The sequence below is a fragment of the Actinoplanes cyaneus genome, assembly GCF_016862095.1.
In the GTDB taxonomy this organism is placed as follows: Bacteria; Actinomycetota; Actinomycetes; order Mycobacteriales; family Micromonosporaceae; genus Actinoplanes; species Actinoplanes cyaneus.
This window is the reverse complement of the sequence record NZ_BOMH01000062.1, coordinates 1-56,315: the sequence shown is the minus strand read 5'-3', so window position 1 is coordinate 56,315 and position 56,315 is coordinate 1. Positions and strand designations below refer to the sequence as shown.

The 56,315-nt window shown below is 71.1% G+C and carries 51 protein-coding genes and 2 pseudogenes (1 of these 53 running past the window's edge); 26 read left to right on the top strand and 27 right to left on the bottom strand.

What is annotated here, in order from left to right; genetic code table 11:
* From Acy02nite_RS36675 to Acy02nite_RS36665, 3 genes are all read right to left on the bottom strand, one after another.
* A protein-coding gene (locus tag Acy02nite_RS36675; protein WP_203752027.1) for a M16 family metallopeptidase crosses the window boundary here: on the bottom strand, positions 1–516 show its 5' portion. Its footprint begins 1,221 nt before the window's first position; only the first 516 of its 1,737 coding nucleotides appear in the window; the start codon lies at positions 514–516; its stop codon lies off the left edge, out of view.
* A 13-nt stretch (positions 517–529) separates the two neighbouring features.
* Positions 530–1,552 carry a hypothetical protein gene (locus Acy02nite_RS36670; RefSeq protein ID WP_203752026.1) on the bottom strand — a complete coding sequence of 341 codons (1,023 nt, stop codon included), beginning with the start codon at positions 1,550–1,552 and terminating at the stop codon, positions 530–532.
* Between the two features lie 139 nt (positions 1,553–1,691).
* The gene (locus Acy02nite_RS36665) at positions 1,692–2,270 is read right to left on the bottom strand and encodes a copper resistance CopC family protein (protein WP_203752023.1); all 579 of its coding nucleotides are present in this window, start codon (positions 2,268–2,270) and stop codon (positions 1,692–1,694) included.
* A 213-nt stretch (positions 2,271–2,483) separates the two neighbouring features.
* Here Acy02nite_RS36665 and Acy02nite_RS36660 point away from each other — a divergent pair, with 213 nt between their 5' ends.
* Positions 2,484–3,308 (top strand): hypothetical protein, encoded by an 825-nt coding sequence (locus Acy02nite_RS36660; protein WP_203752021.1) that lies wholly within the window; start codon positions 2,484–2,486, stop codon positions 3,306–3,308.
* 378 nt (positions 3,309–3,686) lie between these two features.
* A complete protein-coding gene (locus Acy02nite_RS47315) occupies positions 3,687–3,815 on the top strand; it encodes a hypothetical protein (protein WP_264653222.1) in 129 nt (42 codons plus the stop codon).
* Here Acy02nite_RS47315 and Acy02nite_RS36655 read toward each other — a convergent pair.
* The 3 genes from Acy02nite_RS36655 to Acy02nite_RS36645 form a co-directional block, all read right to left on the bottom strand.
* Complete coding sequence (locus tag Acy02nite_RS36655; protein WP_203752020.1) at positions 3,802–4,866, bottom strand: glycosyl hydrolase; 1,065 nt, start codon at positions 4,864–4,866, stop codon at positions 3,802–3,804. The genes Acy02nite_RS47315 and Acy02nite_RS36655 overlap by 14 nt on opposite strands.
* Before the next feature lie 128 nt (positions 4,867–4,994).
* Positions 4,995–5,540, bottom strand: coding sequence for a hypothetical protein (locus Acy02nite_RS36650; protein ID WP_203752018.1), 546 nt, complete (start codon positions 5,538–5,540; stop codon positions 4,995–4,997).
* Between the two features lies 1 nt (position 5,541).
* Positions 5,542–5,892: a PadR family transcriptional regulator gene (locus Acy02nite_RS36645; RefSeq protein WP_203752016.1), complete on the bottom strand. Its 351-nt coding sequence runs from the start codon at positions 5,890–5,892 to the stop codon at positions 5,542–5,544.
* Positions 5,893–6,013: 121 nt separating this feature from the next.
* On the opposite strand from Acy02nite_RS36645, the gene Acy02nite_RS36640 reads away from it, so the two are divergent.
* From Acy02nite_RS36640 to Acy02nite_RS36615, 6 genes are all read left to right on the top strand, one after another.
* Positions 6,014–6,358, top strand: coding sequence for a nuclear transport factor 2 family protein (locus Acy02nite_RS36640; RefSeq protein WP_203752014.1), 345 nt, complete (start codon positions 6,014–6,016; stop codon positions 6,356–6,358).
* Positions 6,359–6,615: 257 nt separating this feature from the next.
* The gene (locus Acy02nite_RS36635; RefSeq protein WP_203752012.1) at positions 6,616–8,310 is read left to right on the top strand and encodes an ABC transporter substrate-binding protein; all 1,695 of its coding nucleotides are present in this window, start codon (positions 6,616–6,618) and stop codon (positions 8,308–8,310) included.
* Positions 8,311–8,351: 41 nt separating this feature from the next.
* Entirely contained in the window at positions 8,352–9,191 is an 840-nt protein-coding gene (locus Acy02nite_RS36630) for an ABC transporter permease (RefSeq protein WP_239175512.1), read from the top strand.
* A 58-nt stretch (positions 9,192–9,249) separates the two neighbouring features.
* Complete coding sequence (locus Acy02nite_RS36625) at positions 9,250–10,239, top strand: ABC transporter permease (RefSeq protein ID WP_203752006.1); 990 nt, start codon at positions 9,250–9,252, stop codon at positions 10,237–10,239.
* A complete protein-coding gene (locus Acy02nite_RS36620; protein WP_203752003.1) occupies positions 10,236–11,816 on the top strand; it encodes a dipeptide ABC transporter ATP-binding protein in 1,581 nt (526 codons plus the stop codon). The genes Acy02nite_RS36625 and Acy02nite_RS36620 overlap by 4 nt, the downstream gene beginning before the upstream one ends.
* The gene (locus Acy02nite_RS36615; protein ID WP_203752000.1) at positions 11,813–12,364 is read left to right on the top strand and encodes a DinB family protein; all 552 of its coding nucleotides are present in this window, start codon (positions 11,813–11,815) and stop codon (positions 12,362–12,364) included. The genes Acy02nite_RS36620 and Acy02nite_RS36615 overlap by 4 nt, the downstream gene beginning before the upstream one ends.
* 47 nt (positions 12,365–12,411) lie before the next feature.
* Here Acy02nite_RS36615 and Acy02nite_RS36610 read toward each other — a convergent pair whose 3' ends face one another.
* A complete protein-coding gene (locus Acy02nite_RS36610) occupies positions 12,412–12,561 on the bottom strand; it encodes a hypothetical protein (RefSeq protein WP_203751998.1) in 150 nt (49 codons plus the stop codon).
* 117 nt (positions 12,562–12,678) lie between these two features.
* Here Acy02nite_RS36610 and Acy02nite_RS36605 point away from each other — a divergent pair.
* From Acy02nite_RS36605 to Acy02nite_RS46790, 3 genes and pseudogenes are all read left to right on the top strand, one after another.
* Positions 12,679–13,003: pseudogene (locus tag Acy02nite_RS36605) on the top strand (IS5/IS1182 family transposase); the annotation flags it as partial.
* Positions 13,004–13,325: 322 nt separating this feature from the next.
* Complete coding sequence (locus tag Acy02nite_RS36600) at positions 13,326–15,494, top strand: galactose oxidase-like domain-containing protein (protein WP_239175511.1); 2,169 nt, start codon at positions 13,326–13,328, stop codon at positions 15,492–15,494.
* Between the two features lie 128 nt (positions 15,495–15,622).
* Positions 15,623–15,757: pseudogene (locus tag Acy02nite_RS46790) on the top strand (IS5/IS1182 family transposase); the annotation flags it as partial.
* Between the two features lie 17 nt (positions 15,758–15,774).
* Here Acy02nite_RS46790 and Acy02nite_RS36595 read toward each other — a convergent pair.
* Entirely contained in the window at positions 15,775–16,749 is a 975-nt protein-coding gene (locus Acy02nite_RS36595; protein ID WP_203752039.1) for a DUF1152 domain-containing protein, read from the bottom strand.
* Positions 16,750–16,777: 28 nt separating this feature from the next.
* On the bottom strand, positions 16,778–17,338 hold the full coding sequence (locus Acy02nite_RS36590) for a 3'-5' exonuclease (RefSeq protein WP_203751995.1): 561 nt from the start codon (positions 17,336–17,338) through the stop codon (positions 16,778–16,780).
* Between the two features lie 94 nt (positions 17,339–17,432).
* On the opposite strand from Acy02nite_RS36590, the gene Acy02nite_RS36585 reads away from it, so the two are divergent.
* From Acy02nite_RS36585 to tuf, 3 genes are all read left to right on the top strand, one after another.
* The gene (locus Acy02nite_RS36585; RefSeq protein WP_203751992.1) at positions 17,433–18,206 is read left to right on the top strand and encodes an SCO4651 family lipoprotein; all 774 of its coding nucleotides are present in this window, start codon (positions 17,433–17,435) and stop codon (positions 18,204–18,206) included.
* A 675-nt stretch (positions 18,207–18,881) separates the two neighbouring features.
* Complete coding sequence (locus tag Acy02nite_RS36580) at positions 18,882–20,765, top strand: NB-ARC domain-containing protein (RefSeq protein ID WP_203751989.1); 1,884 nt, start codon at positions 18,882–18,884, stop codon at positions 20,763–20,765.
* A 280-nt stretch (positions 20,766–21,045) separates the two neighbouring features.
* Complete coding sequence (tuf, locus tag Acy02nite_RS36575) at positions 21,046–22,236, top strand: elongation factor Tu (RefSeq protein ID WP_203751985.1); 1,191 nt, start codon at positions 21,046–21,048, stop codon at positions 22,234–22,236.
* A gap of 72 nt (positions 22,237–22,308) precedes the next feature.
* Here tuf and Acy02nite_RS36570 read toward each other — a convergent pair whose 3' ends face one another.
* Complete coding sequence (locus Acy02nite_RS36570) at positions 22,309–24,543, bottom strand: heavy metal translocating P-type ATPase (RefSeq protein WP_203751983.1); 2,235 nt, start codon at positions 24,541–24,543, stop codon at positions 22,309–22,311.
* A gap of 10 nt (positions 24,544–24,553) precedes the next feature.
* The gene (locus tag Acy02nite_RS36565) at positions 24,554–25,444 is read right to left on the bottom strand and encodes a DUF8832 domain-containing protein (protein ID WP_203751980.1); all 891 of its coding nucleotides are present in this window, start codon (positions 25,442–25,444) and stop codon (positions 24,554–24,556) included.
* A gap of 347 nt (positions 25,445–25,791) precedes the next feature.
* Between Acy02nite_RS36565 and Acy02nite_RS36560 the strand changes: the two genes are divergently transcribed.
* Together Acy02nite_RS36560 and Acy02nite_RS36555 are read left to right on the top strand one after the other, a co-directional pair.
* The gene (locus Acy02nite_RS36560; RefSeq protein ID WP_203751978.1) at positions 25,792–26,418 is read left to right on the top strand and encodes a GntR family transcriptional regulator; all 627 of its coding nucleotides are present in this window, start codon (positions 25,792–25,794) and stop codon (positions 26,416–26,418) included.
* A gap of 184 nt (positions 26,419–26,602) precedes the next feature.
* Positions 26,603–28,030: a DUF4407 domain-containing protein gene (locus tag Acy02nite_RS36555; protein ID WP_203751976.1), complete on the top strand. Its 1,428-nt coding sequence runs from the start codon at positions 26,603–26,605 to the stop codon at positions 28,028–28,030.
* Between the two features lie 13 nt (positions 28,031–28,043).
* Here Acy02nite_RS36555 and Acy02nite_RS36550 read toward each other — a convergent pair whose 3' ends face one another.
* The 10 genes from Acy02nite_RS36550 to Acy02nite_RS36505 form a co-directional block, all read right to left on the bottom strand.
* Positions 28,044–29,774, bottom strand: coding sequence for a hypothetical protein (locus Acy02nite_RS36550; RefSeq protein WP_203751974.1), 1,731 nt, complete (start codon positions 29,772–29,774; stop codon positions 28,044–28,046).
* Entirely contained in the window at positions 29,771–31,549 is a 1,779-nt protein-coding gene (locus Acy02nite_RS36545; protein WP_203751973.1) for a hypothetical protein, read from the bottom strand. The genes Acy02nite_RS36550 and Acy02nite_RS36545 overlap by 4 nt, the downstream gene beginning before the upstream one ends.
* Positions 31,546–31,836, bottom strand: coding sequence for a hypothetical protein (locus Acy02nite_RS36540; RefSeq protein WP_203751971.1), 291 nt, complete (start codon positions 31,834–31,836; stop codon positions 31,546–31,548). The genes Acy02nite_RS36545 and Acy02nite_RS36540 overlap by 4 nt, the downstream gene beginning before the upstream one ends.
* Positions 31,837–31,838: 2 nt before the next feature.
* Positions 31,839–33,233: a serine/threonine-protein kinase gene (locus Acy02nite_RS36535; protein WP_203751969.1), complete on the bottom strand. Its 1,395-nt coding sequence runs from the start codon at positions 33,231–33,233 to the stop codon at positions 31,839–31,841.
* The gene (locus Acy02nite_RS36530; protein WP_203751967.1) at positions 33,226–33,894 is read right to left on the bottom strand and encodes a hypothetical protein; all 669 of its coding nucleotides are present in this window, start codon (positions 33,892–33,894) and stop codon (positions 33,226–33,228) included. Before Acy02nite_RS36530 ends, Acy02nite_RS36535 begins: the two co-directional genes overlap by 8 nt.
* Positions 33,894–36,755 (bottom strand): FtsW/RodA/SpoVE family cell cycle protein, encoded by a 2,862-nt coding sequence (locus Acy02nite_RS36525; protein WP_203751965.1) that lies wholly within the window; start codon positions 36,753–36,755, stop codon positions 33,894–33,896. Before Acy02nite_RS36525 ends, Acy02nite_RS36530 begins: the two co-directional genes overlap by 1 nt.
* 126 nt (positions 36,756–36,881) lie before the next feature.
* Positions 36,882–37,847: a VOC family protein gene (locus tag Acy02nite_RS36520; RefSeq protein ID WP_203751964.1), complete on the bottom strand. Its 966-nt coding sequence runs from the start codon at positions 37,845–37,847 to the stop codon at positions 36,882–36,884.
* On the bottom strand, positions 37,840–38,910 hold the full coding sequence (locus tag Acy02nite_RS36515) for a 4-oxalomesaconate tautomerase (RefSeq protein ID WP_239175509.1): 1,071 nt from the start codon (positions 38,908–38,910) through the stop codon (positions 37,840–37,842). The genes Acy02nite_RS36520 and Acy02nite_RS36515 overlap by 8 nt, the downstream gene beginning before the upstream one ends.
* Positions 38,907–39,584 carry a 4-carboxy-4-hydroxy-2-oxoadipate aldolase/oxaloacetate decarboxylase gene (locus Acy02nite_RS36510; protein ID WP_203751962.1) on the bottom strand — a complete coding sequence of 226 codons (678 nt, stop codon included), beginning with the start codon at positions 39,582–39,584 and terminating at the stop codon, positions 38,907–38,909. Before Acy02nite_RS36510 ends, Acy02nite_RS36515 begins: the two co-directional genes overlap by 4 nt.
* Complete coding sequence (locus Acy02nite_RS36505) at positions 39,581–40,306, bottom strand: PIG-L deacetylase family protein (protein WP_203751960.1); 726 nt, start codon at positions 40,304–40,306, stop codon at positions 39,581–39,583. Before Acy02nite_RS36505 ends, Acy02nite_RS36510 begins: the two co-directional genes overlap by 4 nt.
* A 172-nt stretch (positions 40,307–40,478) precedes the next feature.
* Here Acy02nite_RS36505 and Acy02nite_RS36500 point away from each other — a divergent pair, with 172 nt between their 5' ends.
* Positions 40,479–41,231 carry an NAD(P)-dependent oxidoreductase gene (locus Acy02nite_RS36500; RefSeq protein WP_239175508.1) on the top strand — a complete coding sequence of 251 codons (753 nt, stop codon included), beginning with the start codon at positions 40,479–40,481 and terminating at the stop codon, positions 41,229–41,231.
* A gap of 25 nt (positions 41,232–41,256) precedes the next feature.
* On the opposite strand, the gene Acy02nite_RS36495 is transcribed toward Acy02nite_RS36500, so the two are convergent.
* The 3 genes from Acy02nite_RS36495 to Acy02nite_RS36485 are packed head-to-tail and all read right to left on the bottom strand — an operon-like array spanning position 41,257 to position 43,612.
* Entirely contained in the window at positions 41,257–42,306 is a 1,050-nt protein-coding gene (locus Acy02nite_RS36495) for an amidoligase family protein (protein ID WP_203751955.1), read from the bottom strand.
* A complete protein-coding gene (locus Acy02nite_RS36490) occupies positions 42,303–43,100 on the bottom strand; it encodes a hypothetical protein (protein ID WP_203751953.1) in 798 nt (265 codons plus the stop codon). Before Acy02nite_RS36490 ends, Acy02nite_RS36495 begins: the two co-directional genes overlap by 4 nt.
* Positions 43,097–43,612, bottom strand: coding sequence for a SigE family RNA polymerase sigma factor (locus Acy02nite_RS36485; RefSeq protein ID WP_203751952.1), 516 nt, complete (start codon positions 43,610–43,612; stop codon positions 43,097–43,099). The genes Acy02nite_RS36490 and Acy02nite_RS36485 overlap by 4 nt, the downstream gene beginning before the upstream one ends.
* A gap of 106 nt (positions 43,613–43,718) precedes the next feature.
* Between Acy02nite_RS36485 and Acy02nite_RS36480 the strand changes: the two genes are divergently transcribed.
* From Acy02nite_RS36480 to Acy02nite_RS36470, 3 genes are read left to right on the top strand one after another with little or no spacing between them, the layout of a single operon-like run.
* Positions 43,719–44,051: a PadR family transcriptional regulator gene (locus Acy02nite_RS36480; protein ID WP_203751950.1), complete on the top strand. Its 333-nt coding sequence runs from the start codon at positions 43,719–43,721 to the stop codon at positions 44,049–44,051.
* Positions 44,048–44,857: an ATP-binding cassette domain-containing protein gene (locus Acy02nite_RS36475; RefSeq protein WP_203751948.1), complete on the top strand. Its 810-nt coding sequence runs from the start codon at positions 44,048–44,050 to the stop codon at positions 44,855–44,857. Before Acy02nite_RS36480 ends, Acy02nite_RS36475 begins: the two co-directional genes overlap by 4 nt.
* Positions 44,854–45,528 carry a hypothetical protein gene (locus Acy02nite_RS36470; RefSeq protein WP_203751946.1) on the top strand — a complete coding sequence of 225 codons (675 nt, stop codon included), beginning with the start codon at positions 44,854–44,856 and terminating at the stop codon, positions 45,526–45,528. The genes Acy02nite_RS36475 and Acy02nite_RS36470 overlap by 4 nt, the downstream gene beginning before the upstream one ends.
* A 435-nt stretch (positions 45,529–45,963) precedes the next feature.
* Here Acy02nite_RS36470 and Acy02nite_RS36465 read toward each other — a convergent pair whose 3' ends face one another.
* Both Acy02nite_RS36465 and Acy02nite_RS36460 read right to left on the bottom strand, forming a co-directional pair.
* Complete coding sequence (locus Acy02nite_RS36465; RefSeq protein ID WP_203751944.1) at positions 45,964–46,356, bottom strand: spore germination protein GerW family protein; 393 nt, start codon at positions 46,354–46,356, stop codon at positions 45,964–45,966.
* 210 nt (positions 46,357–46,566) lie between these two features.
* Positions 46,567–47,559, bottom strand: a complete 993-nt coding sequence (locus Acy02nite_RS36460; protein ID WP_203751942.1) for a LacI family DNA-binding transcriptional regulator — start codon at positions 47,557–47,559, stop codon at positions 46,567–46,569.
* A 195-nt stretch (positions 47,560–47,754) separates the two neighbouring features.
* Between Acy02nite_RS36460 and Acy02nite_RS36455 the strand changes: the two genes are divergently transcribed.
* The 4 genes from Acy02nite_RS36455 to Acy02nite_RS36440 are packed head-to-tail and all read left to right on the top strand — an operon-like array spanning position 47,755 to position 52,904.
* Positions 47,755–48,621, top strand: a complete 867-nt coding sequence (locus tag Acy02nite_RS36455; RefSeq protein ID WP_203751939.1) for a carbohydrate ABC transporter permease — start codon at positions 47,755–47,757, stop codon at positions 48,619–48,621.
* Positions 48,621–49,529, top strand: a complete 909-nt coding sequence (locus Acy02nite_RS36450; protein ID WP_203751937.1) for a carbohydrate ABC transporter permease — start codon at positions 48,621–48,623, stop codon at positions 49,527–49,529. Before Acy02nite_RS36455 ends, Acy02nite_RS36450 begins: the two co-directional genes overlap by 1 nt.
* A 58-nt stretch (positions 49,530–49,587) precedes the next feature.
* On the top strand, positions 49,588–50,931 hold the full coding sequence (locus Acy02nite_RS36445) for an ABC transporter substrate-binding protein (RefSeq protein WP_203751935.1): 1,344 nt from the start codon (positions 49,588–49,590) through the stop codon (positions 50,929–50,931).
* Positions 50,928–52,904, top strand: a complete 1,977-nt coding sequence (locus tag Acy02nite_RS36440; RefSeq protein WP_203751933.1) for a beta-galactosidase — start codon at positions 50,928–50,930, stop codon at positions 52,902–52,904. Before Acy02nite_RS36445 ends, Acy02nite_RS36440 begins: the two co-directional genes overlap by 4 nt.
* 55 nt (positions 52,905–52,959) lie before the next feature.
* Here Acy02nite_RS36440 and Acy02nite_RS36435 read toward each other — a convergent pair whose 3' ends face one another.
* Entirely contained in the window at positions 52,960–53,868 is a 909-nt protein-coding gene (locus Acy02nite_RS36435) for an AbfB domain-containing protein (protein WP_203751931.1), read from the bottom strand.
* Between the two features lie 195 nt (positions 53,869–54,063).
* Between Acy02nite_RS36435 and Acy02nite_RS36430 the strand changes: the two genes are divergently transcribed.
* Together Acy02nite_RS36430 and Acy02nite_RS36425 are read left to right on the top strand one after the other, a co-directional pair.
* Positions 54,064–55,188 (top strand): hypothetical protein, encoded by a 1,125-nt coding sequence (locus Acy02nite_RS36430; protein ID WP_203751929.1) that lies wholly within the window; start codon positions 54,064–54,066, stop codon positions 55,186–55,188.
* A 91-nt stretch (positions 55,189–55,279) separates the two neighbouring features.
* Entirely contained in the window at positions 55,280–56,260 is a 981-nt protein-coding gene (locus Acy02nite_RS36425) for an endonuclease/exonuclease/phosphatase family protein (RefSeq protein WP_203751928.1), read from the top strand.
* Positions 56,261–56,315: the final 55 nt, after the last annotated feature.

Below are 56,315 nucleotides of genomic sequence, written 5' to 3'. Positions count from 1 at the left end.
CGGCAGGTGCGGGCCGCTCACCCACAGTGCCGCGTTGCCCCGGACGAAGTAGCGGGCCGTCCAGGCGGTGAGGTCGGCCGCCGTCAGCCCGGCGAGGCCGAACTCGGGGTAAGCGGTGAGCCCGTAGCCCCGGGCGCCGTGCCGCCAGATCGGCATCGCGGCATTCGCGCCCCGCTCCCGCGACGCGGCCTCGGTGCGCAGCACCTCCTTCTCCACCGGCAGCCGGTCGATCGGCAGCTCACGCAGCGAGGCACAGACCCCGCTCAGGAACGTCCGGACGTCGTCGGCCGAGCCCTGGGTCACGAACGCGGTGAAGTCCGGCGCGGTGATCCCGTTGTAGTGGTGCTCGGTCAGACCCGTGCGGTGCAGGACCAGGTGCTCGATCAGGTGCGTGATGCCGCGACGGGCCAGCGGCTCGTCGATCTGACCGACCCGGAACACCAGGCCGGCCCGCAGTGCTCCGCCCGACTCGGCGAACAGGCCGGGCACACCGTTCGTCGTGAATTGCCTGCTCATACGATTCTCCGGGCTATCTCGTGACGAAGCGGCGGACGACCTGGATGCCGGGCGACGCCGCGACGAGCAGGGCGTCCACGACGCCGGGCAGCACGCCGGGCAGCCCGCCGGACAGGCCGTTGGCACGCAACCGCGACCGCCGGAACGCGGCCGGGGCGTAATCCGACTGGTACACCCACGGGAACTCGGACGCGTACGGGCCGAGCATGGCGAACATCTGCCTCGCGCCGGTGCGGTCACCGAACAGGCTGAACGCCGCCGCGAAGGAGTTGACCACCTGGACCCAGCCGATCGTGCGCCGGAACGCCGGGTGCCGCACGGACCGGTCGGCGGCCTCCGCGAGCTCGGCGCGGACGTCGGCGCGGCGCCACGGCACGGCGTTCCGTTGGTCGAGCATCTTCTCCAGGTAGTAGTCGGCGATGAGCACCACGCTGTGGGCGCCGTCCGGCGCGGCGCGGGCGGCGGACCGGGCGAACTCCTCGGCCGCGGACCAGGTGCCGCCCCACTTCGGGCAGAGCTGCTGCAGCAGATGCGACTGGCCGGGCAGGTGGTGGGGGTCGAAGGCGGCCAGGCACTCGTACCGGTAGCGGGCCTGGTCGAGACCCAGTTGCAGGCCGCGGGCGACGACCAGACCGACCGTCCACAATGCTGGATCGTGGGGCGAGCGGGTCAGCCCGGCGTGCAGCACGCGCTCCGCCTCGGCCAGGTAACGGTGGAACGCTTCGAACCGGCGCGCCGACACGTACCGGGCCAGAGTGTCACCGCGGATCCGCCAGCCCTGGTGGACCAGCTGAACCGCCCGGGTCGCCGCGGCCGTGGCATCTGCGGGGTCGGCGTCCAGGGCCCGCGTCGCGAGGTCGCCGAGCCGGTCGTGCTCGGCGACCAGCCGGATCAGCCGGGTGCGCGCCTGCGGCTCCGCCTCGTCGACGACCCGCCGCACGCCGGCCCAGTCGCCGGCCGCCGCGGTCTTCACCAGGGCCTGGGCCTGCGGATAGGGCGCCGTCGGGGAGAGTCGTACAGCGAATCGGTCGAGCACGATCGCAGAGCATAGGTGATCAAGGTCAGGCGCGTGGGTACGTCTCGGGGCCGAGACCTCGCCGCGATCGGGCGGGCGCGCCCACCCGATCGGCTGCCCCGCGGGCCGGCTACTTCGTCCCGGTACGCCGCCGGGCCGGCTACTTCGTCGCGGCGCGCCGCCGGACGAAGACGAAGATCGCGGCCGCGGCCAGCACCAGGATGCCGATCCCGGCGATCAGGCCCAGCCACGGCCCGCTGCCGCTGTCGTCGCTCGCCGGCTCGGCGTTCTGCGCGGCGACCGTGGCGATCGGGCTGAACGGCACGTCGCTGGGCGCCGTGGACACGGTCGTCGCCGCCACCGACGGGGAGGCGGCTGCCACCGGCGCGTCGACGGTGAACGTGTAGGAACTCTTGACCACGTCGCCGTCCCCGGAGGTGAGCTGGTACGCCACCGTGTACTTCCCGTTCGGCAACGGCTGGGCGAACGCCACCTGCGCGCTCTTCCCGCCGACGTCCGGCGACGCCCCGTCGATGGGCGAACCGTCCGGGCCGCTCACGGTCATCGTGAACCCGTTCAGCTTCTCCAGGAACGTCAGCTTCACCGCGGCCGGCGCCTTCTTCACCGTGGAGTTCTTCGCCGGAACCGCCTCGACCAGCGCATTGTGCGCGGCGGCCGGCACCGCCGGGAGCAGCACCGCGACCATGGCGGCGAGAACAAGCAGGAGACGTTTCGTCATGTCGTCAGTAAATCTCTCTCCTCGGGTAGCCGGTTAGTCGCCCCGGACCGCGCCCTGGTTCCCGGCGGCTTCGCCGCATTTCCACCCCGATTTCCCGGTACGGCCGCAGCAGCTCTTAGCCGTTTCTTACGCCCGTGACGCGGTTCGTCACAGGTACGCGAGCGACTCTCGTACCGGGCGCACCCGCCTCGAAGCCGAACACGGAGTCCCCCGATGAGTGAAGAGAACCCCTCGCGCAGTTCCACCCCTTCGTCCGAGCCGCCGACCGCCCCGATCCCGGTGACCCCGGCCGCGTCCGGCGACGCGCCCGCGCCCGCCGAGCCGGGGTACACCTCCGCGGTCGCCGGCCACCCCGCCACTCGCACCGCCGAGCAGCCGGTCACCGCCGCTCACCCCACCGATCCGCCCGCCGAGCAGCCGGTCGCCGCCCCCGCCGGGACCACTGCGACCACTGCCGTTCCCGCCGCGGCCGCCGCTGTGCCGCCGCCCCCGCCGGGCTGGGCCTATGTCCCGGCGGGCGCCGGCAGTGAGCTTCCGCCTCCGCCGCCCGGCTACGCCTACGTCCCCGCCGGTGACGGTGGCAGCCAGCTTCCGCCTCCGCCACCCGGGTTCGCCTACGTCCCGACCGGTCCCCGGGGACCTCGCGGACCGCGGGGCGGCTGGGCCGGCCGGCGCGTCCCGATCCTGGCCACGGTCGCCGCGCTGCTGCTGGGCTGCCTCCTGGGAGCCGGGATCACCGCGGTCGGCGGCGCCGTCTTCGGCCACCACCGGGGTGACCATCGCGGACACTCCGGGCCGGGTGGCGACCGCTTCGACCGGAACGGCGCAGGCCCCGGCAACAACGCCCCGGGCCGCGGCGACTTCGGCCCCGGCCGGCGCGGCGACGGCCGCTTCAACGGCGGCAACCGCAACGGCACCGCCCCCGGCGCCGCCCCGGGCAACGGCACTCCTGGCAACGGCACTCCCGGCAACGGAACGGCCCCGGGCAACGGCACCCCGCCGAGTGCCGCGAACCCCGCGCCGTCCACTACGAGCTGAGTCCCGCCCGACGCCCGCTTCGGTCCAGCTCCCAGCGGGCGTCACGGTCCCGGCTGGTGCTCATGGTCGTTATCCGTCCCGGATAACGACCATGAGCACCAGCCGGAACCCCGGCCCGCGCAGCCGGGGTGAGTGGCTGCGGTCTCGCGACCCGCACACGACGATCGCGCTCGCCGACTCGGCCCGAGCCGGGAGTCCTGTGCTCGCACGGACGTCGCGCTGGAAAGGCGAGTGGCCCGTGGGCGGGGTTTGTGCTCTGAGCGGGACCACCCACGGAGATCGCCCTGGAGGGCTTCGCGTTCTGGGCCGGCCACGGCCCTGCGAAGCCCGCAAGGGTCCCCGCGGGAGCGACGATCCGGACCACAGCAAAGCTGGGACATGAAGATCTTGAACGTGATCGTGGGGAATGGCAACGGGCCGCCCGGCATGCCGCCGAGCGGCCCGCACACGACGGACGGGCCGCCCGGCATGAAGCCGGGCGGCCCGAACACGGTCAGCGAACGGTGACGTTGAACAGCGGGTTCGCGGCCAGCTTGCGGAAGGCCGTGAGCGACGACGCGCTGCTGTCGATGCTGATGTCGCGGTCGCCGAACAGGTCCTTCTTCGTGTCGAAGTAGACGATCGCCTTGATCGCCGGCCGCTTGGCCAGCTCCGGCAGGACGCTGTTGAACTGCGCGGCCTTGTCGACGACCTTGCCGACGCGGTGGTACGCGCCCCACTCGGCGACCATGATCGGCTTGCCCGGGTGGGTCTTGGTGGCCCAGTCGTACCAGCCCTGCGAGCCGGCGGTCTTGGCCTTACGGTCGAGCAGGTCGGCGAACTTGCCGGCGTGGTAGTAGTTCTTCTCGGCGCTGACGTAGGAGTCCAGGCCGATCCAGTCGACGACGTCGTTGCCCGGGTAGAGGTCCTTCCACCAGGACTGCGCCATCCACTTCTCGTTGCCCATGTAGGCGACGACGCTCACCGCGTTCGACACGCCCTGCGCGCGCAGGCGCTGGATCACGTGGCGGAACGACTTGGCGAAGTCCTTGGCGGTCATGCCCGACTTCGCGTCGGTGCGGACGTCGTCCTCCGGCTCGTGGTTGAGCACGAGGTAGAACTTCTCGTTGAACTTGCTCTTGAGGCGGGCGGCGAACGCGTCGATCCGCTTGTCGGCCTTGCCCGCGGCGACGCCGGCCCAGGTGGTGCCGTACTCGACACGCCAGTTCAGGAGCAGCACCCGCGGGTGCGCCTTGTCCCGGGCCATCGCGATCTCGGCGTCGGTCGGGAACTTCTCGTCACCCTTGTGGTACGTGTGGAAGATCGTCGCCGTGCGGCCGGAGAGCTTCTCCCAGTTCTTGTGCTCCTCGTCGCGCGGCTTGCCGGTGAAACCGCCGGCGGCGGCGCCCCACAGCACGCCGCAGCTCGGGACCAGCTTGGCGTCGGTGACGCAGGACTTCGAAGAGGCGGCAGCGGCGTTCGGCGAGGCCTGAGCCGGCGTGGTCGTCATCGCGGCGCCGGCACCGGCGACGAGGGCGGCCAGCGTCAGTACGGTCTTGCGGAGCGTCGTGCGCTTCAAGCGGAATCTCCCCCATGTTGTCCGGCGGTGTTGCCCGCCGGGCATGGAGAGAAGATTCCGGGATCGGAGTTGTCACGACGGTGCCCGCACAGGTGCCCGCCGGTTGCGGTCTCCGGGGCCGTCCGGGCTTAATCGTCGGTCGCGCCGGCCCGCACTTGAGAACTCCGCCGCCGCAAGCGCCAGAGACGCCCCGCGAAGATCACGATCAAGAGCCAGATGGCGTACGTCCACGGAGTCCACGACCCGCCGCTGAGCGCGACCTCCGAGCCGCTGACGGTGACCGTGAGCGCGTGCTGCAGGTACGCCACCCCGTCGAAGGCGAACGTCCCGCTCCCGTGCGCGGCCCGCACCCCGTCCGTGAACCCGTTCGTCACCTCGCTGAGCAGGTAGTTCAGCAGCAGCGGGGTGAGCCCGGCCGCGTAGATCGCACCGATCCACGACGGGCGCGGCCGGTCGCCGAACTCGGCCACCAGGTACTGCTCGGCCAGGCCGCGGCTCCCACCGATCCGGCGCAGCGCCTCGGTCGTGCCGACGTCCGCGGACGCCTCCAGCAGGTTCGCCCGGACCTCACGGCGCGTGGCGATCCGCCGGGCCCGCGGCAGGTCGTAGATCTGCTGGTCGAGCATCCAGACCAGGCGCTCGATGCGCAGCCGGTCGAACCATCCGATCGCCATCTCAGGCTCCTTGCATCGACGGGAGGGGGCGGGACAGGACAGCCCGGACGCCGGCGACGTGCCGGTCCCAGGCGGCGGTGGACTCGGCGAGGGCGCGCTGCCCGTCGCCGGTGAGCCGGTAGTACTTCCGGGCGGGGCCGCCCGGGGACGGCACCAGCCGGGTCTGGACGCGACCTTCCCGGAGCAGGCGGTTCAGCGCCGGGTAGACGCTGCCCTCCAGCACGTCGGCGAACCCGGCCGCCTGCAGGCGCTGGACCACCTCGTACCCGTACGACTCGCGCTCCGCCAGCAGGTGCAGGAGCAGGAGCGACAGGACGCCCTTGAGAAGTTGCGGGTCATGGCTCTCCGTCACCCCTCCTATGCTTCGTCCAGTACTGGATAATGTCAAGTAGTGGCGTGAGCGGTTTGGGAGGCTTGGCGGTTACCGGTGAGGTAATCGACGCGACGGCCGTCCCGATGACATCGTGCGGAGCATGACCATCAAGGACATATTCCTGGACGCGTTCGGCCGATTCGCCGCCGGTGACGTGGAGGTGCTGCGTGAGGTCATCCGCGACGACTTCGTCAACCACGACCCGGCCACCCCGCGCGACAAGGACGGCTTCATCGACGCCACCATCAACGGCCCGATCGCCTCGTCGACCCTCGACCTGCGGCGGGTGATCGCCGACGACCAGTTCGTGGTCGCCCACTTCCTCCTGACCCCGCAGGAGGGGGGCCAGGGCGAGGCGGTGGTCGACATCTGGCGCTTCGAGGGCGACCTGATCGTCGAGCACTGGGACGTCTCCCAGCCCGCGACCGCCCCCGACCAGGTCTGACCCGGCCGGGGCGAGCTCACCGCCTGCGACGAAGTCCCGATCCCGGCTGGCCCTGAGGGGTCGTTCCGGGGCTTGATGCACCCGTGAGCGCCAGCCGGAGCCGTGCGGCGCGCCGCGGACCGTGCGGGCCGGCGAGGTCGCGTACGGGGGCGGATCGAAAGTTAAACGATTTGCATCGAATGTTGCGGCGATAGTGCACATTGCCTATCGATCCGATAGGTTCACCGCTGTTGTGGTCCCCTTCTAAGGAAACCCTCATGCGCAGATTTGTGCCCATCGTTCTCACGGCGACCGTGCTACTCGCCGGCTGCCAGGGAGGCGGCGGTGGCGACACCACCACGTCGAACGCGGCCTTCGACCCGGCGACCTGCCAGGGCGGCACGCTGACGGTCCTGAACCAGGGCGGCATCACCCACCTCGACCCGGCGCGGCTCTACACCTCCGGTGGCGGCAACCTGCCGTCGTTGCTGTTCCGCACGCTGACCACGCGCAACCGGCAGCCCGGCGACGCCGGCACGAAGCCCGCGCCGGACCTGGCGACCGACCTGGGCACGCCGTCCGACGGCGCGAAGACGTGGACCTACCATCTGCGCGACGGGATCCAGTTCGAGGACGGCACGCCGATCACGGCGGCCGACGTGAAGTACGGCATCGAGCGCTCGTTCGCCCCCGAGCTCCCCGGCGGCGCGCCCTACCTGCGGGACTGGCTCGCCGGTGCGGCCGACTACCAGGGCCCGTACAAGCAGCCCGACGGCATCACCTCGATCGAGACGCCGGACGACAAGACGATCGTCTTCAAGCTGAGCAAGCCCGAGGGCGACTTCCCGTTCCTGGCCACCGCCACCCAGTTCGCGCCGGTCCCGAAGGCCAAGGACAACGGCGTCGACTACGAGAAGCACCCGATCTCCTCGGGGCCGTACCAGGTCGAGTCGTACGAGCCGAAGAAGTCTCTGGTCCTGGTCCGCAACACGCACTGGTCCACCAAGATCGACGAGCTGCGGTACGCCTGCCCGGACCGCATCGAGGTCACCTCCGGCCTCGACTCCGCGGTGATCAACCAGCGGATCGTGACCGGCGCCGGCCAGGACGCGAACGCGGTCACCACCGACGCGGTCGTCGGCCCGGAACAGCTCGCGCAGCTCGGCACCGGCTCCGAGCTGGACAAGCGGGTCACGCGCGGCGAGTTCCCGTCGACCACGTACCTCGCCTTCAACACGAAGAAGGCGCCGTTCGACAACCCGAAGGTGCGCGAGGCTCTCTCGTACGCCATCAATCGCACCTCGGTCGTCAACGCGCTCGGCGGCTCGGCCGTGGTCGGCCCGTCCACGACGTTCCTGCCCCCGCAGAAAGCGCTCGGCTACCAGCAGTACGACTGGTTCCCGGCCGGTGACACGGGTGCTCCGGACAAGGCCAAGCAGGTGCTCGCCGAGGCCGGCCTGAGCAACCTGAGCATCGAGCTCGCCCACGAGAACGACGACTCCGAGGGCATCGGCCCGAAGGTCGCCTCGGCGATCCAGGAGGCGTTCAAGCAGGCCGGCGTCACGGTCAAGCTGAACGCGATCGACACCGGCACCTACCGCGACATCACCGGCAAGCCGGCCACCCAGCCCGGCCTGTCCCTGGCCACCTGGGGCGCCGACTGGCCGTCCGGCGGGCCGTTCCTGATCCCGATCTTCGACGGCCGGCAGATCATCACGGCGGGTGGCAACTTCAACCTCGCGCAGTACAACGACCCCGAGGTGAACGCCGAGATCGACGCGATCAACGCGCTCACCGACCCGGCCGCCGCGGCCGCCCGCTGGGGTGCGCTCGACGCCAAGCTCGGCAAGCTCGCGCTGGTCCTGCCGCTGACCCACGAGAAGGACGTCTACCTGTACGGCAAGAACGTCAAGAACGCGTACGCCGACGGCTGGCGCGGACAGCTCGACGTCGGCCGGGTCTCGGTCAAGTGATCCGTGCGCTCCTCAGGGATCGCGGCTTCGTAGTGGGGGCGGTGATCGCGACCGGCATGGTGCTGGTCGCGGTCACCGCGCCGCTGCTCGCCGCGCTCGCCGGTCAGGACTACACCACGTACCACGACACGCTGCTCGACTCGGCGCGCGGCGGCGTGCCGATCGGCGCGTTCGGCGGGGTCAGCGGCGAGCACTGGCTCGGCGTCGAGCCCGGCACCGGCCGTGACCTGTTCGCCCGCGTGGTCTACGGCGCCCGGGTGTCGCTCGGCGTGGCGGTCGGCGCCACGATCCTCGAGGTGCTGCTCGGGGTCGGCGTCGGGATCGCGGCCGGGCTCGGCGGGCGCTGGGCGGACGCCGGGCTGAGCCGGGTCATCGACCTGGTCCTGTCGATCCCGTCGCTGGTCCTGGCGATCTCGCTGCTCGCCATCGTGCCGCAGGACTGGCCGCGCCCGCTGATCCTGGCCGTCGTCATCGCGCTGCTCGGCTGGGGCGGCACCGCCCGGATCAGCCGCGGCGAGACGCTGAGCCTGCGCACCCGTGACTACGTGGCCGCCGCCCAGGTGGCCGGCGCGCCGTGGTGGCGGGTCGCGCGGCGGGAGATCCTGCCCGGGCTGACCGCCCCGATCCTCACCTACGCGGCGCTGCTGCTGCCCACGAACATGGTGGCGGAGGCCGGGCTGTCGTTCCTGGGCGTCGGCGTGCGCCCGCCCACCCCGTCCTGGGGCCAGATGCTGTCCACCGCGACGACCTGGTTCCGGGCCGACCCGGCGTACGTCATCATCCCGGGGTTGCTCCTGTTCCTGACCCTGCTCTCCTTCGTGCTGGTCGCGAACGGTTTGCGTCGTGTCCTCGACCCGCGGCAGAGGGAGATCCTGCGATGAACCACCGCACCGGGCGGCACCCGGCACCAGCGGAGCTCGAGCGCGCGGAGGAGCACCGGTGATCGGCCACCTGACCCGGCGGATCGTCGGCGGCGCGATCGTGCTGCTGGTGCTCTCCGCCCTCATCTACACGCTGTTCTACCTCGCGCCGTCCGACCCGGCGATCCTGGCCTGCGGCAAGGGCTGCACCCCGGAACGGCTCGCCGACGTGCGCGCCGCGATGGGCCTGGCCGACCCGGTCTGGACCCAGTACTGGCACTTCCTGCAGGGCATCTTCACCGGCCGTGACTACTCGCTGGGTCCCACGGTGCGGCACTGCCCGGCGCCGTGCCTCGGCTACTCGTTCGAGACCTCGCAACCGGTCACCACGCTGCTGATGGACCGGCTCCCGGTGTCGTTCTCGCTGGCGTTCGGCGCCGAGATCCTGTCGCTGCTGCTCGGCATCGGGGCCGGGCTGCTCTCCGGCACCCGCCGGTTCCGCTGGTTCGACCGCCTGGTCAACGGGCTGGTCCTGGCCGGTTACGCGACGCCGGTGTTCCTGGTCGGCCTGCTGCTGCTCCTGCTCTTCTGCGTGCACCTGCAGTGGCTGCCGTTCCCGCAGTACGTCCCGTTCACCACCGACCCGCTGCTCTGGGCGCAGAATCTGCTCCTGCCGTGGATCGCGCTCGCGGTGATCCAGACCGCGGCCTACGCGCGGCTGACCCGTGCCGGGCTGCAGGAGAGCCTGGCCGAGGACCACATCCGCACCGCGCGGGCGTACGGGATCCCGGAACGCCGCATCCTCTGGCGCAAAGCGCTGCGCGGGGCGCTGCTGCCGCTGGTCACGCTGACCGCCGTCGACCTCGCCGGCATCATCACCAGCGCGGTGCTGACCGAGACCATGTTCGGGCTGCCCGGCGTCGGCCAGCTGCTGGTCGGCGCGGTCAACCAGATCGATCTGCCGGTTGTCGTCGGGGTCACCCTGCTCACCGGCCTGATCATGGTGCTCGCCAACACCGCCGCCGACCTTCTCTACGCCGCCGTCGATCCCCGGGTGCAACTGCGATGACTCTTCTCGAAGTGGACGATCTGCGAATCTCCTTCGGCGACAAGCAGGCCGTCGACGGATTGTCCTTCACCCTGGAGGCGGGCGGCTCGCTCGGCATCGTCGGCGAATCGGGATCGGGCAAGAGCACCGCCGCCCTGGCCCTGCTCGGCCTCAGCGGCGGGTCCGTCTCGGGCAAGATCCGATTCGACGGTACGGACCTGGTGACCGGCGCCCCGTGGAAGGACATCCGCGGCGCGCGGATCGCGATGGTGTTCCAGGAACCGCTCACGGCGCTGAACCCGTTCCAGACCGTCGGCGACCAGATCGCCGAGGTGTACCGGCTGCACACCGGCGCGACCCGCCGAGCCGCACGGGAGCGGGCCGTCGAGGTGCTCGGCCAGGTGCACATCGCGGACCCGGAGCGGCGGGCCCGGGCGTACCCGCATCAGTTCTCCGGTGGCATGCGCCAGCGCGCGCTGATCGCCATGGCGATCGCCAACCGGCCGAAACTGATCGTCGCCGACGAGCCCACCACGGCCCTCGACGTGACGGTGCAGGCGCAGATCCTCGACCTGCTCGACGAGGTGCGCGCCACGACCGGCGCGGCGCTGCTCCTGATCAGCCACGACCTGGGCGTGGTCGCCGGGTCGACCGAGTCGGTGATCGTGATGCGCGACGGCCGGGCCGTGGAGTCGGGCAGCACCGAGTCCGTGCTGCTGTCACCCCGGCACGAGTACACGAGAGCGCTGCTGGACGCGGTGCCCAAACCCGGGAACCGGGACTTCGAGCCGGGGCCGCCGCTGCTGCGGGTCCGCGACGTGCACAAGCACTTCCCGCAACGGCGCCGCGGCTCGTTCCGCAAACCACCGCCGGTCCGGGCCGTCGACGGCGTCACGCTCGACGTGCACGCGGGCGAGACCCTCGGCATCGTCGGCGAGTCCGGCACCGGCAAGACCACCCTCGCCCGGATGATGGTCGGCCTGATCCCGCCCAGCTCGGGGTCGATCACCTTCGACGGGGTGGACATCGCGCGCCGGCGCGGACGCTCCGTGCAGATGGTCTTCCAGGACCCGTTGTCGTCGCTCAACCCGCGTCGCACTATCGGGGAGAGCATCGCCGACCCGTTGAGGCTTTCCGGCGTACGCGATCCGCGCACCCGCGTCGAGGACCTGCTGGAGCGGGTCGGGCTGTCCCGGTCCGAATACGATCGCTACCCGCACCAGCTCTCGGGCGGCATGCGGCAGCGGGTCGGGATCGCCCGCGCCGTCGCGCCGTCCCCCCGCCTGATCGTCTGCGACGAGCCGGTCTCGTCGCTCGACGTGACCACCCAGGCGCAGGTCCTCGCCCTGCTGGAGGAGTTGCGCGCCGAGCTCGGCCTGTCCCTGGTCTTCGTCTCCCACGACCTGGCCGTGCTCCGCCGGATCGCGGACCGGGTGGCAGTCCTCAAGGACGGCGTGATCGTCGAGGTGGGACCCACGTCCGAGGTCTACGACCAGCCGCAGCACCCGTACACCAAGGAGCTGCTCGCCGCCGTCCCGGTGACCGACCCCGCTGAGGCGCGGCGCCTGCGCGCGCTGCGCTCTACGGTGGGCCGATGACCGACTACTGGTGGGAACCGCCGTTCGCCGGGACCGAGACCGAACATCTGCTCGGCGCCCTCGACCGGCAGCGGGCGACGTTCCGGTGGAAAGCCGACGGCCTCACCGCCGCCGGCCTGAACGCGACGGCCGGTGCGTCCTCGCTGACACTGGGCGGCCTGCTCAAGCACCTTGCCCTGGTCGAGGACTACCACTCGGCGTGGAAGTTGCGCGGGGAGTCGCCGGGGGAGCGGTGGAAGCCGGCCCTGAGCGGGGACGGCTGGGAGTTCCGGTCCGCCGCTGACGACTCGCCGGAACAGCTCTACGCCCTGTGGGACTCGGCGGTCGCGGCGGCCCGCGAACGCTATATGGCGGCGCTCGCCGACGGCGGCCTCGACCGGCCGGTGCACCTGACCGGCCCGGGCGGGCAACCGGTCAGCCTGCGCCGGTTGCTCTTCGACCTGCTGGAGGAGTACGGGCGGCACACCGGCCACGCGGACCTGCTGCGCGAGGCCGTCGACGGCCTCGTCGGCGAGGACCCACCGGCCGGCTGGCAGCCGCGCCCCTGATCAGGGACGCGGCTGCTCCGTCGACGCCCCGCGGGGCGGCCGGGTCGTCAGCGGCGCCGGTTCTGCAGCCGCTGGAACAGGCCACGCAGCCGGCGCTGGTTCTCCGGCTTGGCCAGCTGACGGCGTCCCTGATCGACCAGCTGCTGACCCCGTGGGCTCTGCAGGAAGGTGCGGACGCGTTGGGCGAGAGTCGCCATCGTGGTGCCTCCTCGGGTCGTGACCCGATACATACCCGCCCACCGCTGTCCGCAACCGGCGAGCGCGGCGGCGCGGCTCCCGGCTGTCCTGCCCTGCCACGGTCTCGTTGTCCAGCGACCCATGATCTGACCGGACGCCGGCATCATCGATGCGCCGGCCGGCGCGGACGTGATGACCTTCGCCGGCAAGGAGTGCCAAGGCGCCCGCGGCAGCGTGCGCACCCCGTTCAAGCGGCGCCGGTTCCGGCCGGAGCCGTCACGCCGGCAGAAGGCGGTCAACCGGGCGGACGCGAAGGTCCGCGCCCGCGGCGACCCGGCAATCGCCACGCTCGAGACCGGGAAGATCCTGATCGAGCTGCGGTTCTTCCCGCGCCGTGCGACCGCGATCGTGCCGGCGGTCCTCGTGCTGCGCCATGTCGAAGCCAACCGCTACGCAGGATGAAAAAGGCTCACTGTGATTTTTGTGTCGTAAGGGTCCCTAAACATACCGTTGACTGTCGAGGGTGGTATGGCGGACATACCGCGGTTGCCGGTGGTCGGCGCAATGACGGTTTAGCTGATGGCCGGTATCCGTATGGCGTTGAAAGCTGACCAGAGAGCGCCGATGCTTACATTGATGAGTGACTTAATGAAGGACTAAGGTTGGTGCCACTGGCCACATAAGACCGACGGCGCCGATAAGCACGTTCAATGACCCCAGTCGAGTGCTGGTCGGGATTCGCCTTTCGATCCGGCTCGGAACGGGTTCTGATATGCCGTGCCCGGTGGTGCCGCTCGACCTCGGCGAAGGGGACCGTCGCATGCGCACGCGCCATGTAGTCGCTGCTGGACTCGGGTTCACACTCTTCTTGTTCAGTGCTTCCGTTGCTGAACCTCCCCCCGCTGCCGGCGCCCCGGTGCCGGCGGCCGCCGATGCTGCAGGGCAGGTGGCTTCCGGAATGCACGCCCACGTGGCAGGCGACGACCATGACGACGCCGTCGAGCACATGGCGGAGGATCTGGCCGGAACGCCGATGCACGTCATCGAGGAGAAGACCGCAGCGAACGCGGCCCGGATCCAGAAGCAGACCGGAGTGCGCCCCGGGAAGGCGCGGGTCACTGCCAAGGCCACCGCCGCGGCCGCCGACCCGGGCACGTCGGGGTATTGGAGCGCCGTCGTGGACACGCCTGTCGTTCCCATTTTCCAAGCGGTGCTCCCGAACGGCAAAGTACTCATCTGGGACTCGGTCGGCGACAATGCGGCGGAGTCGTACCCGGATCACAGTTTCACGCGCGTAATGGTATGGGATCCCGCACAGGATACGTACAGTCGAGTCGATGTGCGCGGCTCCAACATTTTCTGTGCCGGTTTCGCTCATCTCGCGAACGGCAACATCTTGGTCGCCGGCGGCAATGCCGACCAGGCGCTCCATGGCACCGTCCAGACCCATGTCTTCGACTGGCAGACCGAAACCTGGTCCCGCGGCAAGGACATGGCCGCGGCGCGCTGGTACCCGTCGGTAGCGGAAACCGCGAACGGCGAAGAGGTCATCATCGGCGGAGGCCCCGCAGTCGCCGAGGTCTACCAGACAGACGGCGCCATCCGTCGACTCCCCGGTTCTACGAACTACAGCGCACGTCTCTATCCCTTCCTCGGCTCACGCCCGGACACCCAGCTCGCCTTCCTCGGCCCATACAGCACCGCGTACACCATCGACACCTCCGGGGACGGTGTCGTCACGGCGTCCGCCACCCGCGACGCGATCAGCCGGGACTACGGGAGCTTCGCCACCTACGACGTCGGCAAGTCCATCGTGGTCGGCGGCGGCGCCGTCACCGAGGGCGGCGTCGCCAACGTGCCCACCAAGACCTCCGTCGTCCTGGACACCAATGGGCCGGCCCCGGTGACCACCGCGTCCGGCTCACTGTCGACCGGGCGGCGGCAGCTCAACTCCACCCTGCTCGCGGACGGTTCCGTGCTGGCCACCGGCGGCATGAGCAGCGCGGCCACCAACGGACTCGTCGATCTGAACCATGCCGTCACGGCGGCGGAACGCTGGGACCCGGCGACCGGCCAATGGACGCTGCTGGCGAGCGCGAGCCGCGTCCGGCAATATCACTCGACCGCCTCACTGTTGCCGGACGGAAGGGTGCTGACCGGTGGTGGCGGCGTCTGTGGCGTCTGCATGAACGTGGGATATCTCGAGAAGAACATCGAGTACTTCACCCCGCCGTACCTTTACAAGAAGGACGGCTCCGGTCAACTCGCGACCCGTCCGGTCATTTCCACGGCGCCGGCCACCGTCAGCGTCGACTCGAGCTTCACCATCACGTCGGCCCAGGCGGCGAGCATCACCAAGGTGGCGCTGGTCGGGCTCGGCGACGTGACGCACGGTGTGGACCAGGGCCAGCGCTACGTCCCGTTGAAGTTCTCCGCCTCCGGAACAACGCTGACGGTCACCGGACCGCCGACCGGCGGCACGGCGCCGCCCGGGCACTACATGCTCTTCGCCATCGACGCCGACGGCGTTCCGTCCATCGCGAAGATGGTCCAGGTCGCGAAAAGCCCGAACCCGCTGATGAGCCCCGTCAAGAACAGCACCGGCCGGTGCCTCGACGTGCCTTCGGCCACAACGGCGATCAAGGCCTACCTGCAGGGGTACGACTGCAACAACACCAAGGCGCAGGCGTTGACCCGGCTGCCCAACGACAAGACGATCAGAGTCCTCGGCAACTGCCTGGACGTGCCGTCGCGGAATTTCGCCGCCGGACAGAGGATCTGGACCTATACATGTAACAACACGATCGCGCAGACCTGGCAGTTCGGGTCGGATGGAACGATCCGCCCGACCGGCACGACCACGTTGTGTCTGGCTGCGGAGTCGACGGCCCAGGCGTCGCCGGTCCTTCTCGCACAGTGTGACGGCTCCACACTCCAGAACTGGACGTGGTAGCGAAGCCTCGCTTGACCCAGGCTGACGGGTATGGCCCCGGATCACCCGGGGCCATTTCCGTACGCGCGCGATCAGCGCCGGGGGAACCGGCGGGCGCGGGGACGTCTCGTAACCGGTGAGCGCCCGGTTCGAACACCCGCCCGGCCATCGTTCTGGGCGACCCGCAGCCCGGCAACCGCAACGACACGATCGTCTGCCGCGCCGGCATCGACCAGCGGTTGGCCGGCCGTGACGTGATGGCCGACGGCGGATACCGCGGCAACGTCCCCCGCCCGCGTCGCTAGTGCGGGTACGCCTTGGGGATGCGGGTGGTGACCTCGTCGCGGAAGGCCTCGATGCGGGTGATCACCTGGCGGCGGCCGACGGTGTTCTCGATGCGGTCCAGGTAGAGGCAGCGGGCGGCCAGTTTGTCGAGGTCGACCGTGAAGTACATGGCCATCAGCGGGTTCACGAACAACTGGCTTCCGCTGGTACGCCGGGTGAACCGGACGTCCCCGAACTCGCCGGCCAGGGCAGCGGCGATCTGGCCGTTGACGATGCTCGGCCGGTCCGGGGTGTTCTTCGCGGCGTGCGCGACCGCGTCCCGGTACAGGACCGCTTGCCGGCTGCCGCCCGGGATCGACAGCGCGCCCAGGTAACCGCCGTCCCGGTCCAGCGCGGCGAGGTTCTCCAGCACCTGCACGTGGTTCACGCCGTGGTACGCGTCGATGCCGAAGCCGAGGCAGGTCACCAGTTTCACCGGCACGTCCAGGGCGGTCACCGCGGCGAGGCTGGTGATGTCCTCGACCGGGGTGCCGACGCCGTTCTCGTCGCCACGGCAGAGGATGTCGGTCCCGCCGTCGACCAGCACGATCGCGTCCAGGCTGAGGCGGTCGACCAGGAATCGGTAGGCGTCGCGCAGCGTCTGCACGCCCAGCGGCGGGAACGCGTACACCGTCGACGGCATGTCGTTGGCCGCCAGCCAGCGGGACAGGGTCCCCTCCGGGAAGTACCAGTCCGGGCTCGTCGACGCCGGGGTCACCTCGACGACGTGGTCGCTGATCCAGGATTCCCGGTCGACGAGTTCCAGCTCGGAGAAGGACAGGCTGGCGAGGTGGACCTCGGTTCCGGCGGCCCGCAACGCCAGTGCCAGGGGCAGGCCGGCGTAGATGTCGAAGCCGCCGCCGGCTCCGGCGATCAGGACCCGGCGGGCGGTGGACAGGGCGGCGAACAGGGGCGGCACGGCCAGCGAGAACGGGTCTGTCACGGCGACCATCATGCCCGTACGGGAAAAGGGTCTTGATCTAGCGACTGCGGCGCTCGGCGAGCATCGCGCAGAACAGCGCGCCCTGCTCGATCGCGTCGTCCAGCGCGACGTGGCTGTGCGGGAAGTCGCCGAACCATCGCCGCGGCATGCTGCGTTTCACCGTGCTGCGGAAGTCCGTCCCGAGGACCGCCATCGCATACGACTTGATGTCCAGCGCCGAGTGCGAGAACGGGCTGACCCCGGTGAACCGGATCAGGTACCAGTACACGAACGTGAAATCGAACCCTGCCGGATAGGCGACAAAAACCGGCCGTCCCGGAAGCGTCTCGAGCCATCCGCGGTACCTCTCCAGCGCCTCCGCGGGGTCCTCCGGGTCCTTCCGGCAGGCCTCCCACGCGGCCGGCTGGGTGGCCCACCACTTCATCGTCGCGGGGTGCCCGGACGCCCCGGGCAGCGTGTCGAGGTTGGCACTGAACGTGTCGATCAGTGTGCCGTCCTCGAGGTATGCGGCCGACCCGAGACTCAGCATCGAGTGCGGGCCGGGGATCGGGCCGTCCGTCTCGACGTCCGTGCTGACGTAGACCTCCGCGCGTGCCATGCCCGCACCCTACGGGCCGCTCCTCCCGTGGGCCACGCGGATTGTCGGGACGGTCTATGGTGAGCGGCCGATGCCCAGGAACGGAGTCGCAACGATGAAGATGGGACGTCTGGCCGTCACGGGTGCGGCCCTGATGGCGCTCGCCGGCCTCAGCGCCTGCACCGGCAACGAGACGCCGGCCGCGAGCTCGGCCGGCTCGTCGCCCGCCGCCGAGTCGGGTGCCGCCGCGGCATCGAGCGCCGCCGCCAAGGAGTTGGCCGCCGCCGCGCTCAAGGTCACCGAATCGTCCGGCAAGATCCACATGGCGATGGCCGGCGGGATGACCGGCGAGGGCGCGTTCGACACCCCGAACAAGGCCCTCGACGTGAAGATGTCCATGGCGGGCCTCGGCGACGTCAGCATCCGCGAGGTCGGCACCGACCTGTACATGAAGTTCGGTGGCACGGCCGCGAAGTCGTTCGGCGCCAAGTGGATGCACGTCGACGCCAGCAAGATGCCGGCGACCAGCTCGCTGAGCCTGGAGAAGAACGACCCGCGCAACACCGCGAAGCTCCTCGAGCAGACCACCGACGTGAAGAAGTCCGGCAACAAGTTCTCCGGGACGCTCGACGTCTCCAAGTCGCCGAGCCTGACCGCCGAGATGGTCAAGGCGATGCAGGGCAGGAGTACGCAGGTGCCGTTCACCGCGGAGGTCGACGCCAAGGGGTACCTGACCAAGATGACGATGGACATGAACTCGGTCGCGCAGGGCGCCGGCAGCGTCGAGGCGTCGTACACCGACATCGGCTCCACCGTCGCCATCCCGCGGCCCGCTAAGGCGCAGACCGTCGAGATGTCCGACTCGGTCCTCAAGACCCTCGGCGGCTGATGCGGTGGTGAGCCGGAGGGTTTTCGCCCTTGGTTCACCACCATGTTCGCGTACGGTCGTCAGCTCCCCGCCGTCGCGGCTGGCGTTCCCGCGCGCACGTTTCGTCGGGCATGTTCCGGTCGGGTTCAGTCGTCTGGATACGCGAGTCGGCCCTTCCCCCGCAGCGGCAGAGGAAGGGCCGGCTCCTCGTGCCCCCGGTTCGCATCGACACGCGTTACCGGATCACGAACCTTCTGGGCCGCCCGGCGGCCTCCGGCGGTCCCGGATCGCGTTCATCAACGTGATGACTGCTGTGGTGAGCGCGGCGAGATCAGCTGCCGGCCTGATGAAGTCCATCCATTGACCCATGGCACTCCCGGTGTAGGCGGAAACGGGGATCGGCCGATCCGTGATGACCTCACCAGCATGGTTGCGCCTTGGCATCGAAGGGACGGCGCGGTTGTCCGCTTCTGCCCCGCCGACGCCGCACGGTGGTGTGACGAGGGGCGATGGCAGTTCGACCGGTGACGACCGGGCCACAATGAGGCGACGATCAGACGGGCGTGGAGGCGGGCGAGGATGGGAGTCAAGGACCGCGGGGTGCCGACCGACCGGTCGCAGTGGCCGGGCAACGGTCCGATGCTCCGGTGGCTTCTGCATTGCGATCGTCTGCGGGGGAGGGCTGGATGCCCGAGCTTGAGTCGCATCGCCTTCGGCATGTCGCTCAAGTCCCCCACGCGGGTACACGACATGTTGCGTGGCCGGTCACTCCCGGCGGACAAGGGACAAGCGGTCCTGCTGCTTGAAGCTCTCGGCGGTGATGGTGACGAAATCGGACGAGGCGTGGTCCTGTACCACCGCGCGCTGGCGGCAGCCGAGCCGCGCACGTCCTCGGGCCCACCGGCTCCGCTCGTTTCCGTCGACCGTCTGATCAATCTCCCGTGCCTGCCCGCGACGGCGTTCCTCGGCCGCGACGAGCTCTTCGCCGACCTCGGGAGTCATCTGGAACAGCCCGTGACCGTGGCCGTGTTCGGGCTCGGTGGTGTCGGTAAGACCGAAATCGCACTTCAGTACGCGCATCGCGCACTCGGCCGTCACCGGATTGTCTGGTGGCTCCCGGCTCACGACACAGCTTTGCTGGAGAATGGCCTGAGCCGGCTCGCCTATGCGCTGGACCCCGTTCTCGCCGTGCAGTCACTTCCTCCGGCGATCACCGCTGATCGGGCCGTCCGGTGGCTCGAGAGCAACACGGGATGGTTGCTCGTCCTCGACAATGTCGAAAATCAGGAGACCATCGATCCGCTCCTCGCGAGGGTCAGCGGCAGGGGACGAATCATCGTCACGACCCGGCGTGAACTGTCGGGCCGCCACGGCATGCGATTGCTTCCGGTGGGCGTGTTGAGCGCCCGGGCCTCGGCCGCGTTGCTGGAAACCCTTCTGGACAACACCGGCCCGGACGGGCTGGAGGAACTGGCGTCGACGCTGGGGCATCTGCCTCTGGGATTGGTCCAAGCCGCCGCCTACATCCGGCAGACCCGCACGTCGGTGCGGCATTATCTTCGCCTGTTCGACCAGGCGCCGCTCTCGTTGCTGCGTTACGAGGGTCTCGACGTCCCGATCGCGGTCTCGAAGGTCTGGGCCTTGACGTTCGAACGTGTCGAACTGCTCTCTCCCACAGCGGTTGCGGCGTTACGCATGATCGCCTGCTACGAACCGGAGGACATACCCCGATACATCGTCGTCCCCACCGCCGATGAGGCAGCCGTCGACGAGGCGCTCGCGCTTCTCGCCTCGTACAGCATGATCACACTCACCGAGCAGACGGTGAGCATTCATCGCCTGGTCCAACTCCTCGTCGCCGCGCAGCACGAACTCGACTTCGGCGACGCGGCGAAGCGGCTGATCACCGCGCTCTCCTGCGACACCGTCGATCCGACGCCCGGCGAGTGGATGAGATGGAGCGCCCTGATTCCGCACGTCCGGCGCGTGGCCCTGCACCAGCCCCTGGTCAGGTTCTCCACTCCGCTTGCCATGCTGCTGTGGCGTTGCCAGAAATTCATCGATCGCAGTGCGCCGCCTGGTGGAGAAGCGGCGACAGAAGTCCTCGCTCAGACGCTTCCTGCGCTGGTGGACGCGGTGGTCCGCAACCGGCCGGGGCCGGCTCGGGGAAGTTCTCCGGCCGCCTCGGACCTGCTGGAGGCGGCCACGTACCTGCGCACGTTGCTACGCCATGCGACAGAGATCGCTCACGAGTGGGAGAAAGACCGTCCGGTCCACGGGAGGACCTACAGCGTCCTGTCAGCCATTCATGTCGAGGACGCCGACATCGCCGTCGACATCGCACGGGTGACCGGCAGCGTCGGCCAGAACGATCCTTGGCCGGTCAACGTCACCAGGGAAACCCTCCTCGGATTCGGGGCGGACGCCCTTCTCTACGCGTTCCACCGAAGCTACTTCGTTCATGAGCGGATCAGAGGCAAGGGCCATCCCGATCTCCAACTGCACATGAACATTGCTTACGAGCTGTCCCCCAAGCTGGGCTGGTCCTTCACTGCGGACACCGGGCAGACGATTTTCTGACGCGGCGAAGCCCTCGCCCTGGGATCGAGAAAATGGGTCGCGCCGCTCCTGGAACGGGAATTACCGTGCTGTCCATGGTCACGCCCGGTCTGCAGCTGCCTCCCACGGTGGCTCCCGCGTGCGTGTCTTCCGGCGCTGATACGCGAGTCTGACCCTTCCCCGCCGGCAGCAGAACCCGGGGGAAGGGTGGGTGCTCCCTGCTCGGGTTCTGGCGCGTCCCGCCTGGCGACGGGGCCGTGCAACACCATCCTGCCTCGCATCCAGTGAGGAATGAAGATCAATGGCCAAGAGCCAGTTCGTCCGTACGAAGCCCCACCTCAACATCGGCACGATGGGTCACGTCGACCACGGCAAGACGACGCTGACCGCCGCGATCACGAAGGTTCTCGCCGAGCGCGACCCGGCCGCCAACCGGTACGTCGCGTTCGAGGGGATCGACCGTGCTCCGGAGGAGGCCGCCCGCGGGATCACGATCACGATCGCCCACGTCGAGTACGAGACGCCGGCCGGGCACTACGCCCACGTCGACATGCCGGGTCACGCCGACTACGTCAAGAACATGATCACCGGTGCGGCGCAGGTGGACGGCGCGATCCTGGTCGTCTCCGCGCAGGACGGGTCGATGCCGCAGACCCGGGAGCACGTGCTGCTGGCGCAGCGGGTCGGCGTGCCGTACCTGGTGGTCGCCCTCAACAAGAGCGACCTGGCCGACGACCCGGAGCTGCTCGACCTGGTCGAGCTGGAGGTCCGCGAGTTGCTGTCGCAGTACGGGTTCCCCGGTGACGAGGTGCCCGTGGTCCGGGTCAGCGCGCTCAAGGCCCTCGAAGGCGACCCGCGCTGGGTGGCGTCCGTCGTCGAGCTGCTGGACGCGGTCGACACCTACGTGCCGATCCCGCCGCGCGAGCTGGGGGAGCCGTTCCTGATGCCGATCGAGAACGTCCTGTCGATCAGCGGCCGCGGCACTGTCGTCACCGGCAAGGTCGAGCGCGGCGAGTTGCGCGCCGGCGAGCCGGTCGAGGTCGTCGGCCTCGGCCCCACGCTGGCCAGCGTCGCGACCGGGCTGGAGACGTTCGGCAAGGTGCTGGAGTCGGCGCAGGCCGGCGACAACGCGGCAGTGCTCCTGCGCGGTGTCAAGCGCGACCAGGTCGAGCGGGGTCAGGTGCTCGCGGCGCCGGGATCGGTCCGTCCGCACACCAGGTTCCAGGCTCGGATGTACGCGTTGACGGCCGCCGAGGGTGGCCGGCACACGCCGTTCGAGGCGCACTACCGTCCGCAGTTCTACTTCCACACGACCGACGTGTCCGGCGGGCTGGACCTGGGCGACCGTGACCTGGTCATGCCCGGCGACACCCTCGACACCGTCACGGTGCACCTCGGCAAGCCGGTGGCACTGGAGGTGGGTCTGGGCTTCGCGGTCCGCGAGGGCAACCGCACGGTCGCCGCCGGCACGGTCACCGCCGTCCTGGACTGACCAAGCGCCCGCAGGGGTGGGTCGGCACTTCGACTCACCCCTGCGGGCCGGCTCACGCTGTCCGGCTGGTCCTCACGGGTGTGTCGAGAGGGCTGAAGGACCCCGGAGGACCAGCCGGTCGGCGGTGGAGGTGAAGGTGCGCAGGCGCAGGCTGTTCGCCACCACGAAGACCGACGAGAACGCCATCGCGGCGCCCGCGATCATCGGGTTGAGCAGGCCCGCGGCGGCCAGCGGCAGCGCCGCCAGGTTGTAGGCGAACGCCCAGAACAGGTTGCTCTTGATGATCCGCAGGGTGCGGCGCGACAGGCGGATCGCGTCCACCGCGACCGTCAGATCACCCCGGACCAGGGTCAGGTCGGACGCCTCGATCGCCACGTCGGTTCCGGTGCCCATGGCCAGGCCCAGGTCGGCCTGCGCGAGGGCGGCCGCGTCGTTCACCCCGTCACCGGCCATCGCCACGACCTTGCCGGCTTTCTGCAGACGTTCGACGACGGCCACCTTGTCGGCGGGAAGGACCTCGGCGATCACCTCGTCGATGCCGACCTCGGCGGCCACCGCCCGGGCGACGCGGTCGTTGTCGCCGGTCAGCAGGATCGGGGTCAGGCCGAGCCCGCGCAGACCGGCGACCGCGGCACGGCTGGTCGGCTTGACCGTGTCGGCCACCGAGAGCACACCCCGGGCCGCCCCCTCCCAGCCGGCGACGACCGCTGTCCGGCCGGCCGACTCCTCCTCCGCGGCGGCGGACGCCACCTCGGGCGGGACGGTCCAGCCCTCGCGCTCCAGCAGCGCGATCCGGCCGACGAGGACGACCCGGCCGGCGACCTCACCCCGTACGCCGAATCCGGCGAAGCTGGTGAAGTCGCGGACCGTGCGGGAACCGGCGGCCGAGGAGGCGATCGCCTTGGCGATCGGGTGTTCCGAGGCGGACTCGACGGCCGCGGCCAGCTCCACCAGCTCGTCGCGGTCCTGACCGGGCGCCGGGTGCACGGCCGCGAGGGACATCCGCCCGGTGGTGACCGTGCCGGTCTTGTCCAGGACGACGGTGTCCACGCGGCGGGTCTGCTCCAGCGCCTCCGGACCCTTGATCAGGATGCCGAGCTGCGCGCCGCGGCCCGTGCCGACCAGCAGCGCCGTCGGCGTCGCGAGCCCCAGCGCGCACGGGCACGCGATGATCAGCACCGCGACGGCGGCCGTGAACGCCGGGGTCCAGCCGGCGCCGGTGCCGAACCACCAGCCCAGCGTGGCCGCGGCCAGCGCGATCACGACCGGGACGAAGACGCCGGAGATGCGGTCCGCCAGGCGCTGGACGTTCGCCTTGCCGGCCTGGGCCTGCTCGACCAGCCGGGCCATCTGCGCGAGCTGCGTGTCCGTGCCGACGCGGGTGGCCCGGACGATCAGGCGGCCACCGGCGTTGACAGTGCCACCCACCACCGCGGCGCCCGGCCCGACCTCGACCGGGACGCTCTCGCCGGTCAGCATCGACTCGTCGATCGCGGATGTGCCGTCCTCCACCACGCCGTCGGTGGCGATCTTCTCGCCGGGGCGGACCACGAACCGGTCGCCGGGGGCGAGGTTCGCGATCGGGATGCGCACCTCGTGCGCCTCGCGCAGCACCGCGACGTCCTTGGCGCCCATCTCCAGCAGCGCGCGCAGGGCCGACCCGGCGCGCCGCTTCGCCCGGGCCTCGAAGTAGCGCCCGGCCAGCAGGAACGTGGTGACCCCGGCGGCCGTCTCCAGGTAGATGTTGCCGGTGCCGTCGGTGCGGCCGATGTCGAAGCGGAACGGGTGGGTCATGCCGGGCTCGCCGGCCGTGCCGAGGAAGAGTGCCCACAGCGACCAGCCGAACGCGGCGAGCGTGCCGAGTGAGATCAGCGTGTCCATGGTGGCCGCGCCGTGCCGGAGGTTGACCCACGCCGCGCGGTGGAACGGCCAGCCACCGTAGACCACCACCGGGGCGGCCAGGGTCAGCGACAGCCACTGCCAGTAATCGAACTGCCAGGCCGGGACCATGGCCAGCACGATCACCGGGATGCTGAGCAGGGCGGAGACGATCAGCCGGTCGCGCAGCGGGTCCGAGCTGCTCGAAGCGTCCGGTGTCTCCGCTCGTTTCTCCGCGGCGGTGTAGCCGGTCTTCTCGACGGTGGCGATCAGGTCGGCCGTGCTCACGTCGTCGGCCGCGGTGATGGTGGCCTTCTCCGTGGCGTAGTTGACCGAGGCGCTGACCCCGTCCATCCGGTTCAGCTTCTTCTCGATCCGCGAGGCGCACGACGCGCAGGTCATGCCACCGATCTCAAGTTCGACAATCATCGCGGATCCCTCAGTTGTGGGTGTGGCCGGCGCCGGTGGTGGCGGTGAACTCGGCGAGATGCACCGTGCCGTCGTGCTTGAACTCCAGGAACAACCGGTACGTCCCGGTGGCCGCAACGGAGGCGTCGACAGTGACGTCCGGCCCGGCGGTCGCGCCCTCCTGCGGATGCAGGTGCAGGTAGGCGAGGTCGCCCTGGTGCAGCGCGACGAGATGACCGAACGAGCCGAGGTAGGGCTCCAGGGTGACCGGCTGACCGTTCCTGCTCACCGAGACGGTCATCCAGGAGTCGGCCCCGGCCTGCGGCTCGCCGGCCCGGGTCACCGTGTACCCGTCGGCGGTCGTCTCCCAGTCCGGTTTCGGCAGGAGCCGCGGCTGGTAGTCACCGGGGGCGTCGAGGTCGGCGCCGAGCACCAGGCCCTCCGTCCGGGCGCGGGGCGTGAAGTCGGCGAGCGCCCGATAGGCGCCCGGCTCACTGACCGTCAGCGGGACCGACCAGGTGCCGTCGGCGGCGCGGACCGGATGCAGATGCTGATAGCCCGCCATGTCCCGCCGGACCACGATCAGGTGCAGCTCGGTCCCGTGCTCCTCGGTCCCGTGCTCCCTGGTGAACTGCGTGACGGCCCGCCCGTCCGGCCCGACGATCCGGAACGCGAACGTCTGCGCCTGCCCGGCGACGAGTCGCGTCGTCAGCGGACTCAGCGTGTAGCCGGCCTGGGTGACCTGCAGCCCCTCGGCGGCAACCGTGGTCGCCTCGTGCCCGGGGTGCTCGTCCATGGCGGTGTGCGCCGGGGCCGGAGCGGGCTTTCCCTCCGGCCCGAACGCTCGCCCGGCACCCGCGGCGCTGGCAAACACCACGACCAAGCCCAGCGCGTACGTCATGAGCCGCACCGAAGTCCTCATGCCTCCACCATACACATACCCCTGGGGGGTACCAAGAAGCCCGGCAAGAACTTCCAGCCCCGCCCACCTCGGAACCAGCCACGACGGCCGGCTCCCGGCAGCCGGGCTGGCGCTGGCGGTTGTCATCAGGCCCGGCAGCAACCGTGAGCGCCAGCTCCCGGCGGTCGGCTGGCACTGACGGTTGCCATGAGGCCCGGTGCCGACCGTGAGCGCCAGCTCGCGGTGGTCGGCTGGTGCTGACGGTTGTTATGAGGGCCGGTAGCGACCGTCAGCGCCAGCTCGCGGCGATCGCGGGTTGCCGGGGCGCGGTACCGTTCCGGGCCGGCACGCCTGCAGACGGGGGACTGATGACCAGCGCGCGCGACGCCCTGCGCGAGGCGATCCTGGCCGGCGACTACCTGCCCGGCGAGCGACTGGTCGAGGCCCAGCTGATCGAGCGGTTCGACGTCAGCCGGTTCACGGTCCGGCTCGCCCTGCAGGATCTGGCCGCCGAGGGCCTGGTGGAGATCCAGCGCAACCGCGGCGCGGTGGTCCGCAAGATCAGCCTCGCCGAGACGATCGAGATCACCCAGGTCCGGATGGTGCTGGAGGGCCTGGTCGCCGCGCGTGCCGCCGAGCGGGTCACCGACGCCGGCGCCGCCGAGCTGGACGAGATCGGCCTGCTCATGCGGCGCGCGGTGGAGGCCGGCGAGCACCGCCGTTACAGCGAGCTGAACCAGCGCCTGCACACGCTGATCCGCACCATCGCCGGGCACGGCACCGCGGACCGGCTGATCGGCACGCTCAAGGCCCAGCAGGCCCGCCACCAGATCATGCTCGCGCTGGTGCCGGGCCGTCCGCAGCGGTCGCTGCCGCAGCACGAGGCGATCATCGCGGCGATCCGGGCGCGCGACCCGAAAGCCGCCGAGGAGGCGATGCGGGATCACCTCGCGAGCGTCATCGAGGTCCTGGAGGGTCTCGGCGAGGCCTTCTGAGAGGCGAGGCCTTCTGAGAGGCGAGGCCTTCTGAGAGGCGAGGTCGTTCTGCGAGGCGAGGCGTTCCGAGAGGCGAGGCGTTCTCAGAGAAGCCGATCCGGCCGTACGGGGAAATCGTCGTGCAGTGCCTCTGCCATCACATCGGGGGATTTCCGCTGGTCCGCGCATCACCGATGCTCGTGAGGTGGCGCGTCTTCTGATCTGGCTCTCCGGCGCCGACGTCGACACCCTGGAGCGCAGCCCGCGGGAGCGGCGCAAGTTCTCCGGACTCGGCGGCGTCGTGCTGACCACCGCGTGCATGGCCGCGATCTCGTCGGCGTTCGCGCTGCACAACGGGGCCCGGGCGCCACTGTGGGCGGCGGTCCCGGTGGCGCTGCTCTGGGGACTGGCGATCGCGAACCTGGACCGCTGGCTGGTCGCCGCCGCGTCCCGGCGGGAGCGCTGGTGGCAGAACCTCTTCACGCTGCTCCCGCGCCTGCTGCTGGCCCTGGTGATCGGTGCGGTGGTCTCCACGCCGCTGGTGCTGTGGATCTTCCAGCGGGAGATCCAGGCCCAGCTCACCGTGGATCAGCAGGCCGACCGCAACCGGTTCGAGGCGGCGCTGCGCGCGGACGCCCGGTTCGCGCCGATCCCGGAGCTGGAGGCGGAGGTCGTCCGGCTGCAGCGGGTCGCGGCCGGCGCCGAGATCGACGACGTGGTCGGCAAGGACCCCGCGGTCGTGCAGGCAAAGGCCGATTTCGATCAGATCGACAAGAAGTGGGCACGGGCCGAGGCGGACGCCCTCTGCGAGTTCGACGGCAGTTGCGGCTCGAAGCGCAAGGGCGGCGGCTCGGCCTATCAGAAGAAGCTGCAGTACGCCCACGACCTGCGCGTTCAGCGGGACGCCGCGGCCGTGAAGCTGGACGCGGCCAAGAACACGGCGCTGAACCGGCAGAAGACCGCGAGCACCGGGCAGCAGGCGGACGCGCGCGGTGATCTGCCCGCCAAGCAGGCCGAGCTGGCCCGGCTCAAACAGGTCCGGGCCGACGAGCAGGACCGTTACCTGATCGACAGCCGCAACGACCGCGGGTTACTGGCGCAGATCGAGGCGCTCAGCGAGATCACCGGGCGCAACGGCACGCTGAAGACCGCGTATCTGACGCTGCTGGTGTTCATCACGGCGGTCGAGATCCTGCCGGTGCTGACGAAGTTCCTGCTCAACATCGGGCCGGCGACCGTCTACGACCAGATCCTGGCCTCCGCCGAGAAGGCCGACGTGGAGCTGGCCAGGAGCACGCTGAAGGTCGAGCACGAGCATCGGGAGAAGGAGTTCGTCGCGCGCTCGGAGCGGGAGGCGACCATCGGGGCCGAGCTGCGCGACCGGGAGCTGCGCCGGTGGCGGGCCGGTGAGCTGCGGCGGCTGCGCGGGCAGGGGCAGGGCCAGGGGCCGTCGGGCGCGCCCGGCCGGCGGCGTCCGTGGGCCGCGCCACGGCCCGAGCCGGCGCCCGCTGACGGCTACAACGACTGGCCGGATGACGAGACCGGCGGGCGCGCGACGGTGGCGGGGCCGGCCATCGGCGGCGGCGACCCGGACGAGACGGACAGCATGGGATGGCGCTTCCGCCAGGACTGACGTCCGCTTCCGATCAGGACTGACCGGGGACGGGCAAACCCGGGGCGCTCGGCGCCGCCGTGGACGTGACCGGCTGCGGCGCCGCCGTGGAGGTGACCGGTTGCGGCGCCCGGTCGCCGTCGTCCTTGCGGTCCTGGCCGAAGATCAGGATGACGGTCATCGCGGCCAGGGTCGCCACGATTACCGCGACGATCATGAGTGTGTTGTTCCGGCTCCAGCCCGCGACCGGGATCTCCCCGGCGTCCCGCGGCGGAGCCTTCGGGGCCTCGCGCGGCGACTCCGGCCCCCGGTTGACCAGGACACGCAGCTCGGCGGCGGCCCGCCGGTCGGTGCCGGTCAGCGTCCGGATGAGGTCCTCGGTCGTCTCCACCGGCAGCGGCGGCGCCTCCGCCATGATGATCCGCATCAGCTCGACCGGCTGCCGCACGTGGAGCAGCTCCTCCCGGGCCGCGGGCGTGACCCGGTGATGGCGCCGCAGCTCACCGATGATCACCTCGGTCCGGATCGGGAACAGCTCCGGCGCGTCCGGCACGAGCAGGCCCGCCGACAGCAGCCAGTCCCGCGCGGCCACCAGGTCGAGGTTCGTCTTCCACGGCCGGTGCGACCGCCACCAGCGCAGCGCGTGCCCGGCCCGCTCGTCCGGCCGGTACGCCTCCCGGAACAGCTCGGCGAGCCGTAGCAGCCACGCGGCCGAACCCGGGTCCCGGCCGGTCGGCAGCCCGAGCGGGTTCTCCTCGGTCCGGTCCTGCGCCTGGATCAGCCCGGCGAGCAGCTCCTGTTCCAGCACCGGCTCGATCCGCATGCCGGACAGGATTCGGCGGGCCTGCTCGGGATGGTCGAGGCCGATCCGGCGGACCTTGTCCAGGTGCTCCCGGGCCAGCTCGTCACGGCCGTGCCGGGTGCCGAGCATCTCCAGCGCCTCCTCCTGCCGCACCGGCAGGGCCGAGCCGCGGCCCTGCCGGATCATCTCGAGCAGGCTCAGGTCACCACGCAGCCGTCCCGGGTGGGTCCGGCCCTGCGCGGCGCGGACGACGAGCTGCTCGAAGCTCCGCTCGGCGGCCGGGTCGGCGAGGAAGGCGGCGACCTGTTCGCCGGTGACCGGGCCGCCGGCGAACGTCTGCCGGACCGCTCGCCCGAGGTCCGGCTCCTCGTCGTGGAAGCCGGGCGGCCAGCGTCCGGCGACCACCCGCGGGCTGCCCCCGCCCGGCGGCTGGAGCAGGCACGTCGACCAGGACCATCGGCGCGCCTCCTGTTCCGGCACGACGCCCAGCGCGCGGCGGATCACCCAGGCGGCCTCGGCGGGCGGCCGGGCGATCGGGATGACCCGCTGCCCGAGCAGGATCCCGCCGAGCACCACGCTCAGGAGCCCGGGCGGCGGTTCCTCCTCCGGCGGGTCGCTGGGCTCGGCGACCTGCTCGGCGCCGCATCTCCAGCTCTCGTAGGCGCCCATCCCGGGCGGAGCGAACCCGAACCGGCACGTGCCCGCCACCCCGAACGGCCCGCGCCGCCCCTGAACCACGAAACACCAGGTCCTCGCGTTGCCGACGACCACCCGGCGCAGCGTCCAGACCGGATGCTCCCCGGTGCGGCGCAGCCCTTCCGGCGGCTGGCTCAGATCGTCGTGCAGCATCGCCTCGGCGGCCGTCCAGTACTCCGGGGCGACGTCCTCGTCGTCGCGGCGCTGCGGGCTGAAGCCGGTGCCGCTGACATCCGCCCACTCCACCCGGATCATGTGATCGCTCATCGGCGTGCCCTCTCGAGAATGGCCAGCAGCAACTGGGTCAGCCCGGCGGCCCGTTCGTTGATCGGCGGGAAGCAGTCGTCCGGGTCGCGCGGCCTGAGCTGCTCGTCGTTCTTGGCGACCGGCACCGTGGTCAGCGGCGAGCAGAGGAAGTACCGCATGGTCAGCCACGCCTCCTGGTGCATGCTGTTGAGCGCGTCGCGCTGGCCGAGCGCGAACGCGATGCCGCAGCCGATCGTGGACATCACCAGGTCCCGCAGCAGCAGGTGGCCGTCGCTGCCGGGCCGGCGGGCCGAGTCGAGGTGCTCGTCGAGCGACGGGATCCGCAGCGACTGGGGATGCTCGGCGATGCTGCCGGCCGGGATGCTCACCTTGGTCTCCGCGCCGTCGTGCACCAGGTTCCAGAACTCGGTGTCGTCGGAGTAGTGCCGGATCAGCCCGGCCGCGATCTGCTCGACCCGGCGCCGCCGCCCGGCCTCCGGCGCGTGCCGGGCGCCGAGCAGGTAGTGGAGCAGTTGCCCGGCCCCGGCGTCCGGCGTCGTCCGCCCGGCCGACCAGCGGTTCAGCGTGAAACCCAGGTAGGTCGCCGCCCCGGCCATCACGTCACCGGCCGCGCCCAGGCCGGTCAGCCCGCAGCCCTTGCGCAGCGCGGCCCGGATCAGGTCGCACTTGCTGATCGTGACCAGCATCTGCAGCGGCCGCCCCTCGGCGTCGGCGAGCGGGCCGTCGATCACGGTGATCTTCTCGCCGATCCGGTTCTGGATCGCCTCCCGGTTCACCCGGACCGTGTCGGCGCTGGACTTGTCCACGGTGCCGGGCCGCAGGTTGCCGCCGAGCTGCAGCGACTCGTCGAGGTCCGGGTCGGCGACCAGCCGCATCCAGCGCCGTGAGCTGTGCGCGACGGGTGGGTCGAGCACCCACACCAGCGCGTCGAAGGAGCGCAGCATCCGCAGCTCGCGCCGGTTCACGCCGTCCTCGGTGAACAGCTCGCCGGGCAGGTCGGCGATCCCGGTCCAGGTGCGGAAGCCGCCGCTGTCGGTGCGCAGCACCAGTGGCTGGCGGAACCCCTTGCCCCAGTTGTCGGCGCGCCGGCCGCCGTCGAGCACCACCTTGCGGACCATCGCCTGGATGGCGTTGAGCGCCCGGGGGAACCGCCGCTGCATGATGCCGAACGGGTAGGCGGCGCTCTCCGTGCCGCTCGGGTGGATCGCGGTGCCGTCCTTGCGGGTCATGTCGTACCGGTCGGTCCAGGTCCGGGTCGGCAGTTTCTCCAGCGGGCTCAGCTCGCGCGCGCGGATCCGGGCCGGGTCGCGCTCGGCATGCCACGACCCGCGCATGTCGAGGTTCTGGTGCAGGGTCCGGATCAGCAGGTACGTCTTCCCGCTCGCCGGCGATCCCACTGTCGCCACCACGTTGAAGTCGTCGACCCGCTGGCGTACGTCCCGGTGCCGTTGCGTCCCGCCGAGGAACGCCGGGGTCGCGTCGGGGAAGATGTGCCCGTCCCCGCAGAGCAGGTAGACGTAGTCCACCGAGTGCGGGTTGAACGGCGGATCGGTCGACTCGGCCGGTGGATAGTTCCCGGCCAGCATCGTGACCCGCCAGCCGGCCGGCCCCTGACCACCGGAGTCGTCGACCTCCAGCCGGAACGACGGCGACTGGGTGAACCGGCCGGTGTCGGCGTCCACCCGCGGCTCGGTGTCGCCCAGCGCCGAGCCGCAGACCGGGCAGTGCGTGCCGAACCGCCCGGCCACGTCGTCGCGCGGCACGCCGGCGGTCACGACAGCGCCCGGATCGTGACGAACGTGATCACGGCGCCCAGGCCGCCGAGCGTGACCCCGGTCGCGGTGCCCCAGCGGCGGCCCTCCCGGGCGGCGGCAGTGAGGTAGCCGGTCACCGCGACGCGTACCTCGGCCAGCTCGTCGTCCTCCGGGGACTGCGGGCCGGCGTCCAGCCACCGGCCGAACTTGTGCTGGTACGCCGCGAACGTGTCCTCCGGGTGGCCGCACCGCTGGGCGACGCGGTCGCGCAGCGCGGCCCGGAGCCGGGCGAGCAGGTCGGCGAGCATGGCTACCGGCCGATCACGAACGCGCCGAGCGCGACGATCGCCGCGCCACCGGTGAGGGCCGCGCCCCACCCCCACGCGGCGAGCCGGAACTGGCGGGTCGCGGCGGCCTGCGCGCCCTGCGCGATCGCCGAGTAGGCCAGCCGTACGCGCTGGTTGCGGCCGGCCGGGTGGGCCCGCGCCGCGACCCGCACACGTTCCACATCCGCGTCACTGACCAGCCAGGACACCGGTGCGGCGGGCCGTGGGACGGTGGACCGCACCGGGTCTTCGCAGCGCGCCTCGGCGGCCCGCAGCCGGGCCAGCCAGCCGGCCGCCCACGGCTCGGGGTGCTCCAGCGCGATCTGCCCCTGCTGCCCGGTCCCGAACGGCTCGGCCAGCACGTCGCGCAGCGGCTGCCAGCGGTCGTCGGGCCAGAGCGCGGCGAGCGCCCGGGCCACCCGGTCGCCGTGGTCGGCGATCCGGCCGCCGTCGCGGTCCTCCGGGTCCTCGGCGAGCAGCACCCGGTCCACCCATTCCCGGCCGGCGAGCGCGCTGAGCACCACGGTCAGGAAACCGAACCGGTCCTGGGCGTAGAGCAGGCCGGGCGAGAGGTCGTCGTCGTGTTCCCGGATCCCGCGGTACGTGTACCGGGGCGACGACCGCACCCGCCGCGGCGGTGGGTCGGCCCGGGTCGCGGCGTCCGTGTCGATCAGCACGTAGTCGGTCCGCCCGCCGTAGGTGCAGCGGCACACGTTGTCCGGCTTGATGTCGCAGTGCACCCAGCCGTGCGCGTGCAGCTGGTCCAGCCCGGCGGCGAGCGTGGTGAACGCCTCCAGGTGCTCGGTGGCCGGGTGCGCGTTGGTGTCCTCCCAGCTCAGCTCGTCGATCCTGGGGGAGACCGCGAACAGGATCTCCTCGGGGCGGGCGGCGTCGCCGAGCCAGGCCGGCAGGTGCTGCCGCAGCCGGGTGAGGATGTCGTCCTCGGGCACGCCGAGGCGCGTCTCGACCACGCCCTCGACCTTCTCCAGCCCGCCGTCGCCGCGCACCACCTGCACCGGGACGACCGCCCACGGCGGCTCGATGGCCTGCCTGCGGCGGGGCGCCGGCAGGTAGCTGTTGACCCGGCGCAACGCGGCCGCCTGCCGGTGCAGGTGCCCGCGCAGGGCGTCGGCGTCGGCCCCGTTCGCGCAGCGGTAGATCTTGACGTGCCAGTGCCGCCAGCCGTCGCTCTCGTTCTCGGCCGTGGTGCAGACGACCTGGGTGTCGATCATGGCGGCGGGCCCGGCGGGTCCGCCCTGGGTGACCACGAAACCAGCCTGTTTCGGCTGCCAGGAGCCGGGCGGCGCGACCGTCAGCCGGGCGTGCCGCGAGAAGCCGTCGATGTCGATCGTCAGTGGACGAGGATCGGTGTCAGGCATGGTTTCCCTCCCAGTCGACGCGGTAGCGCAGCACGGTGACCTGGTCCTGGTCGTGGTACTGGATCTCGCCGGCGGCCGCGGCGCCGACCGGGCTGCCCGGCCGCAGGTCGGCGCCGTCCACCCGGATCCGGTAGCGCGGGCGCTGCCCGGAGCGGCCGAAGTCGAGCCGTCCCCGGTGGTTGCGCACCAGCAGCAGGGGACCGCGGGGCAGCCAGGCCGCCCACGACGGCAGCGGCAGCTGACCCGGGCCGGGCAGGCGGCCGACGGCGAGCCAGTGGGCGGCCGCGCCGATCCGGCACGGCCAGACGAAGCTCCGGTCGTAGCGCAAGGTCAGGACGGCGACCGCTCCGGGCTCGTGCTCCTGGGTGACCTCGTCCGGCCGGGAGTCGGTGGACCGGAACCCGAAGCGGTGACCGGGCGCCTCCAAGCCGGCGCGGACCGGGAACTCGATCGACTGCACCTCCGCGCCCGGCAGCAGGTTGCGCACGTGGTCCTGCGCGGCCAAGTGGATCCACCGCACGGTCTCCGGCGACAGCGTCCGCACGGTCGTCACCGTCACCCGCACCCGCAGCCCGCGACTGTCCCGGCCGGACGCGGTGAGCAGGTTGCAGTAGGTCTCGACCGCCTCCCGGAAGGCGTGCCGCACGATCCGCTCGTGCATCACCGGCCTCCGATCCAGGCCCGGAGCGCGTCGAGGATCCGGCGGGTCCGGGCGCCGGCCGCGGTCCCGTCCGGCGTCCGGACCACCACCGCGAACGCGACCGTCCCGGCCTCGTCCCAGCCGGCCGCCCAGTGCGTGGTGCCGCTCTCACCGGCGCGCACCAGCAGCCCGTTGTCGGCCCGGAACGACGCCCGCAGCTCCCGCGCGGCGGCGGGGGAGAAAGCGGTCGCGGCCGGCCGCCCAGGGACCGGCGTGGTGACCCCGGTGGCCGGGTAGGTGACGCTTTCGACCAGGCGTGGGTGCACGGCCGTGCCGTCCCGGCACACCGTGCCCGCGAGCACCGCGAACGTCAGCGGTGTGCCCTGTTCCGGGCACGATCCGGTGCTGCCGGCGAGCACCGGGACCGTCCACTCGTCCGGCCCGCCGCAGCCCGTCAGCAGTCCGGGCGGGGCCTGGCGGAGCAGCTCCGCGGCGGGCCCGAACGGGTAGGCCGGCTCCCTGCCGGGCGGGTCCGGCACGGTGTACGACCAGTGCCAGCACCCGCGCTGCTCCGCGGGGTCGGGGGCGCGGCGCACGCACGACTTGTCCTGCGCCGAGTCGTCGAGCGCGGGGCCGGGCTCACGACGTACGTAATGCGGGTGCCGATCGGTGAATCTCCTCGCCGCGACGTCGTCCACCTCGGACCCGTCGCCGGCTGCCGGACCGGCGGCGGTGGCCAGGATCCGCCCGCTCACCGGGTCGAGGGCGGCGACCGCGGCCGTCCCGGGGCCGTCGGCCGCCTCGGCGAGTGCGTGCTGCAGAGCCGGGTCGAGGGTCAGCGCCAGGCCGCCGTCCACCCGGTCGCGCTGCGGTGGCAGCAGGCGGCGGCTGAGCCGGGTGCCCGCCGAGTACGCGACGACCTCGGGATACGTCCGTTCCAGCAGGCCGGTCACCCCGCCGAGGTCGTTCCCGTCCAGCCGGGCCGTGCCCGCCGGCGCCCAGCGACGCGTAGGGCGGTCCAGGATCAGCCGGTCGCCGCCGGGGAAGGTGAGCGCGATCCGGGTCCGGGCCAGCGCGATCCGGTCGGTCGAGCAGGTCCGCGGGTCGGGCATCGGGGTCAGCAGCCCGGCCGGGGTCGCCGGGCGGGCCGGGCAGAGCGCCCGGCCCTGCGAGTAGATCCGCAGGCCGGCGGGGGAGGAGTACGGCACCAGCGTCAGCACCACCGCGATCCCGCCCAGCGCCCCGGCGGTCAGGCTGGTGCTCACCACCCGCCGCGGCGCCGTCGTCACCGGCATCGTGCCCCGCGCGCCGGCCAGCACGATCACGATCCCGATCAGCAGCGCGAGCGTGGACTGCCCGCCTCGGGACAGCAGCGGCGCCGGGATCCCGGTGTGCGGCACGACGTTCGCCGTGGTCGCCAGCACGAACAGGAACTGGCCGGCGATCATCGCGCCCAGCCCCGCCGCGAAGAGCCGGGCCGTCCCGTCGTGCTCGGCGGCCCGGACCAGACCGGCCGCGAGGATCAGCACGAGCGCGCCCGCGGCGACCACGACGAGCGCGCCCAGCTTGTTCCAGAGGACCGCGAGCACGAAGTCGGTCGGCCCGGCGGACACCGCGGCGGACACCCGGTCGTTCACGCCGCGCCCCCACAGCCCACCGTCGGCGGTGGCCGCGATCGCCCGTGCGAGCTGGGACTTCTCGCTCTCCGCGTCGGCGGCGAGGGAGCGCAGGCACGGCACCCGGCCGGCCGGCACGCTCACCCGGGGCGCCTCGACCACCGCGCACGGCGCGTCCCAGCGGTACCGCCACGGGTTGCTCCAGACCCGGCCGCGCTCGCCCACGTAGTCGGTGGCGAACAGCGTCACCGTCCCGCCGATCAGCACCACGGCGATCCCGATGAACAGGCGGTACGCCAGCACGAGCCGTACCCCGGGCGCCGTGGGCTCGCCGGGCGTCCGGTCCCGGTCGATGTTGTGCCGGGTCGCGGACCAGGTGACCCCCATCGTGATCAGCGCGGCGGGCACGATCGTGCCGAAGTCCCGGCGCAGCCCGCTGGCGACCGCGACCAGCCCGAACAGTGCGATCGGCAGCAGCAGGAACCGGCTCGCCCGATAGCTCGCGACCAGCGCCGGCCCGCGCAGCATCCCGCCGGAGACCTGACGGATCCGGCGCAGCGAGCGGAGCAGGTGCACGTCCTGGAAGCGGTAGGCGTCCCGGGCGACCAGCACGGCCAGGGCGCCGCAGAGCAGCAGCTTGCCGTACTCGGGGGTGGCGACCGGGCCGAACGTCAGCGCCGCACGGCCCGGCCCGGCGGCCAGCGGCAGCAGAAAGGGGATCGCCACGACCGCCGTGATCCAGCCCGGATGCCATCGCGGGAAAAGGCGAAGACGATTCCGGAAATGGAGCGCGACAATGGCGACCAGCAACCCGAGCAGCGGTTGGATCAGAACCGGCCAGGCGGTACGCAGATTGTCCGCCCCGGTCGCCTCGTCGAACGACTCGAGCGGATCCGGCGCCACCACCAGCCGCACCGCGAGCGACAGTCCGAGGTGGAGCAGCAGCGTCCCGGTGACGAGGACGGCCAGCACCGGCCCGCGGATCGACACCCCGTCGTCGCACCGGTTCAGCCGCCGCCCCAGGTGACCGAGGCCCAGCGCCACCGCGGTCACCGCCGGCGCCCACAGTGCGTAGGCCGCCCCGGCCAGGAAGAACGGCGCCGCGACCAGCACGTGCGGCACCCACAGGAACAGGCCGTCGCGCCGGGTGGCCGCCGGCACGCGCAGCCGCGGCCGGAAGAGCAGGCCGCCCGCGGCGACGGCGGCCCACCCGAGCCCGGCGAGGACGAGAAGCCCGTCACGCGCCGGCCCGGCCAGCAGATCCACGATGAGGAACCCGTTGTTATTCAGATCCTCAGGATATCGGCGGAAAAGGCGCGATTAACGCTCGCGAGTGACCGCCGAACGGCTATTGTCCGGCAATTGCCGTAGATTGAGAGAACTGAATATGGATCAGGCCCATTCCGATTCGGCGACCGGCGGGGTCCCGTGGGTGTGAAACGTCTCGATGGTCTTGAGTCCCCACGCCTGGCCCTTGGCGCGTTCCGCCTCGGTCCAGGTGACCACTTCGTGGTCCGGGGCGAGCAGCAGCCGGGCGCCGGCGTTGCAGAGCTCGATGCGGTTGCCGCCGGGCTCGTAGACGTACAGGAAGAAGGTCTGCTGGATGGCGTGCTTGTGCGGCCCGGTCTCGATGTGCACGCCGGCCTCCAGGAACACGTCGGCGGCCCGCAGGATGTCCTCGCGGGTGTCGGTGGCGAACGCGATGTGGTGCAGCCGGCCCCGCGACCCGGTCCAGTCGCGGGTGTAGACGACGTCGTAGGACTTGTCGCTGAACGTGTACCAGACGGCGGCCTTGGTCCCGTTGTCCAGCACGATCTGCTCGCTGGCCCGTCCGCTGAGTGTCTCGCTCAGGAACGTCTCCACCTCCGGGACGTCACGGGCGAGGAAGTTGACGTGGTCGAGGCGGCGCACGTTCGAGCCGCGGCCGGGGAACTTGGCGGCCTGGTTCTTCAGCGACGGGCGGGACTCGTCGGAGGCGACGTAGCGCTGGGTCTCCCAGTAGAGGCCGAACCGGTGACCGTCCGGGTCGGTGAAGTGGTAGACCGGGCCGTACGCCGGCTCGCCGGAGCTCCACCCCTCGCCGAGGCCGGCCGCCTCGATCGCGGCGACGCGGCGCTGAAGGGCCTCCGGGCCGCGCGCGCGCAACCACAGGCGCCCGACCCCGGACGTGCCCGCGGCGGTCACCTTGAGCGAGAACTTCTCGTAGTCGTCCCAGGTGTGCAGGTAGACGCTGTCACCCCGGCGGTCCACCACCTCCATCGCCATCTGGTCGGTGAAGAACCGCACGGTGTCCTCGAGGACCGGGGTGAAGAGCTCGACCGCGGAGACGTGCGCGACGTCGCGAAGGCGTTCAGTCATCGTGGGTGTCCTCCCGGGGAAAGACCTGTCCGTCCAGGAGCAGGCGCGCGGTGCTCACGATCGCCGAGCGGCCGACCGTGATCCGATCGCCGGCCGTGCCGACGTCGATCACCACGTCGTAGAAGCCGCTCGGATGTTCCAGCCGGATGGTCTCCGGGCGATCTTGCAAGAAACAGATGCTTCCCGGTACGGCGGCAGCGGTCCCCACACTCACCGCGGCCAGCACCCCGATCGAGGCGTGCACCCGGTGCGGGATGAACATGCGGGTGCTCAGCGCGCCACCGTGAGCGGGCGCGGCGACCAGGCACATCTTCGGCACCGTGGTGGCCCCGACGTCACCGAGGCCCATCAGCTTGCCGGCGATCAGGCGCAGCCCCTCGACCCGGCGCCGCAACTCGCCGTTCGCCTCCAGCCGGGCCGGTGACTCGTAGCCGGAGACGCCCAGGTCGTCGGCGTCGACCAGGACCACCGGCATGCCGTTGTCGATGAGGGTGGCGGGCACCCCGTCCAGGTCGTCGCGGACCCGGCCGGTGGGCAGCAGGCCGGGCGCGACCGAGCCGGCCGTGTCCCGGAACTCGACCTCGAGGCGGGCGGCCGTGCCGGGCACGCCGCTCAGGGCGGTGTCCCCCGTGTAGCGCACGCGGCCGCCCGGCGTGGGCACGGTGACGACGGCCAGGGCGCCGGTGTTCACCATGCGTACGCGAACCGGCGTCTCTTGATCTCTCGCCTCGACCAGGCCGCGCTCGATCGCGAACGGGCCCACCCCGGCCAGGATGTTGCCGCACGGCTGTTCCGCGCCGACGATCGGCTTGTCGACCTGGACCTGCAGGAACAGGTAGTCGACGTCGGCCTCCGGGTCCTCGGAGCGGCTGACCACGGCGACCTTGCTGGTCAGCGGATGCCCGCCGCCGATCCCGTCGATCTGCCGCGGATCCGGCGAGCCCATGATCGCCAGCAGCAGCCGGTCCCGCTCGTCCGGGTCGGCCGGCAGATCCCCGGCACGGAAGTAGGCGCCCTTGGAGGTGCCGCCCCGCATGATCATCACCGGCACGGGCGCGGTCATCGGTACTCCACTCCCAGCTCTGCGAGCAGCGGGCGCAGCTCGTACATGTCCACGCCCAGCTCACCGGCGGCGAGCCGCTCCCGTTTGGACTCCTCGTTCGCGGTCCGCGCCCTCGCCCTCTCCAGCACGCCGGCAGCCCTGTCCCGCGGGATCACCACGATCCCGTCGTCGTCCGCGACGATCGCGTCACCCGGGTTCACCACCTGCCCGCAGACCACGACTGGCACGTTGACCGAGCCCGGGCTGGCCTTGACCGTGCCCTGCGGGCTGATCGCCCGCGCCCACACCGGGAAGCCCATCGCGCGCAGTTCCGCCGCGTCCCGCACCCCGGCGTCCATGATGACGCCGATCGCGCCGTGCGCCCGCAGCGACGTGGCGAGCAGGTCGCCGAGCATCCCGTCGGTCGACGGCGAGGTGGTCGTGACGACCACGACGTCACCGGGGCGGACCGTCTCGACCGCGGCGTGGATCATCAGGTTGTCGCCGGGATGGCAGGAGACGGTCACCGCAGGCCCGGCGATCCGCGCGCCCCGCTGCAGGGGGTGCAGTTCGGGCCGGAACGCGCCGCGTCGCCCGTCCGCCTCGTGCACGGTGGACGCTCCTTGCTCGGCGAGGCCCTTCGCGAGGTCTCCGGTGATCCGCTCGAAGTCCCGCACCACCACATGACGGCTCATGAAAGCTCCTGCGTGACCTGCGGGTAGATGCGCATGTACGCCTCCGCCTTGGTCTCGTTCGGCAGGCCCAGATTCGGCCCGGAGTTGCGGGCCGCCTGCAGACCGCGGCGCGCGCCGAGCTCGGTGTAGTACGCGTGCAGGTGCTTCTGCGCGGCCAGGACCTGCATCGCCGCGCGCTTGCGCTCCCACACCCCGGTGATGTCGAGCAGCACGTCCGGCACGAACCCGCACTGCTCGGGCTGATGCGGCTCGAAGCAGAAGACCGGCGGCGCGCCGATCACCTCGCCCGGGCCCTCGACGCCCGGCGCCTGCGCGAGAACGCGGGCCTTGAGCGCGATCTGGTGCGCGAACGCGTGGTCGCCGTTGTACGGGTCGGCCGGCGCGTGCGTCAGCACCACCGACGGCTGAACCTCCCGGTACAGATCGATCAGCCCCTGCAGCAACTCCGGAGTCTCCACGAGGGGGTAGTCGTTCGCGTCGAAGAACCGGATCTGGGCGCCGAGCACCTTCGCGGCCTCCTCGGCCTCCTGCCGGCGGACGGCTTTGATCTGGTCGAGGTGGTAGCCCTTGCGCCACAGCGACGCCGACTCCCCACGCTCACCGAAGCTCATGCAACCGATCACCACGCGCTCACCGCGCGAACTCGCCAGGGCGATCGCGCCGGCCGCGCGCCAGACGAAGTCGCCGACGTGAGCGCTGAGCACCAGGGTGGTTTCGGTCATCGAGGCTCCCCAGTGTTTGCCGATAAGATTGTCAACAAGAGGCCGTCGCAGCGGCGCTACGCGGTTCAGGTTAGGCCACACGCTCCGCCGAGACAATTGTTGACAATCATGTCGACTATCTGTGAGGCTGCCTATGATCGCCGATGCGTCAGGCGATCCCGGAGGTGTCGTCATGATCATTTCTGTGCTGGGGCTGGGCGAGGCCGGCAGCCTGATCGCCGCCGATCTCGTGGCGGCCGGCGCCACCGTCCGCGGCTTCGACCCTCGCGTCGCCCCGCCGTCCGGCGTCATCGCCGCGGGCAGCGACGCCGACGCGGTTCGTGGCGCCGGAGTGATCCTCAGCGTCACCAGCGCCGCCGACGCCGTCGAAGCCCTGCGCGCGTCCCTCTCCGCGTGTGAGCCCGGCGCGATCTGGGCCGACTGCAACACGGCGGCGCCGGGCTTGAAGCAGCGGCTCAGCACCGAGGCGGCCGGTGCCGTCGACGTCGTCGACGTGGCCCTGATGTCCCCGGTGCCGGGCAACGGCCTGCGCACCCCGATGACCATGTCCGGCCCGGCGGCCGCCCGTCTCGCCGGCATCCTCACCGATCTCGGCGCCGACGTGGTCGTCCTCGACGGCCCGCCCGGCACCGCCGCCACCCGCAAGCTCCTGCGCAGCGTCTTCTACAAGGGCATGGCCGCCGCTGTCGTCGAGGCGCTCGCCGCGGCCGAAGCGGCCGGCCTGTCCGGGTGGCTGCGCGGCACCATCGCGGCCGAGTTCGTGAAGGCCGACGCGGCCACGCTGGACCGGCTGGTCGACGGCTCGAAGAAGCACGCCGTCCGCCGGCGGGAGGAGATGGCCGCGGCCACCGAGCTGCTGACCGCCCTCGGCGTGACCCCGCGCATCGCCCCGGCGGCCCGCGACCTGCTCGCCGACCTCTCCTGACACGCCTGCCCCGGCAGCCCGCCGGTCAGGGGCGGGCGGCGAGCGCCTCCGCGGCCAGTTCGAGCAGCCCCTCGACGTCGTTCCCGGGCGGGATCGGCGCCGGGTCCAGGCAGCGATCCAGCAGCAACTCCACCAGCGCGGCCTGGTCCACGATCGGCCCGGCCGAGATCGCGCCCGGCAGGATCCGGATCTCCACCGTGTCCCGCACGGGCGTGTCCGTCAGCAACTGGGTCAGGTTCACGTCGAAGTACTTGGTCAGCTCGCCCGCCGTCGCGGCCGCGCGCAACCCCTCGTACGAGGGAATGCCCTGAACCGCCTCCACCAGCGGCCCGGGCAGGGGAGCGAGCCGGCGGCAGGCCGGGTTGGTGCGCAGCACCTCCCGCAGCGGCTCGCGCCAGTAGGCGAAGAGCCGGATCAGGTTGGCCAGCGCGTGCGGCGCCCGGAAGGGCCCGCCGTCCACGTGCAGGTGCACGGCCGCCTCGTGGGGAACGGTGAACCCCAGCTCGCGGGCCGGCGCCAGCAGTTCCTCCAGTGCGGCGGAGTGGTCCCCGGTCAGCGGCGGCGTCACGATCTCGCAGGGCCGTTCCCGTTCCCCGCCGAGCGGTGCGGCCAGGGCGATCGTCGCGTCCGCGGCATCGTTCAGCCGGTAGACGATGCCGTGCCGCTGCACCGGGCTGCCCCACAGCGCGGCGACCCCGTCCAGCGCCGTGCCGATCGTCCCGCCGGGATCGCTGTGCCGCGCGAGCAACCGCAGCAGCCGCGAGTCGTCGGTGAGGACCCGGAACCAGCCGGGCAGCGGGGGAGCCTTCGGGTCGAGCCCCGCCAGCAGCGTGATGTCGTCGACCAGGGTGCACAGCGGCGTCCCGTCCGGGCGCCGCACCTCGAACCCCTGGGTGAGGTGCAGGAACCGCCCGAGGCCGGGGACCAGGGACGGCTCGCTGTCGTGGTGCCACACCGGCCGGACACTGCCCCCACAGCGTCCGGCCAGGTCCATGGCGAGGGTGCGCCGGCTGACCCCGGGCGGGGCCATCAGCTCGATCTCGAAGCCGGTGCGCCGGCGCAACCTCGGGGTCACGGCTTGATCGGGAGGGACTGGCCCGCCATGATCTTCTTGCCACCCGCAACCTTGGCGTCGTACGCCGTCGGCAGCTTCCACAGCTTGGCCAGCTTGTCCGCGTCCTCGACGTCGTAGCCCGCCTGGAAGAAGGCCGAGACCTGCGCCTCCTCCTGGGCCTCCTTGACGTTGGCCGGGTCCGGCTTGACCGGGAGCTTCTTGCCGGCGAGCAGCTTCTCCCCGCCCGCGACCTTGGCGTCGTACGCCGTCTTCAGCTTCCAGAGCTTGGCCAGCTTGACCGCGTCGTCGTAGTCGTAGCCGGCGGCGAAGAACTTCTTGACCGAGGCGGGGATCTCCTCGACGGCCGCCGGCTCGACCGGCAGGGTCTGACCGGCCAGCAGGCGACGGCCGGCCTCGGCCTTGACCGCACCGAGGTCACCGGCCGGCATGTTCCACAACTTGGCCAGCTCGGACGCCTCCTCGGCGCCGTAGCCGGCGTCCCAGTAGGCGTCCCACTCCTTCTCCGGGTCCGCGCTCGCGCTCGCGCTCGGCGAGGCGGGCGCCGCGGCCACGAAGGGAGCCGTGGCGCTGGAGTTGCCCGACGACGGATCGCCGGGCAGGATCGCCGGCAGGTTGACCACCGCGGCGATCAGGCCGGCGCCCAGCGCGGCACCCCCGGCCACCGTCGCACCACGACGGCGCCACTTGTGTTTCGCGGAAAGCTCGACAACCCTGGCGTAAACCTCGGCTGGGTCCGGTGTGTGGGACTCGCGGCTCACGAAGGCCTCGCGGAGCCGGTCACCGTGGTCGGTCACGACTTCTCCTCAGCAAACTGTAACTGTCGCTCCGACTCCAGCCGGAGCGTTCGGAGTGCCTTCGACGCCTGGCTGCGCACCGTCGCCGGTGAGCAGTTGAGCAGGTCCGCGATGCTGTCGTCGTCCAATTGCTCGTAGTAGCGGAGTACGAGCACGGCACGCTGCTTGCGCCCGAGCGTGGCCAGCCGGTTCCAGAGCTCGTCGGACTCGGCGATCCGGTCGGCGTGGTCGTGGACCCCGCCCCGGGCGTCGTCGATCTCGACCAGTCGCTCACCGGCGAAGTGCAGATTGCGGACCGCCCAGGAGCGCCGCCAGGACAGGTACTCGTTGAGCACCATGCGCCGGACATACGCCTCCGGAGAGTCCGCGCTGCTGATCCGCCGCCACTTGACGTGGGCGCGGGCCAGCACCTCCTGCACCACGTCCTGGGCCAGATGACGGTCGCCGGTGAGGACGACCGCGTAGCGCAGGAGACTGGGCAGCCGGGCCATCGCGAATTGCTCGAAGGTCACATCCCCATCGACGCCTGCCACCCCCACTTCTGTGCACCGTCCTCTCGACCTTTATCTTTCTGTAACCGACTAGTCAGACTGTCTGCTAAGCAGTTAGCCTGACTACATGATGCCCAAGCCGTGGCTGCACGGCTTCCTCGATCTGTGCCTGCTGGCCATGCTCCGCGAGCGGGCCGACTACGGTTACGGTCTGGCGCAGCGCCTGGCCGCGGCCGGGGTCGCCGACGTTCCCGGCGGCACTCTCTATCCTGCGCTGCTGCGCCTCGAAGAGCAGGGCCTCGCGGTGCCGAGTTGGGCGCCGTCCGAGTCCGGCCCCCGCCGGAAGTACTACGAGATAACGCCGGCCGGGCTTTCCGTGCTCGCCGAGCAGTCCGCCCAGTGGGCCCGATTCCGCTCCGGCGTCGACATCCTGCTGGCTCCCGTCGGGGAGGCGCAGTGAGCTGGCCCGAGCGTTTCCTGGCCGAGCTGGTCCGGCTCGGTGTCCAGCAGGCGCGGGCCCGGCGGCTCACCGAGGACACCGCCGCCCAGGCCGCCGAGCAGGCCTGCGACCCGGGTGGCCTGTTCGGGCCACCTCACCTCTATGCCCGGCACCTGGTCGCCGAGCTCGCCGCCCCGGTCGCGGCCCCGCCACGCTTCACGCAGGCCGGTCCGGTCCTGCTCAATCTCACCGGCGTCGGGAAGCGCTACCGCCGCCGCACCGTCTTCGACAACGTCGACCTGACGGTCCGGGGCGGGGAGGTCGCCGCCGTCGTCGGCGCGAACGGCTGCGGCAAGTCCACGCTGCTGCGCATCTGCGCCGGCCTGACCCGCCCCGACGCCGGGCAGGTCCGCCGCACCCGCCGCGTCGGTTACGTCCCGCAGGACGGTGGCACCGCCGGCTGGCTCACCGCCGACGAGCACTTCACCCTCTTCGGGGCGGCCGCCGGGGTGGTCCCGCGCCGGGCCCGCTCGACCGGTGCGCACCTGGCCGCCCGGCTGGCCTGGCGCCCCGAGCCGGCCCAGCGTGCCCAGCAGCTCTCCGGCGGCACCCGGCAGAAACTGAACCTGGTCCTCGGCGAGTTGCACGCCCCCGACCTGCTGCTGCTCGACGAGCCGTATCAGGGCTTCGACCAGGGAACGTACGTCGATTTCTGGCGCCAGGTCCACAGCTGGCGCGACGCCGGCCGGGCCGTGGTCGTCGTCACCCACCTGCTGCACGACCTGTCGACCGTCGACCACGTTCTGGACCTGGGGGAGCAGCGGTGACCGCTCTCGTCGTGGCGGGGCTCTCGGCCCGCGAGGTGAGCCGCCGCCGGACAGCGGTGCTCCTGGTGATCTCCCTGCCGCTCTGGTTCTACCTGGTCCGGCGCGACCAGACCGGCCAGTCGATCCGGATGCTCTCCCTCGGCATCGGCTGGTCGATCTCCACCCTCACCCTCTTCGTGATGAACGCGTCCCGCGGCGTCGACCCGCGCCTGCGCCTCAACGGCGCCTCCGTAGCCGGCCTGGTCAGCGGCCGCCTGCTGGCCATGAGCGGCGCCGGCGCCCTGCTGGCCCTCGGCTACTGGGCGCTGATCAGCCTCGACCAACGCGTCCCGCACCCGTTCGCGGCGGGCCTGATCATGCTGCTCGCCGCCCTGGTCGCGGCGCCCTTCGGCAGTCTCGTCGGCGCCCTGCTGCCGCGCGAACTGGAAGGCGCGCTCGCCCTGCTCAGCGTCTGCGCCGTGCAGATGCTCGCCGACCCGGCCGGTCTGGTCGCCAAGCTCATGCCGTTCTGGTCGATCCGCGAGATCGGCACCTACGCCGTCGACGACACCGGCATCGACTACCTCTGGCGCGGCCTCACCCACTTCGCCGTCGTCTGGATCGTCTGCACCGCCGGCACCCTCGCGGTCTTCGCCCACCGCCTCCGCATAGCCCACTACCCGGAGCCATGACCGATCAAGATCTTCAGGTCCTACGTCCGCCGTGGTCCGGATCGTCGCTCCCGCGGGGACCCTTCCGGGCCGAGCAGGGCGCTGGCGCGCCCAGAACGCTCAGCCCTCCAGGGCGACGTCCGTGGCCGGTCCCGGTCAGAGCAGAAGACCGTTGCACGGGCCGACTCGGCGAGCACGGTCATCACCCTGACAGTCGCAAGGCCGCGACCTTTGCCGGAGCCCGGCCGGCGTCGCGGCTCACGGTCCCGGCTGGTCCTCATGGACGTTATTCGTTCCTCATAACGCCCATGAGCACCAGCCGAGGCCGCGACGTCCGCTGGGGTCCGGCCGGCGGCGCGGGTTGCGGTTCCGGCTGGTGCTCATGGACGTTATTCGTGCCTCATAACGTCCATGAGCACCAGCCGGGAGGTCGCGCCGCGGTGCCTGGCCGGTGGGTCAGCGGCGCTTGCGCAACTGGCGCCGGAGGATCGAGCGGGCGACCAGCAGGGCCACGACCGCGATCACCTGACCGCCGACGACGATCTTGTTGACGTCGAGCGCCGGCTTCCAGGTGACGTCGCCGTCCTTGAGGATGAAGACCCCGGCGGGCTTCGCGTTCAGTCCGAACCCCCCGCCCGAGCCCTCACCCTGCGACGGCTCGCCGGCCGGGTCGGGGTTCTCGGTCTTGCCGGCGAAGCCCTTGCCGGCCCCGCCCCCACCGCCCGCGCTCACGGTGGCGACCGGCAGCAGGACGATCCCGTCCCGCTCGATCGGCTCACCGAAGACACGTCTCACCGTGGCGTTGTCGGTTGCCGCCTTGGCCTTCTCCAGCAGAGTGGCGCTGTCCATTGTGTTCCCCTCTCACCCGCGTAGGGGACCAGCCTGTCAGCTCCGCGGCAGCGGAAGGGTCGGTCAGCCGACACTGGGGTGGGCCGCGGTGCCGGGTGGGCCGCGATGCCGCCGGGGTAGGGCGCGATGCCGCCGGGGTAAGGCGCGACACGCTGGGGTTCCGCTGGGGTGGGTCGAGGTGTCGCCGGGATGGGCTGGGGTGCCGCTGGATTAGGGCGCGGCGCCACCCCGGTAGGGAGCGGTGCTGCCCCGGACGACCAGGTGCGTCGGCACGAGGTCGGTGCCGGGACCGCCCGGCCCGGCGCTGATCTGCTCCAGGAGCGCTTCCACGCACCGGCGCCCGACCTCGGCGAAGTCCTGGTGGACCGTCGTCAGCGGCGGCAGGTACGACGACGCGTCCGCGATGTCGTCGAACCCGACCACGCTGACGTCCGCGGGCACGCGCCGCCCCTGCTCGTTCAGCGCCCGCAGCACCCCGAGCGCCATCTGGTCGTTGGCCACGAAGACCGCGGTGCAGGCCGGCGGGAGTTCGAGCCCGGCCCGGTATCCGCTTTCGGCGGACCAGTCCCCGCGCCCGACCGGCGGCACCGGCCGTCCCGCTTCCTCGAGGACGGTGCGCCAGGCCAGGGCGCGGCGCTCCGCGGAGTACGACTCGGCCGGCCCCGCGATGTGCCACACGGTGGGATGTCCCAGCTCGAGCAGGTGCCGGACGGCCTGCCGGGCGCCGTCGGCCTGGTCGGTGTCGACCACCGGATAACGCTCTCCCGCATCCGAGTCGACGACCACCACGTGCACGCCGGGCGGCAGGGCCGGGGTCGCCGCGTCCAGCAGGTGCACTTCGATGATCACGATGACGCCGTCGACCGCCAGCTCGCCCATCCGGGTGAACGCGCCGAGCACATTGTCCTGAGTGGGCGCCCCGACGGGGATCAGCGTGATCGCATAGCCTTCGGCGGCCGCGTGGGTGGCGATGGCTTCGACAGTACGACTGTTGCCCGTCGACGAGAGCCCGAAAAGGATCACCCCGAGCGTGTTGAACCGCCCGTACCGCAACGACCGTGCCGCGCTGTTCGGCCGGTAGCCGAGCTCCCGCATGGCGGCGAGCACCTGTTCGCGGGTGGACTCGACCACCCCTGCCTGCCCGTTGGCCACCCGGGAGACGGTCTGTGAGGAGACCCCGGCGAGCTTGGCGACGTCGGCCATCGACACCCGTTGTTTGCGGCGCCCGCCGGGAACGTCGGATCCACCGCGAAGACGCTGTGTTTCGATGTTGTTACTCCTTGACCGGCCTGGTGACGCGTGCCACTATACGGCACACATGTTTACGCAAACATTTCCGACCGTGGTCGAACATGTTTACGTAAACATCGACATCAACAACCAACGTAAGGAGGCACGTTGACACGGCGGTCATGGATCGGCTGGCAGTTCGTTGCCCCGTTCCTGGCGGTGTTCGCGCTGGTCTTCCTCGCGCCGATCGCCTATTCGCTCTACCTGAGCCTCTATCGCACCAGGCTGATCGGAGGCACCAGCTTCGTCGGCCTGGAGAACTACTCCAAGGCGGTCGAGGACCCACAGTTCTGGTCCGCGGCCGGCCGGGTAAGCCTGTTCCTGGTCGTCCAGGTGCCGATCATGCTGGTCCTGGCGCTGCTGGTGGCGCTCGCGATCGACAGCGGGCGGCTCTACGGCTCGTCCTTCTTCCGGATCTCGATCTTCCTGCCCTACGCGGTGCCGGCCGTGGTGGCCACGCTGATGTGGGGCTTCATGTACGGCAGTCAGTTCGGCCTGATCAGTTACCTCAACGACTGGTTCGGGATCACGCTGCCCGACCCGCTCGCCCCGAACCTGGTCCTGGCCGCGATCGGCAACATCACGACCTGGGAATTCGTCGGCTACAACATGATCATCCTGTATGCGGCGCTGCGCGTCGTGGATCCCTCGCTCTACGAGGCGGCGGCGATCGACGGGGCCGGCCAGTTCCGGATCATCCGGGCGATCAAGCTTCCGGCCCTGCGCGGCCCGCTGCTGATCGCGACGCTGTTCTCGATCATCGGCAGCTTTCAGCTCTTCACCGAGCCGGTGGTGCTCCGCACGATCGCCCCGAACGCGATCCTCACCTACTTCACGCCCAACTACTACGCCTGGCAGCTGTCCGTCGGCGGCCAGCAGTTCAACTACTCCGCCACGGTTGCCGTCGTGATGGGGCTGCTCACCATGCTCGTGGCCTACCTGGTGCAGGCCCGTGCCGTACGGAAGGCGGTGTGATGGTCTCCGCACCCACGATCCGCCCTCAGGCGCGTCGCAGAGCGCAACCGGTGGCGGCGCCGCGCAAGAGGACCAGGAGCTGGTCGCTCACCGCGGTCACCACGGTGATGCTGATCTACACGCTGCTGCCGCTGGCGTGGCTGTTCATCAGTGCGACAAAGACCCAGGACAACCTGCTCGGCTCGTTCGGGCTCTGGTTCCACGGCGAGTTCGCGCTCTTCGACAACATCGGGAAGACGTTCACCTATCAGAACGGCATCTACCTGCGCTGGCTCGGCAACACGGTGTTCTACGTGGTGATCGGCGCGGGCGGCGCGACCCTGCTCTCCACGCTCGCCGGGTACGGCCTGGCCAAGTTCGCCTTCCCCGGCCGCAAAGCGGTCTTCGCCGTGATCCTCGGTGCGGTCGCCGTGCCACCGACGGCGCTCGCGGTGCCGACGTTCCTGCTGTTCGCGAAGGCGGGCATCACCGACACGGTGTGGGCGGTGATCATCCCGTCCCTGATGGTGCCGTTCAGCCTCTACCTGATGTGGACGTTCTCCCGCGACGCGGTGCCGGACGAGATCCTCGAGTCGGCCCGGGTGGACGGCGCCGGCGAGTTCCGGATCTTCTTCAAGCTCGCCGTTCCGCTGCTCTCGCCCGGCCTGGTCACCGCGCTGCTCTTCAACGTCGTGGTGACCTGGAACAACCTCTTCCTCCCGCTGATCATGCTGAGGGACCGCAACCTCTACCCGATCACGCTGGGCATCTACTCCTGGAACCAGCAGGCCCAGACGGTCGGCGGCGACGTCGTCTTCAACCTGGTGATCACCGGGTCCCTGCTCGCGATCGTCCCGCTCATCGCCGCCTTCCTGCTGCTCCAGCGTTACTGGCAGTCGGGCCTCGCGGTGGGCAGCGTCAAACAGTGAGCCACCTCCAAGAAGTCAAACAGTGAATCTCCATCCCCTCGCAGAAAAAGGAAAGCGCATGGAACTCTCCCGCCGGCGCCTGCTTCTCGGCGCCGCCTCGTCCTTGGCCCTGCTCGCCGCCGGTTGCGGCTCCTCCGACGACAGCGGCGGCGACACGAAGGCCGCGTCCACCACCGTCTCCGATGCTGGCGTCGAGGCGGCGCTGCAGGCCGGTGGCACCATCACGGTGTGGGCCTGGGAGCCCACGCTGACCAAGGTGGTCGCCGACTTCCAGACCAAGTACCCCAAGGTCAAGGTCAACCTGATCAAGAACGGCAGCGGCAACGACCAGTACACCGCGCTGCAGAACGCGATCAAGGCCGGCACCGGGGTGCCGGACCTCGCCCAGATCGAGTACTTCGCGCTGCCGCAGTTCGCGCTCGGCAAGGCGGTCACCGACCTGAACACGTTCGGCGCGAAGTCGCTGGACGGCACGTTCACCCCCGGGCCGTGGAGCTCGGTGCACTCGGGCGAGAAGATCTACGGCCTGCCGATGGACTCCGGCCCGATGGCGCTCTTCTACAACAAGGAGGTCTTCGACAAGTACGGCATCGCCGTCCCGACCACCTGGGAGGAGTACGCCGCCGCGGCCGAGAAGCTGCACACCGCGAACCCGAAGTCCTGGATCACCAGCGACAGCGGCGACGCCGGCTTCACCACCAGCATGATCTGGCAGGCCGGCGGCCGGCCGTACAAGGTCGACGGCACCAGCGTCTCGGTGAACTTCGACGACGCCGGCACCAAGAAGTGGACCGGCCTCTGGCAGGGCCTGATCGACAAGAAGCTGCTCGCCCCGGTCCCGGGCTGGAGCGACGCCTGGTACAAGGGCCTCGGCGACGGCACCATCGCGAGCCTGGTGATCGGCGCGTGGATGCCGCCGAACCTGGAGTCCGGTGTCAAGGCCGCGTCCGGCAAGTGGCGGGTCGCGCCGATGCCGCAGTGGGCCTCCGGCGAGAAGGTCACCTCGGAGAACGGCGGAAGTTCGCTGGCGGTCACCGAGGCGAGCCAGAACAAGACCATCGCGTACGGCTTCATGAAGTACGCCACCGTCGGCGACGGCGCACAGAGCCGCACCGACCAGGGCGCGTTCCCGGCGACGACCGCGCAGCTCAACGCGGACGCCTTCAAGAACAAGGAGTTCCCGTACCTGGGTGGCCAGAAGGCCAACGAGGTGCTGGCCGAGGCCGCCGGCCAGGTGGCGACCGGCTGGAACTACCTGCCCTTCCAGGTTTACGCCAACAACGTCTACAACGACTCCGTCGGTAAGGCCTACACCGGCGGCAGCAACCTCCAGGACGGCTTGAAGGCCTGGGGAGACGCCTCCACCAAGTACGGCCAGGAACAGGGCTTCACGGTTAAATGACAACGGACAACACGACGCCCCGGCGCTGGCTGCGCCGTGCCGGGGCGCCCCGGCTGGAGTTCGGCGCCGACTACAACCCCGAGCAGTGGCCACGCGAGGTCTGGGCCGACGACGTCCGGGCGATGCGGGAGGCCGGAGTCACCGTCGTCTCGCTGGCGATCTTCTCCTGGGCCAGGATCCAACCCCGGCCCGAGGTGTACGACTTCGCCTGGCTCGACGAGGTGATGGACCTGCTGCACGCCGGTGGCATCTCGGTCGACCTCGCCACCGCCACCGCGTCCCCGCCGCCGTGGCTGACCGCCCGGCACCCGGAGATCCTGCCGGTCGACAAGTTCGGCAACACCGTGTGGCCGGGCGGCCGGCAGCACTGGCGGCCCACCTCGCCGGTCTTCCGGGCGCACGCGTTGCGCCTGGTCCGCGCGCTGGCCACCCGGTACGGCAAGCACCCGGCCCTGGTGGCGTGGCACGTCAACAACGAGTTGGGCTGCCACAACGTCTACGACTACTCCGAGGACGCGGCGACCGCGTTCCGCACCTGGCTGCGGGACCGTTACGTCACGCTGGACGGGTTGAACGAGGCGTGGGGCACCGACTTCTGGTCGCAGCGGTACTCCGACTGGGACCAGATCATCCCGCCCCGCCAGGCCGCCACCCATCCCAACCCGACCCAGAACCTCGACTTCAAGCGGTTCTCCTCGGACGCGCTCAAGGACCACCTGCGCGCCGAGCGGGACCTGCTGCACGAGCTCAGCCCGGACGTGCCGGTCACCACGAACTTCATGGTGATGGGCCTGATGAACACCATGAACTACCCGGACTGGGCCGCCGAGGTCGACTTCGTCTCCAACGACCACTACGTGCTGCCCGGCCCGCAGGCGCGCGACGAGCTCTCCTTCTCGGCGAACCTGACCGGCAACATCGCCGGCGGCAAGCCGTGGTTCCTGATGGAGCACTCCACCAGTGCGGTCAACTGGCAGCCGATCAACGTCGCGAAGAAGCCCGGCGAGCTGCACCGGGACTCGCTCACGCACGTGGCGCACGGCGCCGACGCGGTCTGCTTCTTCCAGTGGCGGCAGTCGAGGGCCGGCGCCGAGAAGTACCACTCGGCGATGGTGCCGCACGCGGGGGAGGACAGCGCGCTGTTCCGCTCGGTGGTCTCGCTCGGGGAGCGGCTGCGTGACCTCGCCGACCTTGCGGGCAGTGACCGGGTTCCGGCCGACGTGGCGATCCTCGTCGACTGGGAGTCGTGGTGGGTGTCCGAAAACGACTCCCATCCGACCGACCGGCTGCGGTACCGGCAGGAAGCGCTCGACTGGTACACCGCGTTGCTCGATCTCGGGATCAGGGCCGACGTCGTACCGGCGAACGGGGTGTGGAATCACCGCGTCGTCATCGCGCCCATCCTGCACGTGGTGCCCGCCGAGCTGGCCGGACGGCTCCGCGAGTACGTGGCGGACGGCGGTCATCTGATCACCACGTACTTCTCCGGGATCGTGGATCAGAACGACCAGATCTGGCTGGGCGGTTACCCGGGCGCGTTCCGTGACCTGCTCGGCATCCGGATCGAGGAGTTCGCGCCGCTGCTCGACGACGAGACCGTCGAGCTGGACAACGGGACGACCGGCACGCTGTGGACCGACCGGATCGAGGTGACCGATCCCGCGGTCGAGATCCTCGCCCGTTACAAGACCGGTGACCAGGCCGAACGTCCGGCGATCACCAGGCGTGAGGCGGGTGCCGGATCCGCGGCCTACGTCTCCACGCGGCTCGGGCCGGACGGGGTGGCCGCGGTGCTGCCCGGGCTGCTGGATGCCGCGGGGGTGACCAGCGAGTTGCCGCCGGCCCTGCGCGGGCGGGTGGAGCTGGCCCGTCGCGGTGACCACCGGTTCCTGATCAACCGCACGTCGGAGCCGATCGACCTCGGCGAGGACGGGATTCTCGAGCCGCGCGGCGTGGTGATCCTGCGTTCGTGAGGTGGGCGCTGGGTGCTGCTTCGGGGGCCTTGAGGCAGCACCCAGCGTGATCAGGTCAGCCCGGCAGGCCCGGCACGAGCGCCAGGGCCTGCTCGGCTGCGGTCTCCCGCAGGAACAGACGGTCGCCGGATTCGGTGACGAACCGTTCCGGATAATTGATGGAACGCAACACGAGTGCGGCACCCGAGTGAATCGTGACAGGACAGAATGTAGCGTCCTGCGCGAACAGATTCGAGCGGTCCTGGCGGGTCAATTTGATTTCGAAGTTCTGGTGTCGAATGTAATAGCCAGGATAGTTTACAGATTCGAGTGAGACGCAACTCGAATTGCCCAGCCCGGCACGCACCGTGAAGGTCGAGTCGGCCCGGTCGAGGGCACTCCCGGACGTGGCGACGGGGTCGATCCGTCCGCGGAAATCGTGGTGCCGGACCCGGTATCCGGGCTTGTCGGCCACGAGCAGGCTGACCGTCGAGCCGGCACGCAGCGTGACGGCCGGGGGCGTGGTGACGATCGTGGTGGTCTTCGGGGGCGACGCGGCCGGCTTCGAGGTGGGTCGATGCCGCAGGTGCGTCGTCGTGGGAGCGCTCCCGGGTGAGGTCGGGCTTGAACTGGGGATCGGGGCCACGACCACCGTCTGCGCGGGCGGTGGCACCGGCGGGACGGCCCCCGCGAGGAACGTCGGCTCGCCCTGCTTCCCGCCGCTGCCGAGAGACGCGGCGGTCACGCCGGCCACCCCCACGGTGGCGACCGCGACGGCCACCAGGGCGGCCCGCCTGCGGAACCCACCGGGCCTGCGGTTCCAGCCCGGGAAGCCGGGAATCGGCGCGGGCGGGAAAGAGGCGGGTGCGGTGGGCCGGAGCAGTGCTTTGCGGGGCGTCGCATCAGGGGAATACGGCGGCAACCAGCCGCCGACCCGCAACCCCTCCGGGGAGTCGTCTTCCGGCATGTAATTCGCTTCCTGCAAGACCCGACGCAAACGAACTTAATGAAGCGATAAGGATCTTTGTCGGGCGGGTGCCGGATATCAAGGGTTTCGCGGGAAACCGTGTACAAATCTTTTCTCGCCGGTACCGAACCGAACCTCGGGCGGGTGCGTATACCTGAGCGGACCATCCGGCGTGGACATGGGGTGCCGGCTGGCCGCAGCGAGGAGACGTACGTGGAAAGTCCTGTTCCGAAGACCGACACCCCGTCGGCGACCCCGCCGGCCCTGCCCCGGATCTCCGACTACTGGCCCGACGCCCCGCAGCGGCTCGGACCGCCCGCCGACCACTACGAGCTGCCCGGGGTGGACGCCACCCGCACCGGTCCCGCCCTGCACACCCGGCCCGCGCCCGGTGACCTGCCCGAGGTGGAGGCCACCGGCGCCGGCCCGGACCCGCACACCCTGCCCGGGCCAGGGGACCTGCCGGGCGAGGACCCGGCCGGCACCCGGTGGATCGGGGACCCCGGCGGCCGTACCGGCAAGGACTGGAAGCCGGTCGTGCTGCTGGCCGCCGTCGCCGTGCTCGCCGGCGGCGCGGTCTTCGCCGCGGTCTCCTACGCCCGGTCGGACCGCGGGACCCCGTCCGCCCTGCCCGCGCCGCCGCTGCCGGCGCCGACCGCCGAGGTCACGCCGGCGGCCACCCCGCCGGTCTCGATCGCCCCCTCCCCGCCGGCCGCGCCGAAGACCGTCGTGCCGCCGCCCGCGACCGCCAGGACCCCGCCCCCGGTCCCGGACTCCGCCACGTTCGAGCTGGTCAGCGGCGTCACCCAGCTGCGGGTCGCGATCGGTGACGTGGACGGCGGGTTCTTCCGGGTCGGCGTCGGCGACGACACCACGATCACCGCGAAGGCCGTGTTCGACGACGGCACCCTCAAGGTCACCACCACGCCGAACGGGCGGAAGAAGGGCTCGGCCCGCGTCGAGGTGCTGCTCAGCAGGGACGTGAAATGGTCACTGCGGATGCGCGGCGGGGTGCGCGAGGCCGGCATCGACCTGTCCCGCGGCCGGGTCGGCGCGATCGAGCTGATCGGCGGTGCCGCCACTGTGGATCTGTCCGTTCCTGATCAGATGGAGACCATCCCGGTCGTGGAACGCGGCGGCATCGGCACCTGGCGCATCGTCACCGACGGTAAGGAGGCGGTGCGCGCGTTCTTCCGCAAGGGCGCCGGATCGGTCACCTTCTACGGCGACACCGACACGACGGTGGACACGGGCGACACTCTCCGTACCGGCCAGAACGCCGACCTGAGAATCGACTCGGAGGGTGGGGTGGGAGCCCTGACCGTCCAGGGCCGCTGAGCTCCTCCGCGGTTTCTGTCGTACCCGGCCGTTATCGTCTGCTCCGCTGTGGAAACATAGCTGATCTTGAGTACATCGATACGGGAGAGACATGACCCTGGTACGGAGAATCGCGGTCGCCGCCGCGTGTGCGCTGCTCGCTCTCGGTGGGACCACCGCCCCGGCGTCCGCGGCGGTGAACACCACGTACAACGTCTGGACGTGGAACGTCGCCGGCGCCAAGCTGCACGCGGGCCGCACCACCGACGGCCTGATCGACGTCGCCGCCAACTCGATCGTGAACCGTGACGCCGACTTCGCCGCGTTCAACGAGATCTGCCAGAGCCAGTACAACGCGCTGATCGCCAAGTTGCGCACGCTCGGCTGGCCCGCCGACACGACGAACTTCGCGCGCTTCACCGCCAGCTCGGAAGCCGGCAGTTGCGCCGCGGGCTCGGCCAGTGAGCCGTTCGGCAACGCGGTGTTCAGCAAGCTCCCGGTCAACGGCGCACAGCGCTGGACCCTGCCCTCGGACGGCACCGCGGAGCAGCGCTCCCTGACCTGTGTCGCGCCGACCGCGCAGCCGAAGGTGCACTTCTGCACGACGCACATCACCACCAGCAACGTCGTCGCGAGCAACGGCAAGAAGCACAACGAGAACCAGCTCGACTTCGTGCGGGACCGGATGGAGGACTTCAACGACGTGGGCGACACGGCGCTGATCGCCGGTGACTTCAACGCCCAGCCGAACTACGGGCGGCTCAACGGGTGGTACTCGCCGTCGCTGAACGTGGCGAACAACAACGGCAACACCGGCGCCTACCGCGAGCTCGACGACAACGACTCGGGCAACTGCCTCGGCTACGGCGAGTGGACGGCGACCGGCACCCCCGGCACCACGCCGCCCTGCGGCGGGCTCTCCAAGATCGACCTGATCTTCGCCCGGCAGAGCCGCATCGTCGGCGGCTACAGCGGTGACTCCCTGAGCATCTCGACCGGGTGCTCGGGTGTCGCGGCGACCGACGACTACCCGGCCGGCTCCTGCTCCGACCACCGCATCACGATCGGCACGGTCACGGTCTCCGTCGGCTGACCCGGGCGCGAGCCCGCCGGTCGTCCACGCCCGGCGGGCTCACCGCCCCTCGCCC

What these genes read in the sequence shown, in the direction of transcription:
- Acy02nite_RS36450 (WP_203751937.1), top strand. Translation starts at nt 48,621, where the DNA reads ATGGTCTCCGCACCCACGATCCGCCCTCAGGCGCGTCGCAGAGCGCAA.
- Acy02nite_RS36515 (WP_239175509.1), bottom strand. Translation starts at nt 38,910, where the DNA reads ATGACCGCGCCCGTGCCGGTGATGATCATGCGGGGCGGCACCTCCAAG.
- Acy02nite_RS36465 (WP_203751944.1), bottom strand. Translation starts at nt 46,356, where the DNA reads ATGGACAGCGCCACTCTGCTGGAGAAGGCCAAGGCGGCAACCGACAAC.
- Acy02nite_RS36425 (WP_203751928.1), top strand. Translation starts at nt 55,280, where the DNA reads ATGACCCTGGTACGGAGAATCGCGGTCGCCGCCGCGTGTGCGCTGCTC.
- Acy02nite_RS36510 (WP_203751962.1), bottom strand. Translation starts at nt 39,584, where the DNA reads ATGAGCCGTCATGTGGTGGTGCGGGACTTCGAGCGGATCACCGGAGAC.
- Acy02nite_RS47315 (WP_264653222.1), top strand. Translation starts at nt 3,687, where the DNA reads ATGAAGATCTTGAACGTGATCGTGGGGAATGGCAACGGGCCGCCCGGC.
- Acy02nite_RS36590 (WP_203751995.1), bottom strand. Translation starts at nt 17,338, where the DNA reads ATGGCACGCGCGGAGGTCTACGTCAGCACGGACGTCGAGACGGACGGC.
- Acy02nite_RS36565 (WP_203751980.1), bottom strand. Translation starts at nt 25,444, where the DNA reads ATGAGGACTTCGGTGCGGCTCATGACGTACGCGCTGGGCTTGGTCGTG.
- Acy02nite_RS36660 (WP_203752021.1), top strand. Translation starts at nt 2,484, where the DNA reads ATGAGTGAAGAGAACCCCTCGCGCAGTTCCACCCCTTCGTCCGAGCCG.
- tuf (WP_203751985.1), top strand. Translation starts at nt 21,046, where the DNA reads ATGGCCAAGAGCCAGTTCGTCCGTACGAAGCCCCACCTCAACATCGGC.
- Acy02nite_RS36535 (WP_203751969.1), bottom strand. Translation starts at nt 33,233, where the DNA reads ATGCCTGACACCGATCCTCGTCCACTGACGATCGACATCGACGGCTTC.
- Acy02nite_RS36595 (WP_203752039.1), bottom strand. Translation starts at nt 16,749, where the DNA reads ATGGTCGCCGTGACAGACCCGTTCTCGCTGGCCGTGCCGCCCCTGTTC.
- Acy02nite_RS36585 (WP_203751992.1), top strand. Translation starts at nt 17,433, where the DNA reads ATGAAGATGGGACGTCTGGCCGTCACGGGTGCGGCCCTGATGGCGCTC.
- Acy02nite_RS36500 (WP_239175508.1), top strand. Translation starts at nt 40,479, where the DNA reads ATGATCATTTCTGTGCTGGGGCTGGGCGAGGCCGGCAGCCTGATCGCC.
- Acy02nite_RS36550 (WP_203751974.1), bottom strand. Translation starts at nt 29,774, where the DNA reads ATGAGCGATCACATGATCCGGGTGGAGTGGGCGGATGTCAGCGGCACC.
- Acy02nite_RS36610 (WP_203751998.1), bottom strand. Translation starts at nt 12,561, where the DNA reads ATGGCGACTCTCGCCCAACGCGTCCGCACCTTCCTGCAGAGCCCACGG.
- Acy02nite_RS36445 (WP_203751935.1), top strand. Translation starts at nt 49,588, where the DNA reads ATGGAACTCTCCCGCCGGCGCCTGCTTCTCGGCGCCGCCTCGTCCTTG.
- Acy02nite_RS36640 (WP_203752014.1), top strand. Translation starts at nt 6,014, where the DNA reads ATGACCATCAAGGACATATTCCTGGACGCGTTCGGCCGATTCGCCGCC.
- Acy02nite_RS36480 (WP_203751950.1), top strand. Translation starts at nt 43,719, where the DNA reads ATGATGCCCAAGCCGTGGCTGCACGGCTTCCTCGATCTGTGCCTGCTG.
- Acy02nite_RS36540 (WP_203751971.1), bottom strand. Translation starts at nt 31,836, where the DNA reads ATGCTCGCCGACCTGCTCGCCCGGCTCCGGGCCGCGCTGCGCGACCGC.
- Acy02nite_RS36620 (WP_203752003.1), top strand. Translation starts at nt 10,236, where the DNA reads ATGACTCTTCTCGAAGTGGACGATCTGCGAATCTCCTTCGGCGACAAG.
- Acy02nite_RS36665 (WP_203752023.1), bottom strand. Translation starts at nt 2,270, where the DNA reads ATGACGAAACGTCTCCTGCTTGTTCTCGCCGCCATGGTCGCGGTGCTG.
- Acy02nite_RS36615 (WP_203752000.1), top strand. Translation starts at nt 11,813, where the DNA reads ATGACCGACTACTGGTGGGAACCGCCGTTCGCCGGGACCGAGACCGAA.
- Acy02nite_RS36440 (WP_203751933.1), top strand. Translation starts at nt 50,928, where the DNA reads ATGACAACGGACAACACGACGCCCCGGCGCTGGCTGCGCCGTGCCGGG.
- Acy02nite_RS36570 (WP_203751983.1), bottom strand. Translation starts at nt 24,543, where the DNA reads ATGATTGTCGAACTTGAGATCGGTGGCATGACCTGCGCGTCGTGCGCC.
- Acy02nite_RS36505 (WP_203751960.1), bottom strand. Translation starts at nt 40,306, where the DNA reads ATGACCGAAACCACCCTGGTGCTCAGCGCTCACGTCGGCGACTTCGTC.
- Acy02nite_RS36530 (WP_203751967.1), bottom strand. Translation starts at nt 33,894, where the DNA reads ATGCACGAGCGGATCGTGCGGCACGCCTTCCGGGAGGCGGTCGAGACC.
- Acy02nite_RS36635 (WP_203752012.1), top strand. Translation starts at nt 6,616, where the DNA reads ATGCGCAGATTTGTGCCCATCGTTCTCACGGCGACCGTGCTACTCGCC.
- Acy02nite_RS36520 (WP_203751964.1), bottom strand. Translation starts at nt 37,847, where the DNA reads ATGACTGAACGCCTTCGCGACGTCGCGCACGTCTCCGCGGTCGAGCTC.
- Acy02nite_RS36460 (WP_203751942.1), bottom strand. Translation starts at nt 47,559, where the DNA reads ATGGCCGACGTCGCCAAGCTCGCCGGGGTCTCCTCACAGACCGTCTCC.
- Acy02nite_RS36560 (WP_203751978.1), top strand. Translation starts at nt 25,792, where the DNA reads ATGACCAGCGCGCGCGACGCCCTGCGCGAGGCGATCCTGGCCGGCGAC.
- Acy02nite_RS36650 (WP_203752018.1), bottom strand. Translation starts at nt 5,540, where the DNA reads ATGGCGATCGGATGGTTCGACCGGCTGCGCATCGAGCGCCTGGTCTGG.